The organism is Streptomyces sp. NPDC090442, from assembly GCF_044769405.1.
Classification (GTDB): domain Bacteria; phylum Actinomycetota; class Actinomycetes; order Streptomycetales; family Streptomycetaceae; genus Streptomyces.
Genome location: NZ_JBIVXW010000008.1, coordinates 1 through 55,689, shown reverse-complemented (window position 1 = coordinate 55,689; position 55,689 = coordinate 1). Strand labels below are relative to the sequence as shown.

At 72.4% G+C, this 55,689-nt stretch carries 49 protein-coding genes and 2 pseudogenes; 27 read left to right on the top strand and 24 right to left on the bottom strand.

The window, feature by feature from the left end; all coding sequences use genetic code 11:
* Positions 1-142: 142 nt before the first annotated feature.
* Positions 143-856: a DUF6585 family protein gene (locus ACIQU6_RS08360; RefSeq protein ID WP_403480844.1), complete on the bottom strand. Its 714-nt coding sequence runs from the start codon at positions 854-856 to the stop codon at positions 143-145.
* Positions 853-1,914: a BTAD domain-containing putative transcriptional regulator gene (locus tag ACIQU6_RS08355; protein ID WP_403480843.1), complete on the bottom strand. Its 1,062-nt coding sequence runs from the start codon at positions 1,912-1,914 to the stop codon at positions 853-855. Before ACIQU6_RS08355 ends, ACIQU6_RS08360 begins: the two co-directional genes overlap by 4 nt.
* A gap of 156 nt (positions 1,915-2,070) precedes the next feature.
* Here ACIQU6_RS08355 and ACIQU6_RS08350 point away from each other — a divergent pair, with 156 nt between their 5' ends.
* Complete coding sequence (locus ACIQU6_RS08350) at positions 2,071-4,434, top strand: helix-turn-helix domain-containing protein (RefSeq protein ID WP_403480842.1); 2,364 nt, start codon at positions 2,071-2,073, stop codon at positions 4,432-4,434.
* Positions 4,435-4,478: 44 nt separating this feature from the next.
* Here ACIQU6_RS08350 and ACIQU6_RS08345 read toward each other — a convergent pair whose 3' ends face one another.
* The 4 genes from ACIQU6_RS08345 to ACIQU6_RS08330 all read right to left on the bottom strand — a co-directional run bounded on the left by ACIQU6_RS08345 (position 4,479) and on the right by ACIQU6_RS08330 (position 9,065).
* The gene (locus ACIQU6_RS08345) at positions 4,479-6,566 is read right to left on the bottom strand and encodes a hypothetical protein (protein WP_403480841.1); all 2,088 of its coding nucleotides are present in this window, start codon (positions 6,564-6,566) and stop codon (positions 4,479-4,481) included.
* Between the two features lie 260 nt (positions 6,567-6,826).
* Complete coding sequence (locus ACIQU6_RS08340; protein ID WP_403480840.1) at positions 6,827-7,210, bottom strand: hypothetical protein; 384 nt, start codon at positions 7,208-7,210, stop codon at positions 6,827-6,829.
* On the bottom strand, positions 7,207-8,652 hold the full coding sequence (locus ACIQU6_RS08335) for a PrsW family glutamic-type intramembrane protease (RefSeq protein WP_403480839.1): 1,446 nt from the start codon (positions 8,650-8,652) through the stop codon (positions 7,207-7,209). Before ACIQU6_RS08335 ends, ACIQU6_RS08340 begins: the two co-directional genes overlap by 4 nt.
* Positions 8,649-9,065, bottom strand: a complete 417-nt coding sequence (locus ACIQU6_RS08330) for a hypothetical protein (RefSeq protein WP_403480838.1) — start codon at positions 9,063-9,065, stop codon at positions 8,649-8,651. Before ACIQU6_RS08330 ends, ACIQU6_RS08335 begins: the two co-directional genes overlap by 4 nt.
* A 737-nt stretch (positions 9,066-9,802) precedes the next feature.
* Here ACIQU6_RS08330 and ACIQU6_RS08325 point away from each other — a divergent pair.
* The 6 genes from ACIQU6_RS08325 to ACIQU6_RS08300 all read left to right on the top strand — a co-directional run bounded on the left by ACIQU6_RS08325 (position 9,803) and on the right by ACIQU6_RS08300 (position 15,160).
* On the top strand, positions 9,803-10,198 hold the full coding sequence (locus tag ACIQU6_RS08325; RefSeq protein WP_403480837.1) for a peptidase inhibitor family I36 protein: 396 nt from the start codon (positions 9,803-9,805) through the stop codon (positions 10,196-10,198).
* A gap of 303 nt (positions 10,199-10,501) precedes the next feature.
* Complete coding sequence (locus tag ACIQU6_RS08320) at positions 10,502-11,248, top strand: Pr6Pr family membrane protein (protein WP_403480836.1); 747 nt, start codon at positions 10,502-10,504, stop codon at positions 11,246-11,248.
* Positions 11,249-11,458: 210 nt separating this feature from the next.
* Complete coding sequence (locus ACIQU6_RS08315) at positions 11,459-12,184, top strand: glycosyltransferase family 2 protein (protein ID WP_403480835.1); 726 nt, start codon at positions 11,459-11,461, stop codon at positions 12,182-12,184.
* Positions 12,181-12,831, top strand: a complete 651-nt coding sequence (locus tag ACIQU6_RS08310) for a DUF2064 domain-containing protein (RefSeq protein WP_403480834.1) — start codon at positions 12,181-12,183, stop codon at positions 12,829-12,831. Before ACIQU6_RS08315 ends, ACIQU6_RS08310 begins: the two co-directional genes overlap by 4 nt.
* Positions 12,828-13,700 (top strand): methyltransferase domain-containing protein, encoded by an 873-nt coding sequence (locus ACIQU6_RS08305; protein WP_403480833.1) that lies wholly within the window; start codon positions 12,828-12,830, stop codon positions 13,698-13,700. Before ACIQU6_RS08310 ends, ACIQU6_RS08305 begins: the two co-directional genes overlap by 4 nt.
* On the top strand, positions 13,697-15,160 hold the full coding sequence (locus ACIQU6_RS08300) for a glycosyltransferase family 87 protein (protein ID WP_403480832.1): 1,464 nt from the start codon (positions 13,697-13,699) through the stop codon (positions 15,158-15,160). Before ACIQU6_RS08305 ends, ACIQU6_RS08300 begins: the two co-directional genes overlap by 4 nt.
* A 131-nt stretch (positions 15,161-15,291) precedes the next feature.
* Here ACIQU6_RS08300 and ACIQU6_RS08295 read toward each other — a convergent pair whose 3' ends face one another.
* Both ACIQU6_RS08295 and ACIQU6_RS08290 read right to left on the bottom strand, forming a co-directional pair.
* A complete protein-coding gene (locus ACIQU6_RS08295) occupies positions 15,292-15,921 on the bottom strand; it encodes a cytochrome b/b6 domain-containing protein (RefSeq protein ID WP_403480831.1) in 630 nt (209 codons plus the stop codon).
* A complete protein-coding gene (locus tag ACIQU6_RS08290; protein ID WP_403480830.1) occupies positions 15,905-16,621 on the bottom strand; it encodes a molybdopterin-dependent oxidoreductase in 717 nt (238 codons plus the stop codon). The genes ACIQU6_RS08295 and ACIQU6_RS08290 overlap by 17 nt, the downstream gene beginning before the upstream one ends.
* A 311-nt stretch (positions 16,622-16,932) precedes the next feature.
* Here ACIQU6_RS08290 and ACIQU6_RS08285 point away from each other — a divergent pair, with 311 nt between their 5' ends.
* The 3 genes from ACIQU6_RS08285 (at position 16,933) to ACIQU6_RS08275 (ending at position 20,308) form a co-directional block, all read left to right on the top strand.
* Positions 16,933-18,360: a molybdopterin-dependent oxidoreductase gene (locus tag ACIQU6_RS08285; RefSeq protein ID WP_403480829.1), complete on the top strand. Its 1,428-nt coding sequence runs from the start codon at positions 16,933-16,935 to the stop codon at positions 18,358-18,360.
* A 2-nt stretch (positions 18,361-18,362) separates the two neighbouring features.
* Positions 18,363-18,857, top strand: a complete 495-nt coding sequence (locus ACIQU6_RS08280; protein WP_403480828.1) for a hypothetical protein — start codon at positions 18,363-18,365, stop codon at positions 18,855-18,857.
* A 215-nt stretch (positions 18,858-19,072) separates the two neighbouring features.
* Entirely contained in the window at positions 19,073-20,308 is a 1,236-nt protein-coding gene (locus ACIQU6_RS08275) for an acyl-CoA dehydrogenase family protein (RefSeq protein WP_403480827.1), read from the top strand.
* A 33-nt stretch (positions 20,309-20,341) separates the two neighbouring features.
* On the opposite strand, the gene ACIQU6_RS08270 is transcribed toward ACIQU6_RS08275, so the two are convergent.
* Together ACIQU6_RS08270 and ACIQU6_RS08265 are read right to left on the bottom strand one after the other, a co-directional pair.
* The gene (locus tag ACIQU6_RS08270) at positions 20,342-21,547 is read right to left on the bottom strand and encodes a sensor histidine kinase (RefSeq protein ID WP_403480949.1); all 1,206 of its coding nucleotides are present in this window, start codon (positions 21,545-21,547) and stop codon (positions 20,342-20,344) included.
* Positions 21,548-21,567: 20 nt separating this feature from the next.
* Positions 21,568-22,233, bottom strand: coding sequence for a response regulator transcription factor (locus ACIQU6_RS08265; RefSeq protein ID WP_403480826.1), 666 nt, complete (start codon positions 22,231-22,233; stop codon positions 21,568-21,570).
* A gap of 124 nt (positions 22,234-22,357) precedes the next feature.
* On the opposite strand from ACIQU6_RS08265, the gene ACIQU6_RS08260 reads away from it, so the two are divergent.
* The 5 genes from ACIQU6_RS08260 to ACIQU6_RS08240 all read left to right on the top strand — a co-directional run bounded on the left by ACIQU6_RS08260 (position 22,358) and on the right by ACIQU6_RS08240 (position 26,724).
* A complete protein-coding gene (locus ACIQU6_RS08260) occupies positions 22,358-22,861 on the top strand; it encodes a hypothetical protein (RefSeq protein ID WP_403480825.1) in 504 nt (167 codons plus the stop codon).
* Complete coding sequence (locus tag ACIQU6_RS08255) at positions 22,842-23,948, top strand: peptidoglycan-binding protein (RefSeq protein WP_403480824.1); 1,107 nt, start codon at positions 22,842-22,844, stop codon at positions 23,946-23,948. The genes ACIQU6_RS08260 and ACIQU6_RS08255 overlap by 20 nt, the downstream gene beginning before the upstream one ends.
* Entirely contained in the window at positions 23,945-24,697 is a 753-nt protein-coding gene (locus tag ACIQU6_RS08250; protein ID WP_403480823.1) for an ABC transporter ATP-binding protein, read from the top strand. The genes ACIQU6_RS08255 and ACIQU6_RS08250 overlap by 4 nt, the downstream gene beginning before the upstream one ends.
* A complete protein-coding gene (locus ACIQU6_RS08245; protein ID WP_403480822.1) occupies positions 24,679-25,878 on the top strand; it encodes an ABC transporter permease in 1,200 nt (399 codons plus the stop codon). Before ACIQU6_RS08250 ends, ACIQU6_RS08245 begins: the two co-directional genes overlap by 19 nt.
* Positions 25,879-26,094: 216 nt before the next feature.
* Positions 26,095-26,724 carry a DedA family protein gene (locus ACIQU6_RS08240; RefSeq protein WP_403480821.1) on the top strand — a complete coding sequence of 210 codons (630 nt, stop codon included), beginning with the start codon at positions 26,095-26,097 and terminating at the stop codon, positions 26,722-26,724.
* Between the two features lie 15 nt (positions 26,725-26,739).
* Here the strand turns inward: ACIQU6_RS08240 and ACIQU6_RS08235 are convergent, their stop codons facing one another.
* Positions 26,740-27,540: a phosphotransferase gene (locus tag ACIQU6_RS08235; protein ID WP_403480820.1), complete on the bottom strand. Its 801-nt coding sequence runs from the start codon at positions 27,538-27,540 to the stop codon at positions 26,740-26,742.
* 516 nt (positions 27,541-28,056) lie between these two features.
* Positions 28,057-28,635 (bottom strand): rhodanese-like domain-containing protein, encoded by a 579-nt coding sequence (locus tag ACIQU6_RS08230; RefSeq protein WP_403480819.1) that lies wholly within the window; start codon positions 28,633-28,635, stop codon positions 28,057-28,059.
* Between the two features lie 81 nt (positions 28,636-28,716).
* Here ACIQU6_RS08230 and ACIQU6_RS08225 point away from each other — a divergent pair, with 81 nt between their 5' ends.
* Positions 28,717-29,004, top strand: coding sequence for a metal-sensitive transcriptional regulator (locus ACIQU6_RS08225; protein ID WP_403480948.1), 288 nt, complete (start codon positions 28,717-28,719; stop codon positions 29,002-29,004).
* Positions 29,005-29,026: 22 nt separating this feature from the next.
* Here ACIQU6_RS08225 and ACIQU6_RS08220 read toward each other — a convergent pair whose 3' ends face one another.
* On the bottom strand, positions 29,027-29,773 hold the full coding sequence (locus tag ACIQU6_RS08220) for a sulfite exporter TauE/SafE family protein (RefSeq protein WP_403480818.1): 747 nt from the start codon (positions 29,771-29,773) through the stop codon (positions 29,027-29,029).
* Positions 29,774-29,816: 43 nt separating this feature from the next.
* Positions 29,817-31,184 (bottom strand): rhodanese-like domain-containing protein, encoded by a 1,368-nt coding sequence (locus ACIQU6_RS08215; RefSeq protein ID WP_403480817.1) that lies wholly within the window; start codon positions 31,182-31,184, stop codon positions 29,817-29,819.
* A 289-nt stretch (positions 31,185-31,473) separates the two neighbouring features.
* Between ACIQU6_RS08215 and ACIQU6_RS08210 the strand changes: the two genes are divergently transcribed.
* The 4 genes from ACIQU6_RS08210 (at position 31,474) to ACIQU6_RS08195 (ending at position 34,563) form a co-directional block, all read left to right on the top strand.
* Positions 31,474-31,878, top strand: a complete 405-nt coding sequence (locus tag ACIQU6_RS08210; protein WP_403480816.1) for a hypothetical protein — start codon at positions 31,474-31,476, stop codon at positions 31,876-31,878.
* A gap of 233 nt (positions 31,879-32,111) precedes the next feature.
* Positions 32,112-33,062, top strand: a complete 951-nt coding sequence (locus ACIQU6_RS08205; RefSeq protein ID WP_403480815.1) for a hypothetical protein — start codon at positions 32,112-32,114, stop codon at positions 33,060-33,062.
* Between the two features lie 18 nt (positions 33,063-33,080).
* Entirely contained in the window at positions 33,081-33,740 is a 660-nt protein-coding gene (locus tag ACIQU6_RS08200; protein WP_403480814.1) for a hypothetical protein, read from the top strand.
* On the top strand, positions 33,721-34,563 hold the full coding sequence (locus ACIQU6_RS08195) for an inositol monophosphatase family protein (protein ID WP_403480813.1): 843 nt from the start codon (positions 33,721-33,723) through the stop codon (positions 34,561-34,563). The genes ACIQU6_RS08200 and ACIQU6_RS08195 overlap by 20 nt, the downstream gene beginning before the upstream one ends.
* 32 nt (positions 34,564-34,595) lie before the next feature.
* On the opposite strand, the gene ACIQU6_RS08190 is transcribed toward ACIQU6_RS08195, so the two are convergent.
* On the bottom strand, positions 34,596-35,771 hold the full coding sequence (locus tag ACIQU6_RS08190) for an SLC13 family permease (RefSeq protein WP_403480947.1): 1,176 nt from the start codon (positions 35,769-35,771) through the stop codon (positions 34,596-34,598).
* 127 nt (positions 35,772-35,898) lie between these two features.
* Here ACIQU6_RS08190 and ACIQU6_RS08185 point away from each other — a divergent pair, with 127 nt between their 5' ends.
* On the top strand, positions 35,899-41,730 hold the full coding sequence (locus ACIQU6_RS08185; RefSeq protein WP_403480812.1) for a TIR domain-containing protein: 5,832 nt from the start codon (positions 35,899-35,901) through the stop codon (positions 41,728-41,730).
* A 39-nt stretch (positions 41,731-41,769) separates the two neighbouring features.
* On the opposite strand, the gene ACIQU6_RS08180 is transcribed toward ACIQU6_RS08185, so the two are convergent.
* Entirely contained in the window at positions 41,770-42,243 is a 474-nt protein-coding gene (locus ACIQU6_RS08180; RefSeq protein ID WP_403480811.1) for an NUDIX hydrolase, read from the bottom strand.
* Between the two features lie 95 nt (positions 42,244-42,338).
* On the bottom strand, positions 42,339-42,971 hold the full coding sequence (locus tag ACIQU6_RS08175; protein WP_403480810.1) for a carbonic anhydrase: 633 nt from the start codon (positions 42,969-42,971) through the stop codon (positions 42,339-42,341).
* Between the two features lie 801 nt (positions 42,972-43,772).
* Here ACIQU6_RS08175 and ACIQU6_RS08170 point away from each other — a divergent pair.
* The gene (locus ACIQU6_RS08170; RefSeq protein WP_403480809.1) at positions 43,773-44,114 is read left to right on the top strand and encodes a cupin domain-containing protein; all 342 of its coding nucleotides are present in this window, start codon (positions 43,773-43,775) and stop codon (positions 44,112-44,114) included.
* A gap of 254 nt (positions 44,115-44,368) precedes the next feature.
* Here ACIQU6_RS08170 and ACIQU6_RS08165 read toward each other — a convergent pair whose 3' ends face one another.
* Entirely contained in the window at positions 44,369-44,719 is a 351-nt protein-coding gene (locus ACIQU6_RS08165) for a hypothetical protein (RefSeq protein ID WP_403480808.1), read from the bottom strand.
* Positions 44,720-45,078: 359 nt separating this feature from the next.
* Here ACIQU6_RS08165 and ACIQU6_RS08160 point away from each other — a divergent pair, with 359 nt between their 5' ends.
* Positions 45,079-46,095, top strand: coding sequence for an MDR family NADP-dependent oxidoreductase (locus tag ACIQU6_RS08160; RefSeq protein WP_403480807.1), 1,017 nt, complete (start codon positions 45,079-45,081; stop codon positions 46,093-46,095).
* A 15-nt stretch (positions 46,096-46,110) separates the two neighbouring features.
* Here ACIQU6_RS08160 and ACIQU6_RS08155 read toward each other — a convergent pair whose 3' ends face one another.
* Positions 46,111-46,563, bottom strand: a complete 453-nt coding sequence (locus tag ACIQU6_RS08155; RefSeq protein ID WP_403480806.1) for a winged helix-turn-helix transcriptional regulator — start codon at positions 46,561-46,563, stop codon at positions 46,111-46,113.
* A gap of 115 nt (positions 46,564-46,678) precedes the next feature.
* Between ACIQU6_RS08155 and ACIQU6_RS08150 the strand changes: the two genes are divergently transcribed.
* A complete protein-coding gene (locus tag ACIQU6_RS08150; protein ID WP_403480805.1) occupies positions 46,679-47,944 on the top strand; it encodes an MFS transporter in 1,266 nt (421 codons plus the stop codon).
* A 63-nt stretch (positions 47,945-48,007) separates the two neighbouring features.
* On the opposite strand, the gene ACIQU6_RS08145 is transcribed toward ACIQU6_RS08150, so the two are convergent.
* From ACIQU6_RS08145 to ACIQU6_RS08125, 5 genes and pseudogenes are all read right to left on the bottom strand, one after another.
* The gene (locus ACIQU6_RS08145; RefSeq protein ID WP_403480804.1) at positions 48,008-48,586 is read right to left on the bottom strand and encodes a hypothetical protein; all 579 of its coding nucleotides are present in this window, start codon (positions 48,584-48,586) and stop codon (positions 48,008-48,010) included.
* Positions 48,570-48,728, bottom strand: a pseudogene (locus ACIQU6_RS08140) (carboxymuconolactone decarboxylase family protein); the annotation flags it as partial. The pseudogene ACIQU6_RS08140 and the gene ACIQU6_RS08145, both read right to left, overlap by 17 nt.
* A gap of 127 nt (positions 48,729-48,855) precedes the next feature.
* Entirely contained in the window at positions 48,856-49,989 is a 1,134-nt protein-coding gene (locus tag ACIQU6_RS08135) for a haloacid dehalogenase-like hydrolase (protein ID WP_403480803.1), read from the bottom strand.
* A gap of 299 nt (positions 49,990-50,288) precedes the next feature.
* Positions 50,289-51,209 (bottom strand): hypothetical protein, encoded by a 921-nt coding sequence (locus ACIQU6_RS08130; RefSeq protein ID WP_403480802.1) that lies wholly within the window; start codon positions 51,207-51,209, stop codon positions 50,289-50,291.
* Between the two features lie 290 nt (positions 51,210-51,499).
* On the bottom strand, positions 51,500-51,802 hold the full coding sequence (locus ACIQU6_RS08125; RefSeq protein WP_403480801.1) for a hypothetical protein: 303 nt from the start codon (positions 51,800-51,802) through the stop codon (positions 51,500-51,502).
* A 518-nt stretch (positions 51,803-52,320) separates the two neighbouring features.
* On the opposite strand from ACIQU6_RS08125, the gene ACIQU6_RS08120 reads away from it, so the two are divergent.
* From ACIQU6_RS08120 to ACIQU6_RS08110, 3 genes and pseudogenes are all read left to right on the top strand, one after another.
* On the top strand, positions 52,321-54,687 hold the full coding sequence (locus ACIQU6_RS08120; RefSeq protein ID WP_403480800.1) for a molybdopterin oxidoreductase family protein: 2,367 nt from the start codon (positions 52,321-52,323) through the stop codon (positions 54,685-54,687).
* Positions 54,688-54,789: 102 nt separating this feature from the next.
* A complete protein-coding gene (locus ACIQU6_RS08115; RefSeq protein WP_403480799.1) occupies positions 54,790-55,284 on the top strand; it encodes a VanZ family protein in 495 nt (164 codons plus the stop codon).
* A gap of 192 nt (positions 55,285-55,476) precedes the next feature.
* Positions 55,477-55,596, top strand: a pseudogene (locus ACIQU6_RS08110) (GNAT family N-acetyltransferase); the annotation flags it as partial.
* Positions 55,597-55,689: the final 93 nt, after the last annotated feature.

The following is a 55,689-nucleotide window of genomic DNA, read 5'->3' as shown; positions in this document are numbered from 1 at the left end:
CTGTTTCTCCTTGAGCTGGGGTGGGACGGGTGGGACAAGTACGGTGTGAGGGCTCGACGTTAGCCGTGGTCGTTGGAATGGGAATGAAACGCGGGGGCGCGGTGCCGGCCGGGCAACGCCACGCGGCCCGTGCCCAGGGCGGTCAGTGGGTGCCGTCGGTGCGACAGCGCTCCACCAGCGCCCAGAACACGAAGAGGTTCGGGATCCCGGCCATGGCCGGCCCGCATCTGTGCTGCGCGCCGTCGATGGTGAGCACGAGGAACCCCTCCGCCACGCCGATCCGTTGCACCCGTGCCCAGGGCGTGCACCGTTCCCCGGTCCCGATGTGTGTTCCGCTCAGCCAGACGTCCCCGAAGGAGACGCGCTCACCTCGGTGGAGCGCGGCCAGGGCGCCGGGTAACTGGGCGCGCGTGACGGCCCGTTGGATCTGGTGCTCCCAATCCCGCGCGTCGCCGCCCTCCGGACCGCCGTGCAGCGCCAGGCGCTTCCGCTCGGTGTCGGTGAGCGTGTGGAGGAGGGCGGCGCCGGCGGGGGAGGAGCCGCGCGGCCGGGTGCGGTGCCGGAAGACCGAGGTGGTGTCGTAGCGGACGACGTGGATCCGGCCCTTCACGGCGACGGTCATGCCGTGCTCGTACAGGTCCAGCCGCGCGTTCGGACTCGCCCGCGCCGTGGGGTACCGGCCGTGTCGGGCGAGGGACACAAGGCAACGGATCGGCCGGAAGGGTCCGTTCCGGGCGCGGTACGCGGTTGCCGTGTGGGTGGCCAGCCGCTTGCCGAGGTGCGCGCGGCCGGCCGCCGCGGAGATCCGCGCCAGCAGCAGCTCTTCGCCCCGGGTGGGCGGCGTCGACCTGGTCACGGCGTCGTCGGGGCGGGGCCGGCATCGCACCCGCGCATGATCGTCCGGTGCGTCCGCCGCAACAGGTCGCTCGGCGGCACCCCGAGCTCGTCGGCCAGCCGGCGGCGGGTGCGCGCGAACACGGTCAGCGCGTCGGCCTGCCGGCCGCTCAGACACAGTGCGCGCATCAGCATCGCGGCGACGGGTTCGTCCAACGGCTGCGCCGCGGCCAGCGCCCACAGTTCGTCGACCGTCTCGGCGTGCCGGCCCAGCCGCAGTTGCAGGTCCAGCTTGCGCAGCACGAGGCCGGTCCTGCGCTCGGCGAGCCGCAGCCGCTCCAACTCCGCGAACGGTCCCGGCAGTCCGGCCAGCGGCTCGCCACGGAACAGGTCCAGCGCCCGGGTGAAGCAGTGGACCGCCTCGGCCAGTTCGCCGGTCCGCTCGGCCGCACCGGCGGCGGTGACCCGTTCCTCCATGCGTGCCACGTCCACCTCGACCGCGCCCGGGACCAGCCGGTAGCCGCACCGGTCGTGCCGGATCACCGACTCCGTGTCGCTCGCCACCTGGAGGACCTTCCGGAGCCGATAGATATAGACCGGTACGACCTTTGTGAGCGGTGGCTCCATCCCCCAGATCCCGTCGAGCAGTTCGTCCTTGCTGACCGTCCGGTCCCGGCACAGCGCCAACGCCGCCAGCACGGCCTGCTGGCGCAGGTGCCCGAGGTCCACCGGCTGCCCGTCGCGCCAGGCCCGCAGCGGTCCGAGCACGGAGATCCGCACCCGCTGCTCGGGCGCGCGGCGGACGGCGGCCCGCTGGACGGGGAGGGCCGCCACCCGCGGACCCCGGCCGGGGACGACCAGCCCGCAGTCGAAGGCGTGCACGATCGCGGCGGCCCGGTCCCGGAGTTTCAGCTTGGCGAGGATCCGGCCGAGGTGGTCGTCGACCGTGTTGTCGGGGAGGGCGAGCGAGCGGGCGATCTCGCTGTCCGTCAGGCCACAGCCGACCGCGCGGAGCACCGCACGCTCTTGATGCGTGAGTTTGGTGACGGTCGGTCGGTCGAGGGCCGCGGTCGTCGGCATTGCGGGCTCTCCTGGGTTGAGGCGGTCGGCAGGTGCCCTCGACGCTGCTCCCGGGGCGGCCAGACGGACAGGCCGGCAGACCGGCCGTATCCGGCCGGTGCCCGCGCTAGAGTCCTCACCTGGGGAGATCGACACGCCGGGGGAAGGCCGAGACCCGTGACCAGTGAGTTCAGCGCGCTGTTGAAAAGGCTGCGACGTGCGGCGAACCTGACACAGGAGGCACTGGCGGAGCGCGCCGGAGTGGGCGTCCGCACCATCCGCGGGCTGGAGACCGGCGAGCGCGCCGACCCACGGGTGACCACCGTGCGGCTGCTGGCCGATGCGCTCGGGCTGAGCCCAGAGGACCGCGAACGGCTGCTGGCGTCCGCCGTCCGCCGGCCCGCGGACGGCGACCTTCCGGAAGAGCCGCCCGTCCCGCCGGCCGCCCCCGTGCCGACGGCCGGCGGCCCGCAGGGCTCGCCGTTCCACCAGACCCTGGCCGACATCTCCGATCAGGTCGCGCAGGCGGTGGCCGCCCGCTGGCGTCGCGAGGAGGAACAGCGGCAGGTCCACGACCCCTATCCGCTGCCGGTGCGCTGGCGGAAGGTCGCCGAGGAACTGACCGACCACTGGGCCAACATCCGCCGCCTGCCCCCGGGGAGCACCCCCGACCCCCTGGACCTGGTCGGCCAACTCGACGCGATCGTGGACGTGTACCGGCGGATACCGTCCGGACGGCTGGTGATCCTGGGCCGCTCGGGCTCGGGCAAGACGATCCTCGCCCTGCGGTTCGTCCTGGACCACCTGGCGTCCCGGGGGCGCGCCGACGCCGTACCGGTGATCTTCAGCATCGGCTCATGGGACCCGACCGCCATCACGCTCCGGGACTGGCTCGCCGCGCAACTGACCCGCGATCACCCCGGCCTCGCCGCCCCCGGGCCCGGCGGCGGAACGAACCTCGCCGACGCGCTCGTCGAGACCGGCCGCATCCTCCCCGTGCTGGACGGCTTCGACGAGATCGCCGACGGTCTGCGCCGCCCCGCGCTGGAAGCCCTCAACGCCACCACGCTGCCGCTGCTGCTGACGAGCCGTCCGGCCGAGTACGCCGCCGCAGTGGCCGAGACCGACGTCCTCACCTCCGCCGCCGCGGTCGAACTGACCGATCTCACCCTGGACGACCTCGCCGACTATCTGCCGCGCACCGCCCGCAAGGCCCGCGGCCGCTCGGCCACCGCCTGGGAACCCGTGCTCAGCGAGCTGCGCGAGCGCCCGCACGGCCCAGCCGGCGCCAACCTCGCCGCGGTGCTGACCACTCCGCTGATGATCACCCTCGCCCGCGCCGTCTACAGCGACGCCCCCGACGGCGACCCGGCCGCGCTGCTGGACACCCGTCGCTTCGGCACCCCCGAAGAACTGGAGGACCACCTCCTCGACAAGTTCCTCACCACTGCCTACCGCCCCCGCCCCGGCGGCGCGTCGTTCCGCACCTGGGACCCGGTACGCGCCCGGCACTGGCTCGGCTACCTCGCCGACCACCTGAACCGGCTCGACACCCCCAACCTGGAATGGTGGCGCCTCGGCCACGGAATGCGCCGCACCACCCGCACCCTGGTGACCGCGTTGGTGATCGGCCTGGCCGTCGCCCTCGTCGACGGCGTCGTCGGCGTCCTCTTCGACTCCTTCGCCTTCCAACTCGTCGACGGGTTGGTGGCGGGGCTCCTCGCCGGGCTCCTGTTCGGGATCGCGTACTGGTTCATGGTCGCGGCCAAGGACGCGGCGGTCGAGCCGTCCGTCGTCCGCATGAAGATCCGCAGCAGGGAGGGGAGATCGGGGCGGCACCCGCTCCGCCGGCTGGCGATCGGCGTGCTCTGCGGCCTGGTGTTCGGCACCGGCTACGGCTTCGTGCGCGGGGTGCTCAACGGACTCAAGTTCCACGCCGGCCTCCCGGTCCTCCTGGCCGGCAGCCTCGGCGACGGCCTCATCTACGGCCTGATGTTCGCCCTGGCGGCCGGCCCCACCCTCGGCCTGCTCACCCTCTTCGAGACCCCGCTCGACATCCGCTCCGCCCTCAACCCGGTCAGCCTGCTCCGGACGAACGGCCGCACCGTCGCCACCCAACTCCTCGTCTGGGCCCCGGTCTTCGGCGTCCTGGTCGGCTTCGGATCCCTGGCGGTGGTCGGCCCCGCGTCGGCGATCCTGGGTGCCGTCGTCTGGAACCTCACGGCCGCGCTCAAGCTGGGCCTCATCAGCGGACTCGGCGGCGCCCTCGGCTACGCGTTCAGCCTGACCTCCTGGGGCCAGTGGACGGTCTTCTCCCGGCTCTGGCTGCCGTTGACCGGCCGGCTTCCCTGGTCCGTCGTCGCCTTCCTCGAAGACGCCTACCAACGGGGCGTGCTCCGCCAGGCCGGCGCGGTCTACCAGTTCCGCCACGCCCGTCTGCAACACCACCTGGCCCGCGCCCACCGCTCCCCGCGCCCCGACGCGGCGGAGCATGCCCGCGTGAGCCCGGTACCCGCCGCCCCCGAAACCGGCACCCCGTAACGCGGACGACGGCGCAGGCGCGGGCACGGAGCCCCGGCGATGCGTCAACCGGCCTTCTTCCGCCGGAGGGTCGAGCCGTCGCGGAGCAGGAACACGACGACGCCCAGCGCGATCAGCAGGACGACGAGGAGGCCGGTGCGCCCGCCCACGTACGTGCTGATCGTGGACCAGACGCCGACGGGCTGCGAACCGGCCGCCTCGCCCAGCCAGACCGACCCGTCCGCGGTCGAGGCGGGATGGTCCGTCGAGCTGCGGGCGGACTGGGCAAGCCCGGGGTAGAGCCGGTCCGTCCGCGCGGCGCTCAGCTTCCGGGTGCTCAACTTGCTGAAGTCGACGCCCCCGGTCCGCATCACGTAGGTGACGGTCGAGTTGCCGACGCGGGCGGTCTGCCGGTACGTGAAGTCCCCGTTCCGGATCGATCGGAGAAAGCTGTCGTACACGCTCCGCGGCCGCCACGAGCCCCCGAGTTCGGCGGGGCCCAGGTCGTGCGAGTCGATGAGAGCGTCGAACGACGTGGTGTGGCCGTCCTGGTGACGGTCGCGGATCCACTGCGCCACCACCCGGGCCAGGAACGCCTGCCGTATCGGGGCGTATTCGGGGGCCGAGTTGACCGCCTCCGCGATCTTGGGCACCACCGTTGTCTGTTCGAGCCGCTCGTTGTGCGCCGTGGCCTTGGGGTCGGCATTGCACGCGGTGTTGCCGATGGCGTTGATCTTCATGGCCTGCGTCTTGACGTCGAGCCTCGCCTTGAGGACGTAGAGGGAGGCACCGTCCTGACGCACCTCCACGTCCCCCGGCACGATCCACAGCCGCGACGCATAGCAAACGGACCCCGAATCCGCGCCGAGCGCCTTCCAATACCGCGCGCCGAACGGCGTCTTCGGGTCCACGAGCCGGCCCGCGTCACGCTTCATCCGCAGGTCCGCTTCGAGCAGCGCCCGCCCGGCGTTCGTCCGCCCCAGATCGGGATCGACGATGCGGTCCGGCTCGTCCGGATTCAGGTTCACCCAGAACTTGTTGGGGTTGAGCGTCAGCCAGGTCCGCAGGTCCAGGAGGCTGTTCGTCAGCGCGTCGAGGCCGGAGTCCAGGTCCTGCGGGGTCCCGGACGCAACCGGTTGCCCCGAGAAGGAGTACCGCACGCCGCCGGAACCGGGGTCATCGGAGAGATAGCGCAGTCTGACCGTGGAGAAATCGACGCCGCCGTAGTCGTTTCCCCCGAGCGCTTCGGCGAGACCGCTGGACGAGGCGTCGTGCGGCGAGGAGCACGGGGCGGCAAGTGGTCGCGCCGCCATCGCCATGACCGGGCCGCCGCGTTCGCCCCCTCCGGGCCGGCGCGCTGCTCCGGTCTCGCAGGGTGGCCGTAGCCCCAGGGCCGCCTCCCGCTCCCGCTCCGCCGTGCGGCTCTTGTCCCTGCGCTGCTTGGCGGTTGCCTTGCCCATGACGTTCTGCGCGACCGCCACGGAAGCCTTGGAGTCTCGACTTCCGCGCCGACCGTAACGGGCTATCGCAAACCTCTGTCGGAAGTTTCGGGTCTGTTTGTCGCACGTGTTGAGGCACGGGCTGTTCTCGCTCGCGAGCCCCCGCGACGACTTCTCCAGGATCGACTCGGCCAGGCGCGCGGCCTCCTCGTCACTGATGCCGCTGTTCATTCTCTTGACGCTCGCCGGAACAGCGGCGCGGATTCGCGCGAGAGGGATCAGTTCGGAGTGCATACCGTGAAACACATTGCTCGTTGCGACTTCCAAGAGGGAACTCGTCTGGTCCGCGCCGAGTTGCGAGTAGAGGTCCGCATTGCCCGCGGAGTCGATGGACTTGGCTGCGATGCTGTAGTCCCCCGGAATGTCGAAGGCGGAGTTGTGCGCACGGGGCGCCTTCAACATGTCGGCGTGGAACTGGTCCACCCGGAACCAGGGAAGATCCTTGTCGTTCCCGAGCCAGGAGAAGTCGAACCACTCGACCGAGACGTTTCCGGGACCGGTGCCAAACCTCGAACGGGCCGAGACGAGCCTCGCGCCCTGAGGATCCCGTAGCAGTTGCTCGGCCGCCGCGTCCAACTGCTCACCGGTGTCCAGACTCGTGCCCGGCGGCACGACGAGCCGTACGCCGCTGGCGTCCACAAAGGGCGAGGGCATGGGCTCTGCGAGCGCTCCGGGTGCGGTGGGCGCGAAGGCCATGACCACCGCGCCGAGGAGTGCGGCAATGCGGCGCGTTCGCCGTGGAGGTGAGCCTTCGACGGCCCGTCTCCTCGCCCTCAGGCGATGAACAAGGGTGCGCACCGTGGCCTCCTTCTTGGGTGTGGGCGAGGTGGGACGTGGGCGGGGCCGCGCATGGCCGGGCGGGGCCTGCCCGGGACCGGTGAGGACGTCGCGGCGAACACTGCGGGGCGCCCGGTCTACGACTCGTGGTGCGCACCGGGCGGTTCGGGGACGGTGCCCGCGGCGTGGAGGTAGGCGGTCAGCGCGGGGCTCGGTTCTGACAGGCCCTTGGAAGGCGAGCCGGAGTCCCGGTCCCCGAGTCGGTAGGCGCCCCAACCCGCGCCGACGACGCCGACCAGGGCCAGGGCGTCGACGACCGCGGCGCCGGCGAGCGAGGTGCCCGTCGAGCAAGTCCTGCGGTGGAGCACGTCGTTGATGTTCACCGACGGCCGGTAGCCGTACCCGACGTCGCAGGCCGACGCCTCCTGCGCGGTCAGCAGCGGCACGATCCCGGCGAACAGGGCCGCCACGGCGGCCAGGCGCAAGGCGCTCCGGCGAGAGGTGGTCCGGCGGGCGCTCATCGGGTCACCGCCGGGAGGTCGCCCTTCAGTCGCACCGTGCGCGTACGCATGTCATCCCCCTGTGAGGTGTCCGTCGGATCGTTCTGCACATGTCGGCCCGCGAGTTCCAACTGGGCCGTCTGCAGACGGTGCAGCGCGCGGGCCGCACCCCGGCCGTACCAGCGCCAGGTGCCCACCACCGCCCAGAACCGCCGCGCCGCGGAGGCCAGGACCGGCAGCTCCGCCTGTGTGACGGCCGGGCCCACCGCCGCCTCCTGCTGTAGCGCGGCCCGCATCACCCGGCCGCGTTCCCGTAGCCCGTGCACCAGGAGCGCGACGGCCAGGGCCGTGAACGGCAGTTGCGGGAGGAGCCACAGCAGCGGCGAGATCACCAACGTGTCGAGTGCACTGCCCAGTTCGACGTGGCCCTGGACCTGGCGCGACAGCCACCCGGACACCGTCTCGGCGCCCGAGGTGCCGCCGATCGCCGCCACCAGGGCGGCCGTGGCGACGAGCCCGCGCCGCCGCGCCTTGGCGGCCAGGCCGAGCCCGGCCCCCAGCAGCGCACCGAACGTCACCTGCCCGCCGAGCAGGCCGATCGACTGCCGGATCCAGTACTCGAAGCCGCCGGACACGCCGAGGAACGAACCCAACGAGCCGTAGATCTTGATGAGGAGGGTGCTCTCCACGAAGTTGTATCCGAGCCCGACGGCCGCGCCGAGGCTCAGACCGGTCACGACATCGGTGACGCGGTGCCGGAACATCAGCAGCAGGAGCACCACCCCCGCGGCGACGACGAGTTCGTCGACGGCGTCGAGGTGCAGGATCGTCAGGCCCATGACGTGGTAGAGGCTCTTGAGCATCCGGCCGGGATCGGCCGCGGAGGGGGCGCCGCCCAGGTAGCCGTTGAGGGTCCCGAAGACCAGTCCGCTGCAGGCGCGGCCGAACCCGAAGACGATCAACGCGCCCCAGGCGAAGGCGGCCAGCAGCGCCCCCAACGGGACCCGGGCGAACCGCACTCCACCGTGCAGCAGCAACAGCACGACGGCCGTACTGGGCAGGCAGGCGAGCGCGAACGGGAAGTACTCCACCATGACGCTCAGCGGAATCAGCCCGAACGGCAGCAGCAGACATCCCAGCGTCAACCACGTCAGCAGCACCGAGCGCCGGTCGGACGGGCGCGTGAGGGCCGCGTAGACCTGGAGGAGCACACCGGCCGCGATGCCCGCCAGTACGGTCCAGAACACGGCGCGTGGCATGGCGAGCAACTGGGCGAACGAGCCCGAGGCGCCCGGCAGTTTGTAGAAGATGGACAGGGTCGGCTCGTCCGGCGTCAGCCGCGGGCGGGTGAGGTCGAGGACCAGTTCGAGCAGGTACAGCGCGATGGCGAGGCGGCCGATGAGCAGTGCTCTGGCGCGGACCAACGGGTCGTCCCGAACGGGCAGGGCGGCGGGAAGCCTCATGACTCACCTCCCGGCTTGCCGTGCAGACCGGGCAGGTCGGTGGGCAGCGGCGGCAGACTCGGCAGGTTCGTGGGCAGGTCGGTCGGCAGGTTGGTGGGAAGGCCGGTCGGGAGATCGGTCGGCATGTTGGTCGGTAGGCCGGTGGGCAGGGAGCCCGGGGGGATCGACGGCAGGGAAGTGGGCGGTGTGGGGAAGGACGTGGGGAAGGAGGTCGGAAGGGACGTCGGGAACGACGTCGGCATCGAGGGGAGCTTCGGCATCTGCGGAACGCCGACGTCCATGGAGCCGCCGAGGCTGATGGCCAACGAGGCGACCAGTAGCGCCGCGCCGGCGAGTCCACCGATCATGACGAGCCGGGTCTGGACGCCCGGTGGCCCGTCGTCCGCGCGCTCCGCGTCGATTGCCCGTTTCACTCTTCCCACCATTCTTCGTGTTTGACGGTGTCCGGGGCCGGTGCCGGGGCACCGGCCGCTCCCGATGGGCCCGTGCCCGTGCTCGTGTGTGCCAGGTGTCGGGCCGGTGGCGCTGGCGCCGGTGTTGGCATCGACTGCTCTGTTGACGGCACGGGACGTTGACGGCACCGGTCGTCCCCGGCCGCAGCGGCGCATCCGCCGGGTGGTGCTGGGGTACGGGCCGGTGCCGACGGGATCGGTCAGCCGTCGGACCAGCTCGTGCCGCACGCTAGGAGCGGCCGCTGAAATCGCCGTGAAATGGCAACGGGCCTGCTGCTGGGCCGGGTTGCGGGTGCCGCCCCGAGGGGATCCGGCGGTGGCGCCGTGGGTCGGGCGATATCGCCGCGATTGTTCCGGCGGTGCGATATGAAAGTGCGCTTTCCTGCTTCCACTTCCGGGTGAACCTGCGGCTCCGGGTACACGGCGATCGCGACTCCTCCGGCGCTGCCCGCGGTACCCCGCCAAGGGGCCGGAGGAGCCGCTGGACGCCCCCGACTGACCTGCGTGAACGCCCTCGCGCAGGGGCCTTTCCCGGCCATTGTGGAGAGGGGGGAAGTGGGTCGGCGAATCGATTCGCCGGGAGCGCCGGAGTCAAGAGCCGTGCAGATGGGCGGGGTTCACGACCGCTGGAGATGTGCCAGCTTTCCTCTGCCACCAAGGCATCAGAAACAAGACACTTACCAGGAGGTATCACCGTCATGACTTCACGTACGGCCTTCGGGCTGCTGGCCGGTGCCGCGGTCCTCGCGCTCGCCGCCCCCGCCACCGCCCAGGCGGCCCCCTTCCACGAGGGCCACGAGGGCCACAAGGCCCCCCGGAACTGCGCGTCCGATGCGCTGTGTGCCTACTCCGGCGCCCACTACACCGGCCGGGTCACCGTGATCCGTGGCGACAACAGGAACCTGCTGCACAAGCGGGCCCTGCGGCACATCGAGTCGGTCTACAACAACGGTCGCCGCGACGCGGTGATCTGGGACCGCAAGGACTTCAAGGGGCACCGCATCGAGGTCGCCCGCAACGAGGGCGAGGTGCGGCTGCCGCACCGTTTCGGCCACGACGTGGCGTCCAACAAGTGGGAGATGCACCGCCGCTGACCCGGCGCGCGGACTGAGCTGAAGCGGCTCGGGTCCGCGTTTTCCGGATCATCCGGCAGCAATGCGTAGGGCACCCAGGGGAGTCGTTGTCCCTGGGTGCCCTTTCTCTGGGCGCCTCCACGCACTGCGCCTCCGGCGGAGGTCATTGACGAAACGGTCGGGCAACCGCGCGTTTGTGTGCGGCGTGAGGTCCGTGGCCGACAGGCCGTGCCGGTGGTGAGGCGGGAGACGCCGTCCAGGTTGCCGGCGGCGGAACGGGCAGCCGGAGGAAGGCGTTCCGGAGCCGGACCGTAGGGTGGGCCGATGCTCGATCCGATATCCCCCACGACTTCGACGGCCGTTGCGGCCCCCGCCGAGCCCACGGCCCGGACCGGCCGCCCCGTCGCGGCGGCCTTCCGTGCGCTCGCGGCCCTGATCGGAGTCACCGGCATCGCACTGGACGTGATCGCCTCACACGATCTGGGCCGGCTCTTCAGCTACTTCACGATCCAGTCCAACATCCTGCTGGTCGTCGTCTTCGCCTGGTCCGCCCATCGCGCCTGGACCGGGCGACCGGCCCTCTCCCCGCGCATCACCGGCGCCGCGCTGCTGTACATCTGCATCACCGGACTCGTCTTCCATTTCGTGCTGTCGAACGACTCCAGCGGCTTCGCCATGACCAGCCAGCGCACGCCCCTCGAAACGGCCGCCAGTCAACTCCTCCACACCGCCACCCCGCTCGCCGCCGTCCTCGACTGGCTCGTCCTCACGGCCCCCGGCGCCTTCCTGTTCCGCTCTGCCTGGCAGTGGCTCACCTACCCCATCCTCTACCTCCCGTTCGCCCTCATCCGCGGCGCCCTCCTCGCCCCCGGCACCGAGGGCCGCTACCCCTACCCCTTCGTCGACGTCGACCTCCACGGGTACCAGGGCGTCGCCGTCAACGCCGTGGCCTTCGCCCTGGCCTTCTACGTCCTGGCCCTGGCCCTCGTCCTCCTCGACCGGTTGCGCCCCGCCCTCCGCGGCCGCCGGAACCGGATGCCGGCACCGGACTCCGACCGGCTGGACGGCTGACGTCGGGGGCGGTGCGACCCGCGCCCACCGGCGCGGGCTACGCGGTGCACGCGCTCGACGCTCCGCCCCGCGCCGCCCACCGGACCGCTCCGCCGATTCCCGGTGGGGGGCTACGGCGAGGGTGGTACGCGTGTTCCCGGCGCGGGACGTCAGCGATCCGTAAGGACGTCAAATCCCTTATGCCCCTTTTGTTCTCGTAAGGTGAGGGGGGTGAGTGAGACAACCCCCTTCCCGACCCGGGTCGACGTCGTGTTGCCCTGCCTCGACGAGGCCCAGGCGCTCCCATGGGTGCTGGACCGGATTCCGCCGGGCTGGCGCGCGATCGTCGTCGACAACGGCTCCACCGACGGTTCCCCCGACATCGCCCGCAGCCTCGGCGCACACGTCGTCCAGGAGCCCCGCCGCGGCTTCGGTGCCGCCTGCCACGCGGGCCTGACCGCCGCCACGGCGGACGTCGTCTGCTTCTGCGACTGCGACGCCTCCCTCGACCCGCGACGGCTCCCCGACGTCGCCGGGCCCGTCCTCGACGGCACCGCCGATCTGGTCCTGGGGCGGCGCCGCCCAACGACCCTGGGCGCCTGGCCCCTCCACGCCCGCCTGGCCAACCTCGAACTGGCCCGACTGATCCGCCGGCGCACCGGGTTGCGGCTGCACGACCTCGGGCCGATGCGCGCCGCCCGCCGCGCGCCGCTGATCGACCTCGCCCTGACCGACCGGCGCTCGGGCTACCCGCTGCAAATGCTGGTCCGCGCCGCGGACGCCGGCTGGCGGGTGCGGGAGACCGACGTGCCCTACCACCCGCGCACCGGGCGCTCCAAGGTCACCGGCACCTGGCGCGGCACCTGGCACGCGGTCCGCGACATGCGCGCCGTGCTCGCCGAACGGCCGGCCGCCGCACCGGTCCGGGTGACGAGCCTCCCTGGAGCCGGGCGTTGAGCGCCCCGGCCGGAGGAGCGGCCACGCTGCTGGTCATCGCCAAGGAGCCCGTCCCCGGGCGGGCCAAGACCCGGCTCACCCCGCCCTACACGCCGCACGAGGCGGCCACCCTGGCCGCGGCCGCCCTCGCCGACACGCTGCACACGGTGCTCCAAACCCCCGCCCGGCGCCGCGTCCTCGTCCTCGACGGCGCCCCCGGCCCGTGGCTGCCGCCCGGCTTCGACGTCGTGCCCCAGGTGCCCGGCGGCCTGGACGAGCGCATCGCGGCCGCCTTCGCCCAGTGCGACGACGGGCCGGCACTCCTGGTCGGCATGGACACCCCCCAACTGACCACGGCCCACCTGCTGGACACCGGCCGGGACGCGCCCGACGCCTGGTTCGGGCCGGCCGCCGACGGCGGGTTCTGGGCGTTGGGCTTCGCCGACCCGAGGCACGCCGCGACGCTCGTGCCCGGCGTGCCGATGTCCACCGACCGCACCGGAGCGGCCCAGCGCCGCCGACTCACCGACGCCGGGCTGACCGTCGCCGACCTGCCGGAGCTGCGTGACGTGGACACCGCCGCGGACATCGCCCCGGTCGCCGACCGCTGCCCGGCCGGTTCGCGCTTCGCCGCCACCGCCAACGCACTGGCGGGGGTGGCCCGGTGAGCGGCCGGCCCGGCGGCGCGGAGGGCGTCGCCGCCGCGGCGCCGCAACACACCGCGCTCGGCCGGTACCCACCGGTCGAGCGCGCGGCACCGGTCCAGCCACCCACGGCGACACCCCGCACCGACCGACCCGCCCCCGCCCCCGGGGGCGAGCCGTGGGCGGACCACCCCTACGCCCGTGCCCTGCGCACCGCCCGCGGCCCGCTCTTCCTGCGCCGCCTGCCACCCTCGGACCTTCCACAGGGCCCCGGTTGGCGGGGCGACCTGCTGCCCCTGGACGTCGAGCGCTGGTGCGCGGCCCCCGACGCCGCCGACACCAGCGTGCTGCGCCGTTGCCTCGGCCCCGTCCTCGACGCCGGGTGTGGCCCCGGGCGCATGGTGGTCGCGCTGTCCGCCCGGGGCACGCCCGCGCTGGGCGTGGACGTCAGCCCCACCGCCGTGGCCCACACCCGCCGCTGCGGCGGCCGGGCGGTACGACGGTCCGTCTTCGACCGCCTGCCGGCGGAGGGCCGTTGGAGCACCGCGCTGCTCATGGACGGCAACATCGGCATGGGCGGCGACCCGGTCGCCCTGCTCACCCGCCTCCGCGCCCTGGTAACCCTGGGCGGACGCCTGCTGGTCGAGGCCGCCGCGCACGACGTGGACGAGCGCCTCACCGTCCGCGTCGAGGACGCCCGGGGCCGCCACGGCTGCCCCTTCCCCTGGGCCCGCCTGGGCACCACCGCCCTGCTGCGCGCCGCCGACGCGGCGGACTGGCACCCGACCGACGCATGGACGACCGGCGGGCGCCCGTTCGTGGCACTGCACCGCCCGAACCCCGGGCGGCCCGAACCACACCCCACCCGCACCGCAAGGCCCGACCACCGATGACCGACAGCGCCGCCCCCCACCACCTGTCCCCGCCGCCGTCCCGCCGCCCCACCGTACCCGCGACGCCCACAACCCCCCGCATCCGCACCGCAGTTACCGCCGCCCTCCTCGCCGCGCTCACCGCCGTGCTCGTCGTCACGCTCCGCGCCGGGGACAGTCACGGCGCCCCCGGCCACCTCCTCGTCGGCCAAGTCCTCGCCTGGGCGCTGTTCGCCGTCGCCGCGTGGGCCGTGCGCAGGATCCCGGCGCGCACCGCCACCGGACTCGTCCTGGCCGGAGCCGCCGCCGTCGCGCTGGCCGGACTGGCCGCCCCACCCCGCACCAGCACCGACATGTACCGCTACGCCTGGGACGGTCGCGTCCAGGCCGCCGGCATCTCGCCCTACGCCCACCCGCCCGCCGCACCCCAACTCGCCGACCTCCGCGACGACTGGCTCTTCCCCACCCGGCGCCCCTGCACGGGCCCGGCCCTGGCCCACACCGACAGCGGGCTGTGCACCCGCATCAACCGCCCCACCGTCCCCACCATCTACCCACCGCTCGCCGAGGGCTGGTTCCTCGCGGTGCACGCCCTCTCACCACCGGACAGTCGCCACAAGCCGCTCCAGGTCGGCGGCGCCGCCCTGGCGTTCGGCACCACCCTGGTCCTGCTCGCGGTGGTGCGCAGGCGCGGCGACCCCTCCCGGGCCCCCGCCCTCGTGGCCCTCTGGGCATGGTGTCCGCTCGTCCCCCTCGAAGCGGTCAACAACGCCCACATCGACACCCTCGGCGTCCTGCTCACCGTGCTCGCCCTCGGCACCGCCACCGCCGGGAGCCGCCGGGGCGCCCTCCTCGGCGCCGCGATCGCCGTCAAACTGCTGCCCGTCCTGGCGCTGCCCGGCGCCCTGTCCGGTCGGCGCAGACCGGCCCAGGTGGTGCGCCTGGTCGCACCATTGCTGGCCACCGTCGCGCTGCTCTACCTGCCGTACGTCCTCGCGTCCGGCGCCCAAGTCCTGGGCTATCTGCCCGGATACCTCCAGGAGGAGGGCTACGCGGCCGGGCACGTGCAGCGCTTCGCCCTGCCGCGGCTGCTCCTGCCGGACGCGGCCGCGGGCGCGGTCGTCGTCGTGCTGCTCGCCCTGCTCGCCGGTTACGCCTGGCTGCGCGGAGACCCCGAACGCCCCTGGCGCGGCGCCCTGTTGATGACCGGCACCACCCTGCTGCTGGTCTCGCCCAACTACCCCTGGTACGCCCTGCCCGTCGTCGCCCTCGTGGCCCTGGACGGCCGTTGGGAATGGCTGGCCGTCCCCCTCGCCGCCGCGGTCCTGTACCTCGCCGGACCCCTGCTGATCGGCTTCCCCCTCCAGGCGGTCACCTACGGCGCCGCCGCCTTGGCCGTCGCGACCGGTGCTTTGTCGCGTGCCAACGGGGGCCGGTGGCCGCGGGGGAGGGGACGCGAGGGGCTGCGGCCGACTGCCTGAGGAGGGAGGCGGGGGACGGGGGGCGGTGCGGGGCGCGAGGCCGCCGTCGCAGCCACCGCCTCCATGGCCGGTCCGAAGTGCCGGTCACCGCCGGCCCGTTACCGCATCGACGGCCCCGCCTACTCCCCCCGTCAGGACTCCTCCTCCCACAACGGGTGTTCCCGCCTGGCCCAGGCACGCGCGACGTAGCCGGTGCGCAGCCCGCGGCGGGCCTCCGGGTCCTGGGCGGCCATCCAGATGTGGCCGACGACGAGGGCGCCGACGAGCAGGGCGGTCCAGTCGTGGACCAGGGTCGCTCCGGTACGCCAGAGCACCGGCACCAGACTCGGGAACCACAGCACCAGACCGGTACCGACGAGGACGAGCACCGCTCCGGCCACCAGCGCCGCATACAGCTTCTGCCCGGCGTTGAACTTCCCCGCCGGGCGCCGGCGCCGCCCGCGCAGGGCCGCCCGCAACCAGCCGCGGTCCTGCGGGCCGAACCGGTTCAGCCGGCCCAGGTCCGCCCGGAAGGCCCGCGAGGCGAGCCCCAACAACATCGGCACCGGCAGCGCGATTCCCGCCCACTCGTGCACGGTGACCACCAGCCGGCGGCGACCCACGAGCTCGGCCAGGGAAGGAACGTACAGGCAGGCCGCGGTGACCAGCGCGATGCCCATCAACACCGCCGTGCCCCGGTGAATCCACCGTTCCGCGGCGGTGAACCGCCGCAGCCGCTCCGCATCGCGCGCCAGGGCCGTCCGCTCAGTCAATGCCGGCATCGTCCCGCCCGTTCGACTTGCCGACCCAGGCATCCACGTCGTACCCGTACCGTTCCCAATAGCCGGGCTGCACGCGGTCGGTGACGGTGATGCCGGACAGCCATTTCGCGGACTTGTAGAAGTACATCGGCGCGGCGTACAGCCGGACCGGCCCGCCGTGCGCGTGCGTCACCGGCCGGTCGTCCATCGCGTAGGCGACCAGCATGTCCGTCCGCCGGGCCTGCTCCAGGGTGAGGCTCTCGCTGTAGACGCCGTCGAAGCAGGTGAAGCGCACGGCCCCGGCCCCGGGCCGCACCCCCGCCGCGTCCAGCAGCCGGGACAGCCGCACGCCCGTGAACGGCGTCCTGGGCACCCGCCAACCGGTCACGCACTGCACGTCCTTCACCAGACGGGTGCGCGGCAGCCGCTGGAGGTCCGCCAGGGAGTACGTCGTCGGGCGCTCGACGAGCCCGTCCACGGCGAGCCGGTAGTCCGCGGCGGTCCGTTGCGGAACCGAGGGCGCCACCGAGTAGAAACGGAAGCCGCCCGAGCCGGGCAGCAGGCCCGTGATGCCGGTGGGATCCCCCTCGCGCACGCCGGAGAGCGCCGCGTCGAGGCGGTCCTGCAGCGGCGGCCCGAGGGCCACGCCCGCGGCGCCGAGCCCGAGCATTCCCAGGACCAACCGCCGGCCGACGGGCCTGCCTTGTCTTTCGCTGACCATGTGACCAGCAGAGCATCGGTCCGGGGCGCTGACCACCCCGCGCGCCCCGACGTCAGCGTTTCGTAAGCCCCGCTTCGTCGCCGCGGCGGGTACCCCGCAGCACCATGAGGTCGGCACGCGGGAACCCGTCGGGTCCGCCGCTGCGCGCGTCGTCCGTTCGGCTTGTGCCAGGCACGCGTCCGCACGTCGGGCGCGACCGGAGGGCGGTCCTGCGCCACCTTGAGTTGACCGGGTGCCAGGCATGCGCACGCGCCCCGGACGCCGCCCCCGACCCCGGAGGGCGGCCGACCCCACGAGGAAGGAGAGGGCCGATGGACGGTGACGGACGACCGCAAGGGCCGGGCAGCCCCGGCAAGCCCGTCCGCCCAACGCCCCGCGGCCGGCAGCGGTTGCGGCGGATCAGGACCGCCACGGCGGCGCAGGCCGCCCGCGTCGTCGCCGGTGGGGCGGCACTGGCCCGGCGGGTCGGCGAGCTGCCGCCGCCACCGGGCCCGTTCCGCACCGGGTTCTGGCGCAGCCCGCTCCGCGGGCCGTGGCTGACCTCGGTGTTCGGCCTCGTGCTGCTGTTCGGCATCCCGCTGATGTTCCTCACCGGCGCGCTCTCCTACGCCGCCTACAACCCGGGGCTGGACCCGCTGAACGACCAGACCCCCGACAAGGGCCTGTTGGGCTTCTACCTGTTCGACTGGCCCACCCACCCTGCCTGGCTGTACCGCCTCACCCAGGGCGTGCACGTGACGCTGGGAATCGTCCTGCTGCCTGTGTTGCTGGCCAAGTTGTGGTCGGTGATCCCGAAACTGTTCACCTGGCTGCCCGTCCGCAGCCTCGCCCACGGACTGGAACGCCTGTCCCTGCTGTTGCTGGTCGGCGGGGCCATCTTCGAATTCGCCACCGGCCTCCTCAACATCCAGCTCCTCTACGTCTTCCCCGGCTCCTTCTACACCCTGCACTTCTACGGTGCCTGGATCTTCGTCGCCGCCTTCGTCGTCCACGTCAGCATCCGACTGGGACGCATGACCCGCGCCCTGCGCTCCCGCAGCCTCGCCGCCGAACTGCGCACCGACCTCGCGCACACCCGGCCCGAACCCCCCGACCCCGACGGCCTGGTCCCGACCGCCCCCGCCGCGCCGACGATGACCCGCCGCGGCGCGCTGGCCATGGTGGGCGGCGGCTCGCTGCTGCTCCTCCTGGTCACCGCCGGTCAGAGCATCGGCGGCCGGCTGCGGAGCACCGCCCTGCTGGCCCCGCACAACCGTGAGCCGGGCACCGGCCCGAACGGCTTCCAGATCAACAAGACGGCCGCGACCCTCGGCGTCACCCCGGCGCACGTCGGCCCCGACTGGCGGTTGGAGGTTCACGGTCACGGCCCGCCGCTGCGCTTCACCCGCGACCAACTCCTCGCCATGGACCGGCACAGCGCCGCCCTGCCGATCGCCTGCGTCGAGGGCTGGTCCACCCCCGACCAGCACTGGAACGGCCTGCGGCTGACCGACCTCGCCGCCCTGGCCGGCCTGCCGCACACCCGCAGCGTCCTGGTGGAATCCGTCCAACCCCCCGGCCCCTACAGCTCGGTGGTGCTGCGCGGCAACCAGATCCACGACCCCCGCGCGCTGCTCGCCCTGCGCGTCAACGGCGCGGACCTCTCCCTCGACCACGGCTACCCGGCCCGCATCATCGTCCCGGCCAACCCCGGCGTGAACAACACCAAGTGGGTCCGCCGCCTCACCTTCAGGACCTGACCATGGCCCGCTTCGCGCGCTGGTACGGCGCCAACCCCCTGCACCTCCTCGTCCTGCTCTGTTCCTTCGCCCTCACCGGCTACGCGGTGGTGCGCCTGTTCGCCGTCCGACCGCTGACCGTGGCCGTCTGGTTCGTCGGCGCGGCTATCCTCCACGACCTGATCCTGCTCCCGCTGTACTCCCTGGCCGACACGTCGGTGCACACCGTGCTGCGGCACCGCACCCCCGCCCCACTGCCCGCCTCGCCCTGGATCAACTACCTCCGGGTTCCCGCCTTCCTCTCCGGCCTGCTGCTGCTCGTCTGGTTCCCCCTCATCCTCGGCCTCTCCACCCCCTACACCGGTGCCACCCGGTTGTCCGAAGACGTCTTCCTCGGCCGCTGGTTGGCGTTGACCGGCGTCTTCTTCGGCGTCTCCGCACTGGCCTTCGCCCGCAAACTGCGCCGCCTGCGGCGCGCCCGCCGGCGCCCGCCGCACCGCGCGGCCGCCAAGGGCTGACCGCGGCCGTTGAGGCCGGTAGTGACCGGTACACCCGTTACGGCTGGGTAAGTTGGGGGATCGGCAGGACGGTCGGAACGTGCCGCGCGCGTGGGGGAGGACCGCGTACGCGCGCCCTCCGCCACCGTCCGGCGGCGATCGACGATGTTTCCATGAGGCGAGTCGGGGCGCTTCCCCTCTGCGGCGGGGCACCCGGACGTGGAGGAGAGCACCCCATGACGCACAGCGCGACGAACGGAACGCCCCGGGCGACGACCGCCGTGGGACCGGCAACGGTCGAAGCCCGTAGCGCCTTACTCCAACGAGCCGCCGGGCTGGTCGACTTGCTCCGGCGCAACGCCGCCCGAACCGAGCGGGACCGACGGGTCGCCGAGGAGAACATCGCAGCGCTCGACGGGGCCGGCCTGCTCGGCATCGCCCTTCCCGCGCGGTTCGGCGGCCACCAGGCAAGCATCCGCACCCTCCTTGAGGTGAGTGCGGAACTCGGCCGCGGCTGCGGCTCCACCGCCTGGACCGCCAGCCTGATCAACATCTCCGGCTGGCTCGTCGGCCTCTTCCCCGAACGCGCCCAGCGCGAGGTCTACGGGCCGAACCCCCGCGCCCGCACCTGTTCCGCCCTCCCTCCCCAGGGCACCAGCCGGGCGGCCGACGGGGGACAGGTCATCTCCGGGCGCTGGGGCTTCGTGTCCGGCTGCCGCCACGCCCAGTGGGCGCTGCTCGGCATGCCGGTCACCGCGGAGTCCGGCGAACAGCTCTACCAGGGGCTGGCGTTGGTCCCGATGGACCAACTGACGATCGAGGACACCTGGCACGTGGCCGGGATGCGCGGCACCGGAAGCAACACCGTCGTCGCCGACGGCGTCTTCGTCCCCGCGGACCGCATCCTGTCGGTGACCGACGCGAGACGGGGCGAGTACCCGACCGAGTTCCGGGACGAGGCCCTGTACCGCGCGGCATTCGTCCCCACGCTCGCCCTCTCCCTCGCCGGCCCGCTGCTGGGCCTGGCCCGCGGCGGCCTGGAACTGGTGCTGGCCTCGCTCGCCCAGGGACGCGGCATCTCGCACACCTTCTACGCGGACGCCCGCGAGGCCCCCGCCACCCAGACCCAGATCGCCGAGGCCGCTCAACTCGTCGACACCGCAGCCCTCCACCTGAGGCGCGCGGCCGACGACGTCGACGACTGGGCGGCGAGCGGCCGCGCCATGCCCCTGCCCGACCGGGCCCGGGTGCGGATGGACATCGCCACCGTCGCCCGTCGCTCACGAGAGGCGCTGGACGTCCTGCTGAACGTGCAGGGCGCCAGGAGCTTCGCCGACGAACACCCGCTGCAACGCATCTGGCGCGACCTGGAGACCGGCAGCCGCCACGCGATGATCAACCCCGCCATCGCCCACGAGATCTACGGCCGCGCCCTGCTCGGCGTCGAGGACCAGATCAGCCCGCTGATCTGAGCGGCCGGGCCCGTCTTCACCGCGGGGCGGTGCTCAGGAGAGTCGTTCGGGACGGGGGAAGGCGACCTCGATGGTGAGGCCGCCGCGCGGGTTGGCCTCGGCGTGGGTGCGGGCCTGGTGGGCCCGGGCGATCGAGGCGACGATGGAGAGACCCAGGCCGGCGCCCTCGCCCGTGCCGTGCCGGCGCTCGTGCAGGCGGCGGAAGGGCTCGAAGAGGTACGGGACCGTCTCCGGCGGCACCCGAGGGCCGCTGTTGGTCACGCGCAGGGTGCCGTTGCGCACGGTGACCGTGACCTGACCGCCGTCGTGGTTGTACCGCAGCGCGTTGCCGACGAGGTTGTGCACGAGGTGCGTCAGCAGGACCGGATCGCCCTGCACCGTCACGGGGGAGACCTCGGCCCGGACGCTGATGTCGTGCTCACCGGCCCGCTCCGATGCGGCGTGTTCGGCGGTCACGGTGCGGGCCAGCTCGTCGAGTGCGACGGGCGCGCGGCGGTCCAGTCCCTGCTCGGAGACGGACAGCAACAGCAGGCCCTCGATGAGCCGCTCGTTGCTGTCGGCGACCGAGATCAGCTTGCGACGGATGCGCGCGACGGCCTTCGGATCGGAGGTGGCGAGGCCGATCTCGGCCGCTGCCCGCTGCACCGCCAGCGAGGTCCGCAGCTCGTGCGCCGCGTTGGCGGCGAAGCGTTTCTGGGCCCCGACGAGCTGCTCCATGCGGTCGAGCATCCCGTCGAAGGTGTCGGCGAGCTGCTTGAGTTCGCCGGCGGGCGCGTCGAGGGCGATGCGCTCATGGAGGTTCTCTCCCGACAGCCGCCGCGCGGTGCGGGTGATCACCCCGACCGGGCGCAGTACCCGTCCGGCCATCCACCAGGCCAGAACGACGGAGAGGACGGCGAAGGCGCCCAGGGCGACCAGGGAAACGGTCAACAGCTGGTGCTGCGCCGCCTGTTCGGCGACCGTGGTGATTTCCTTCGCCGCCTTCGCCGCGGCTTCCTGGTCGGCCGGGGACGGGACGCGGGTGCTGGGAGTCGCCCGGGCGAAGCCGTGCAGGGTTGGAGCGTCGCCATCGGAGTCCAGCGGGCTCCTGGCGACGGCCATGCTGATCGTGGTGTTCAGCCCCCGACCCACGAGGAAGTTGACCAGGCCGATGAGCATGGCTCCGGCGACGACGAGCAGCCCGCCGTACAGCATCGTCAGGCGGGTCCGTTCCCCACCGGGGAGTTGGAGGCGGGGCATGCTGCGCAGCGCGGGCCGTTTCACGCGCTGCCGCCGATGCGGTAGCCGTGGCCGGGCACGGTGTCGATGACCGGAGGTTCCCCGAGCTTGGTGCGCAGCTTGCTCAGGGTGACCCGGACGGCGTTGGTGCGATAGCTGGTGTTCTCCTCCCACACCTGCTCGATCAGGTCGTCGCCGCTGACGACGGCGCCCTCGGCGCGCATCAGCACCTCCAACACCCCGAACTCCTTGCGCGACAGCGCGAGGTAGCGGCCGTCGCGGAAGGACTGTCGGCGCGCCGTGTCCAGGGTGATGCCCGCCCGCTCGATCACGGGCGGGAGGGCGGGCCGGGCCCGGCGCCCCAGGGCCAGGACGCGGGCCAGCAACTCCTCGTAGGCGAACGGCTTGGCCAGGTAGTCGTCCGCGCCCAGGCCCAGGCCCTCGACGCGCTCCCGCACGGAACCGGCGGCGGTGAGCATCAGCACCCGGGTCAGCAGGCGCGCCTCGACGACGCTGCGGCACACCTCGTCGCCGTGTAGGCCGGGCAGATCGCGGTCCAGGACGAGCACGTCGTAGTCGCCCAGGCGCAGCCGTTCCAGCGCCTCCGCGCCGTCGTGGGCAACATCGACGGCCAGGGCGTCCCGGCGCAGCCCCTCGGCCACCATCTCCGCCAGGAATTTCTCGTCTTCCACGACCAACACGCGCATGTCATCACATGTACCTGAGAGGGGCGTTTCGTCGGCGTAAACGTCCACGGTGAGAGAAACGAAACACGGGCCCGTGTGAGCCTCCGTGCAGTCGGACTTCGGTCCGGGAACAGGGAGGAATTCCATGGCGGAATTTAGGTACGGCATGGCGGCGGCGTTCGTGACGGGGCTGGCGCTGTTCGCCGTGAGCTGCACCGGGGGCGCATCCGACTCGGCGAAGGGCGGCAGCGCGCAGGGCTCCGGCGCCGCCGGCGACGGCAAGAAGGAGGACGAAGCCTATGAATACCGTCAGTGTCTGCGCGACAACGGCCTGAAGGTGCAGGAGCCCAAGCCGGGACAGGCCGCGGGCATCGAGGTGAAGGACGAGAAGGCGCTCAAGAAGGCGCAGGAGGCGTGCAAGGACCTGCCCGGTGCCGGAAACGGCAAGGAGATGAGTCCGGAGGAACAGCAGAAGGCGCTCGACAAGGCGGTCAAGCACGCCCGGTGCATGCGCGAACAAGGCATCGACATGCCGGACCCGGAGATGCAGGACGGCAAGCTCAGCATGCGCGCTGGCGGCGGCCCCGACGTGAGCAAGGAAAAGATGGACAAGGCCATGAAGGCGTGCAATGACAAGCTCGGCGAGTGAACGCAGGCGGCCCCTCCGCAAGTACGTCATCGCCTCGACGGTCGTGGCGAGCGCGCTGGTGGGCGGGGCGGCGGTCGTCGCGACCAACGCCGACCACGCCACGGGGCGGCAACAGCGCACGGACGGTCTGCCGCAGCGGACCGACACGGTCCAGCGGCAGGACCTGAGCAGCCGCACCCAGGTGGACGGAACCCTCGGCTATTCCAAGGAACGCAAGGCCAACGGCGGGGCTCCGGGAACGGTCACCTGGCTCCCGGACACCGGCGCGGTGATCAGGAGCAACGAGGCGCTCTACGAGGCCGACGGGAAAAAGGTCCGGCTGATGTACGGCGAGCGCCCCATGTACCGGAAGCTGAAGGCCGGCGACAAGGGCCCGGACGTCCGACAGTTGAAACAGAACCTCCGCGACCTCGGCTACGGAGCGGGCCTGACCGTCGACGAGGAGTACACCTCCGGGACCGCGGACGCCGTCAGGCGCTGGCAGAAGTCGCACGGTCTGCGGCAGACCGGCGAGACGGGCCCGGACCAGATCGCCTTCGCGCCGAGTGCGGTGCGGGTCAAGAAGAAGGAAGCGGCCGTCGGCGACCAGACCGGCCCCGGCCGTCCGCTCCTGACGCTCACCGGCGCCGAGCGCGAGGTGCAGATCAAACTCGACGTCGCCGACGCCGGGCTTGCCGAGGTCGGTACCCGAGTGGAGATCACCCTCCCAAACGGCGACAAGGTCAAGGGAAAGGTCGCCTCCGTCGACCGCAGCGCGAGTTCGGACGAGAAGGACCAGGGCGGTGGTGGGCAGGACCAGTCCGCCAAGATCACCGCGCGGGTCACCTTCACCGATCCGGGCCGGGTCAAGGGCATTGACCAGGCCCCGGTCACCGTCGACCTCACGGGCGAGACGCACGAGAACGTGCTGACGGTCCCGGTCAACGCGCTGCTCGCACTGCCGGCCGGCGGTTTCGGCGTCCAGGTCGTCGAGGACGGCAAGGCCCGCGAAGTGCCCGTCAAACTCGGCCTGTTCGGGCAGGGCAGGGTCGAGGTCAGCGGGTCCGGCCTCAAGGAGGGCATGAAGGTCGGAGTACCCAAGGCATGAGCACCGTCGTCGAACTGAACCAGGTCACCAAGGAGTACCCCGGCGGGGTCGCGGCACTGCAGGGGGTGAACCTCGGCGTCGACCGTGGGGAACTGCTCGCGCTGGTCGGCCCGTCCGGCTCGGGCAAGTCCACCCTCCTGCACATCGTCGGCACCCTGGACCGCCCCACCGCCGGGACGGTCACCATCGCGGGCCACGACGTCGCCACCCTGACCGACCGTCGGCTGTCCGCGCTGCGGGCCCGGCACATCGGCTTCGTCTTCCAGTCCTTCCACCTCGTGGCCGGAGTCAGCGCCCAGGACAACGTCGCCGAGGGCCTGCTCTACTCCGGCCTGACACGCACCGAGCGCCGCAGGCGCGCGGCGGAGGCCCTGGCGCGCGTGGGCCTCGGCGACAGGATGGGCCACCGCCCGCACGAACTGTCCGGCGGGCAGCGACAGCGGGTCGCCATCGCGCGGGCGGTGGTGGGAGAACCGGACCTCCTGCTGGCGGACGAGCCGACCGGCGCCCTGGACTCCGCCTCCGGCGACGCCGTCATGCAGCTGCTGCACGACCTCAACGCCGAAGGCGCCACCATCGCGGTGATCACCCACGACGCCGAGATCGCCGGCGCACTGCCTCGCCAGGTGCGCATCCGCGACGGCCGGATCGTCGAGGACACCCACCGGAAACCCCCGGCACCGTCGCAGTCACCGGCACCGGCGTCGATGCCGTCGGGAGGTGAGGCACCGTGCGCCGCGACCGACTGACCCCGGCCCGCCTCGGCCCGCGCGACGTCCTGCACGTCGGCTCGGCGGGTCTGCGCAGTCGCCCCATGCGGGTCGTACTGTCCGCACTGGGCATCGCCATCGGCATCGCCACGATGATCGCGGTGGTCGGCATCTCCGCCTCCAGCAAGGAACAGCTACTGCGACAACTCGACGAACTGGGCACCAACATGCTGACGGTCGCCCCGGGACAGGACATGTTCAGCGGTCAGGCCACCAAGCTCCCCAAGGAAGCGCCCGGCATGATCGGCCGGATCCCCGGTGTCGAACACGTCGGGGCGACCGGTGAGCTGAAGCCCACGGTCCGGCGCAGTGAGAAGATCCCCGAGGGCGACACCGGCGGACTCACGGTGAAGGCCGCCGGCGAGGACCTGCTGAAGGCCCTGCGCGGGACGGTGCATGCCGGCACGTGGCTCAACGGGGCGAACGGGCGCTATCCCTCGGTGGTGCTCGGCAACGTCGCCGCCCAGCGCCTGGGCATCACCACGCCGGGCCAGCAAGTCTTCATCGGCAACCGGTACTTCACCGTCATCGGCATCCTCGACCCGCTGCCCCTGGCCCCCGAGATCGAACGCGCCGCCCTGGTGGGCTGGCAGGGAGCGGGCACCCTGCTGGGCTTCGACGGCCACCCCACCAAGATCTACGAACGCTCCACGGACGCCTCCGTCGAGGCGGTCCGCAAGTTGCTCGCCCGCACCGCGGACCCGCAGAACCCGCAGAACGTCGAGGTCTCCAACCCGTCCTCGGCCCTCCAGGCCAAGGCCGCGACGGAGGGCGCGTTCGACAGCCTGCTGCTCGGGCTGGGCGGCGTGGCACTGTTGGTCGGCGGCGTCGGGGTGGCCAACACCATGATCATCTCGGTGTTGGAACGCCGTCACGAGATCGGCCTGCGCCGCTCCCTGGGCGCCACCCGCGGCCAGATCCGCATCCAGTTCGTCACCGAGTCACTGCTGCTCTCCGGCCTCGGTGGGCTGGCCGGCGTGGCGCTCGGCTCCGCGGCCACCTATGCGTTCGCCGTCACGGGCGGCATGCCCTGGGTGGTCCCTCCGTGGGCGGTCGGGGGCGGTTTCGCCGCCACCCTGTTCATCGGGACGGTGGCCGGCCTGTACCCGGCGGTCCGCGCCGCCCGCCTCTCCCCGACACTCGCCCTCCAAGCGGCATAGGAGAGGAGAGACGGTCACCACACCGGAGCGCCGCCGACTCCCCCTCGGGGGAGTCGGCGGCGCCCCATCGACACCGACTATCTCCGCATCCGCGGCGCGGGCCCGTCCCGCGCCGCTGCGGCAATACCCTGAACGGCATCGCCCCCCCGGCGCTCGGTCCGGACAAAGCCGCATGACAACCGGATCCCGCCACCCCGCGGAAGGAACGAGACCCGCATGAGTGCGCCGCCGCTGCCCGGAGTGCTCGGTCACCTCGCGCCGATCCTGGACGACTGGGGCTACTTGGCCGTGGGCGTCCTGATCTTCGTCGAGGACTTCGGTGTCCCCTCGCCGGGGGAGACGATCCTGATCGCCGCGGCGGTGTACGCGGGCGCCGGCCATCTCCACATCGCCCTCGTCGTCGCCATCGGCATCGTCGCCGCCGTCCTCGGCGACAACGTCGGCTACCTCATCGGCCGCACCGGGGGACAGGCGCTGGTGCAGCGCTACGGCAAGTACGTCCTCCTCCCGCCCGAACGGTACGAGAAGGCCGAGCAGTTCTTCACCCGCCACGGCGGGAAGGTCGTCACCGTCGCGCGCTTCTTCGAAGGACTGCGCCAGCTCAACGGCATCATCGCCGGCACCTCCAAGATGCCCTGGCCGCGCTTCCTCGTCTTCAACGCGCTCGGGGCGGTCCTGTGGGTCGGCCTGTGGGCGGGCGTCGGTTACACGGCCGGCGACCACATCACCACGATCTACACCGGGATCGACCGCTATTCGACCTACCTGCTCATCGCCCTGGGCCTGGTCGCCCTCGCGCTCGTGGCCCGTTCCCTGCTACGTCGCCGCCGCGGACCAGCCGACTGAGCCACCCGGACCGAACTACCCGCCTGGTGGCTCGTCAGCACCACCGAGGAGAACCGTCCGTCGCGATCGGAGCCAGCTGCGCTCGGCCCTCATCTCGGCCGCATCGCCGCGGGCGAGAAACGACGCCCATGGCTCGTGGCCGCGGCGGCCGTGCCGTTCGATGCGTTCGGCCTCGCGCGACTGGACGACCTCCAGCGCGTCGAGAACCGCTGCCGGGCGTGCCCCGTAGGCGGCGCACAGCGCGTTGAGGCGGCTGCGCAGGGTGTGTTCACCGCCGATCGATGCCCTCCGCTGCTGTTCGACGGGGCGCAACGGCACGGCGTACCAGGCGAGTTGGGCGAGGTTGTCGAGGGCACGGCCGGGCGCTGCGAAGTCCCAGTCGATGAATCCGGTCAGCCGGTCGCCGTGCCAGATGGAGTTCCACGGGCCGAGGTCGCCGTGCCGAATGACCATGCCGGGCCGCCACTCGCACTCCTGGCCCCGCCAACGCGCGCCGGCCGGCGGCCAAAAGCCCCGGACGGCGTCGTGGTAGTCGCGCAGCCAGGACCCCAGTTCGCCGACTCCGGCGGTCGACCGCAGGGCCGCCGGCCAGGGCGTGAACGCCGGTTCGCCGTGCAGCAGGGACAGCACCTCGTCGGTGCCTTCGACGCCGTCGATGCCGAGGACGCGCGGAGCCCGGGTGAAGCCCACCGATTCCAGGTGGGTCAACAACGCGTGCACCGCAGGCGTCCATGCGCCGACCGGCCGGCGGATCGTTTCGCCGACCCGCCGCACCGTGGTCACGCTGCCCCTGTCCGTGGCCCCGTCCTCGATCATCGGGTCAGCGTAGCCCCGCCGCCCACGTCGGCGTCCGCAATATCAACGCCCAGCGCGGTCAGCCCAACGCGCCCCAGGCCAAGCACCGACCAGACCTGCGGAGTGCCCGCCGGTGGCGCGTGGTGCGCACACGCGAGCAGGCGGGCCCGTGAGGACTCACGAAAACATCGGAGGGTATGGGCCTTGAACTTCCTTGTCAGGGCGCCAGGTTGGGTGTTCGGGGTCGGTGATCGCCTACGGGAGGTATGACCGATCGGGGGTGCTCAACCCCGTTCAGGAGTGCGCGTCTTGGCCTGCGCGGGAAGTCGTTGATGGTGTGTCAGGCCGTGGGTGTCCTGACGGACGGATCGCTGGGTTCCTCGCCCCAGTCGTCGGAGCAGCCGTGCGGCTACGCAAGCGGGAGGCGGAGCGTGCGGCCGTGGTGCTCGGCGAGGTGGGTCACCGAGTCCGCGTACGCCGGGCGGGGCGTGGGGGTGGGCCCGCCCGGCGGGTGAGAGCGAGTGTGGGTGCCGGTCGTCAGCCGTGGCGGAGTGTGGCGAGCGTCGTGGCGAGGTCGGTTGTGCGGGGGCGGTTGTGCGGGAGCTTGGCCAGCAGGACGGCCATGCCACAGGTGTTGGTGAGGGCGGAGAAGACGAGGCCGCCCGCGATGCCGGCCGAGAGGAGCTGGAAGGCCGGGTGCACCAGCAGGCCGAGGAGCAGGCCGAGGAGCACCAACATGCCTGCGGTGAGGCGTACTTGGCGCTCCATGCCCCAGGAGGCGCGGGTGTCGCAGGCGGCGGGCCGGTGCAGTGCGTGGCCCTCGGCGGCCCAAGCGGTGGTGCCGCCGGTGAGGTTGGTCGCGGTGATGCCCTGTTCGGCGAGGAGGCGGCAGGCGTTCTCCGAGCGGTTGCCGGAGGCGCACACCAGGAGAACGTCGCCCCGGTCGGCCGCGTGCCGGAGTTCGGGCGCGGCGCGACGGATCTGGTCCAGCGGGACGTTGAGGGCTCCGGGCAGGTGGCCGGAGGCGTATTCGCCGGGGGTGCGGACGTCGATGATGGTGAGGTCGGCCAACCGGGCGCGGGCCTGGTGGACGTCGAGGGTGAGGGGAGCGGTCATGGCAGTGGTGATCCTTGTCGGTCGTCGTCGTCCCGAACCGGGGCGTACAGTACCCCTAGGGGTATTTTTCGAGGAGTGATCGTGGAACTGGATCTTGAGGGTGCGTCCCTGCGGGCCGTGCTGAACCGGCTGCGGCGGGCGCAGGGTCAGATCTCCGGTGTGATCCGGATGATCGAGGAGGGTCGGGACTGCGAGGACGTCATCACGCAGTTGGCGGCCGCTTCGCGCGCCCTCGACCGGGCCGGCTTCGCGATCATCGCCACCGGCTTGCAGCAGTGCGTGACCGACATCGAGTCGGGTCGTAAGAACGGTGAGGACACCGAGGCGATGCGCGCGCGGCTGGAAAAGCTGTTTCTTTCACTGGCATGAGACGTTCCGCATCGAGCGGACATCAAACCACCGCGTCCACCAGCATGACGCCGGCCACCGCCAACAGGACGAGCGCGAACACCCGTTGAAGGGCGGGCCCGGACAGCTTCGCCGACAGGCGCTTGCCGTCCCAGGCGCCCAGGATCGCCGCTCCGGCGAACGGCCCTATGACGGACCAGTCCAGGCCGTCGGCCGTACCGGCGCGCATCGCCAGGGCAGCCAGCGAGTTGACGGTGATGACGAGCAGGCTGGTGCCCACGGCCGCCCGCATCCGCATGCCGAGGACGTTGACCAGCGCGGGGACCGCGAGGAAGCCGCCTCCGACGCCGAGCAGGCCGGTGACCGTGCCCAGGCCGGCGCCGGCGGCAGCCGCCCGACCCGGCCGTACGCGGACGGTGCGCTCCGCCGAACCGCGGGCCGTGAGCATGCGGATCGCGGCGGCGGCCGCGATCACGGCGAAGGCCACGGTCAGCGCGCTCGCCGGGAGGCGCCCGACCAGCGCGCCGCCCAGCATCGCCGGGCCGACCCCGGCGGCCGCGAACAGCAGCCCCGTGCGCCAGCGGACGTTCCCGTCGCGGGTGTGCGCGGCCAGGGCGGTGGCGGAGGTGGCGGTGACGATCACGAGGCTGGCGGTGGTGGCGGCGACGGGGGTGAACCCCAGCAGGTAGATCAGGGCGGGGACGGCGAGCACGCTGCCACCACCCCCGAGCGCTCCGAGCGCCAGGCCGATGACGGCGCCGGCGATCAGGGCGAGTATCACGGCACTCATGGGGCGGTCCCGTTCCCGCTCCGAAGACCTGCGGTGGCCGCCATCAGCGCGTGCGGGCCATGAGCAGCCCGGCCTGCTCGGCCGCGTCGAGGGGGTCGTCGACGGCGACGACGTCGCGCCCCGCGGCGTCCAGCAGGGAGGCGGCGATGGCGGCGCGCATGCCGCCGGCGCAGTGCACCCACACCTGGCCTTCCGGAACCTCGTGGAGACGGTGGTGCAGGTCATGGAGCGGGATGTGGACCGACTCCGCAAGGTGGCCACCCGCCCGCTCGGCGTTCCGGCGGACGTCCAGGACCACGATGCCGGGCGGGCGACGGGCGGCGAGGTCGGCGAAGGTGGCCCGCGGGAAGGAGGCCGGGGCCTCGCCCCGTCGAACCCAGTGCGCGGCTGCCCCGGTGGCCGCGGCGGCCGGGCGGTCGATCCCGACCCGGACCAACTCGCGCTGTGCGGCGGCCAGTTGTTCGGGCGACTCGGCGAGCAGGGTCACCGGCTTGCCCCACGGCAGCAGCCAGGCCAGGTAGGTGGCGAGCTGCCCCTCGGCCTCGAAGTTGACCGAACCCGCCACGTGGCCCTCGGCGAAGGCGACCCGGTTGCGGAGGTCCACCACCCACTCCCCGGCGGCCAGCCGGGCGGCGATCTCCTCGCCGTCGGCGACGGCGGGCGGGGTCAGGTCGACGGGCGCCGGGCCGGTGGCGTTGGTCGGGCCCATGTGCGTGTAGTACGCGGGAATGTCGTCCAGGCCGGCGAGCAGATCGGCGACGAAGGCGTCGACGTCGCGCGTGAGGGCCGCGTTGGAGGCCCGCTCCCTGCCGATCGTGGTGGACTCGCCCGCCGTCCGACCGGCGGAGCAGAAGCTGCCGAAGCCGTGCGTGGGCAGCACCGCCGCGTCGTCCGGCAGCTCGGCGGCCAGCCGGTGGGCCGAGGCGTGCTGGGCCCGGGCGAGGCGTTCGGTCAGCCGGGGTTCGACCAGGTCGGGCCGGCCCACCGTGCCGATCAGCAGCGAGCCGCCGGTGAACACCGCGACGGCCAGGCCGTTCTGCTCCAGCGCGTAGGAGGTGTGGTGCGGGGTGTGCCCGGGCGTGGCCAGCGCGCGCAGCGCCAGGTCGGCCGCGGCGTCGACCTCGTGGCGGTCGCCGTCGTGCACGGGCACGTGTGCGTAGGAGACGCGGGCCCCGGCGGGGACGAGGTAGGCGGCGCCCGTGATGCGGGACAGCTCCAGCCCACCGGTGACGTAGTCGTTGTGCAGATGCGTCTCGACGACGTGGGATATCCGCACCCCGCGCCGCGCGGCCGCCGCGAGCACCTGGTCGATGTCGCGCGGCGGGTCGACCGCCACCGCCGTCCGCTCGCCTCCGGCCAGGTAACTGCGGTTGCCGAGTCCGGCCACCTCGATCGTGTCGACGAAGAACACGCGGCACTTCCTTCCAGCTTCCGGTGAAAATTACCCCGGGGGGTATGTATCGACCGTAGCACGAGTACCCCGGGGGGTATTTTTGAGGCGGGAGGGGGCAGTGGGGTCGGCGGGGCTGAGTGGATGGAAGGCGTCGCGCGTCGGCGTACTGCGCCGCACCGCCCGAACGTTCCCCGGATGCCGTCTGGGTATGAATTCCGCGTCAGTTTCGGGCTGTTGGGCACGTGGAGGTGCTAGGAAGGCTCCCCGGCGATCACCGGGATCGTCTTACCGAACCAAGGAGCACCGCATGAAGTCCCTCGTCCGCACCGGTGTGGTGGCGGCGCTGGCCGCCGGAGCGCTCGCCGTCGCCGTGCTCCCGGCTTCCGCGGCCGTGAGCGCGGAGAGTGCCCGGCCGGCCACGGGTGCGCACACGGCGCTGGCCAACCCGCAGCGGGTCAGCGCCGCCGCCTACAACCAGGCCCGCAGCATCCTGGCGCAGGCCGGCAGCCAGACGGCGGCCAAGTCCCACCCCGTGCACGGAAAGAAGGACGTGCCGGTGGGCCACGGCACCAGCCTGCTGGCCGCGGCGCGTGACGAGTTCCGGCAGACGGACCGGCATCTGCCGCCGAAGGACAAGAAGTCGGATATGTCGATCCCGCACTACAACGCGATCCACGACGCGGCCAGGACGATGGGTATCGACCGCTGGTGAGCTGCGCGGGGTGGAGGATGCGGCCGGCGGGTGCCCACGGGTCCGCCGGCCGACTGCCGGGGCTTTCCGCCGGACGTTCCGCGGGCCGGCGATGAGCCCCAACAGGGCGACCTGAGGGAATGCGAGGCGCGGCAACTCCCGGACCAGGCAAGGATCTTGCGGGTGACTGGCAGCCCTGGCCAGAGCACTGCACTTACTCCTACGATGCCAGGAAACGGGGAAGGGGAATCGACGTGGCACAGCGTGTGGGGCGGGTGGAGTTCGGCGTCGCCTGGGTGATCAGGAACCTCGACGGGATCGTCGCCGTGGGACTCGGCCTGACCATCGGCGTGTTGCACGTCTTCAGCGACGTGATCAGCGACAAGGTGTCGTCCGGCGCGACGCTGCTGGTGCTCGGCACGCTCGCGGTCGGCTTGTTGACGGAGCGGGGCCGCCGCAGGACCGACATCCACGCCGCGTCCGCGGACACCCGTCGCGCCCTGGAGGACCTCGCGATGGTCCGCTCCCTCTCGGGACACCAGGTCGGCGACGCGCTGGAACGGGCCCGCGCACAGACCAACCGCTGGTACTTCAAGGGCGGCACCGGCACCTACCTGCGCGCCGTCACGCTGCCCCGGTGCATCGAGGCCGCCACCCGCCAGCGCGCCCAACTCAGCATCAAGATAGACATCATCAACCCGGCGGACGAGGGCACCTGCGCCGCCTACGCCCGCTTCCGCCAGACCTTCGCCCACCGCCACAACGACGGTGCGGCACAGCGATGGACCGCCGACCGCACCCGCAAGGAGGCGTACGCCACGGTCCTGGCCGCCTGCTGGTTCCGCCAGCGGCTCGACACCCTGGAGATCAGCGTCCACCTCTCCTCGGGCGTCCCCACCCTCCGCTTCGACCTCTCCGAGTCCTGCCTGATCATCACCCAGGACGACCCGAACCGCGTCAACCTCCTGGTCGGTCGCGACCAACCGCTCTACGACTACTACGTCACCGAGCTGCACCAGAGCCGCGAACAGGCCGTCCGCCTCGACCTGCGCGGCGTCGCCCCCCTGGGCGACGAGCCGACCGTCGACGAGGTCCGCGCGGTCTTCGACGACGTCGACCTCCCCCTTCCCGCGGTGTTCAGCGACGCCGACGTCGCCGAGATCGTCGACAAAGCCCTGCACGCTGAGGACCCCTACCGGAGGTGAGACGCCTCGGCGCGGCTCATGGACTACGACACGCTCGACCGACTGCTCCGGCCCGGCACCCCGCGGGAGGCACCCCGCGCCAGCGTGACCGGCGTCCTGGAGGACATCGCCTGCGGCAAACGGGAGTTACGCGCGGTCCACCACCCGCTCGGCTTCCTGTGCCTGCCGCTCGTCCGCGACGGCGCCCGCGGCGTCTGCGTCCATCTCTTCGGCACCGACACCCCCGCCGACCCCACCGCCTCCCCGATGCACGCCCACAGTTGGGAGCTGCGCAGCTACGTCCTCTACGGCCGGGTCGGCAACCTCCCGGTCGCCGTGACGGACGAGGCGCGCACCCCCACCCACCGGGTCTTCGAGGTGCTCAGCGCCCCCTCGGGCGTCGACGAACTGCGGCCCACCTCCCGTCTGGTGCACTGCCGGCCGGGCCCCGCCGCCTCCAGCGGCACCGGTGAGACCTACAGCCTGCCGGCCGGGGAGTTCCACGCCACCGTCGTCACGCGCGGCCAGCCCGCCGCCACCCTGGTGCTCGGCCGGTCGCTGCCCGGCCACACCGACCTCTCCCTGGGTCCCCTGCACGGCCGCGGCCACACGACGGTGCGCCGGCTGTGCGGTGCGGAACACACCGAACGGACCGTCCGCACAGCACTCAGGAGGATCCATGCCGAGCAGCGCGAGTGACCGGGACGCCGCACCGTACGCGGGCGAGACGCGGGTGGCCGTCGCCGCGGCCGAGGAGGCGGGGGCCCTGCTGCGCTGCCGCTTCGGCGCGGCGCGCACGGTGCGCGTCAAGGACGCCGAGGGCGACGTCCTCATGGACCTCGACCTGGCCGCGGAGAAGCTCATCCTCGCCCGCCTCCAGACCCACTACCCGCACGACCGGATCCTGTCCGAGGAGGCCGGCCTGCTCGACGCCGTCGGCCGCCGCACCTGGCTGGTCGATCCGCTCGACGGCAGCAACAACGTCGCCATCGGCCTGACCGCGTACGCCGTGGGCATCGGGCTGTGCGTGGACGGCGCGCCGGTCGTCGGCGTGGTGCACGAACCGGTCACCGGCTCCACCTGGCGGGCCGTCCGCGGCCAGGGCGCGTCCTGCGGCGTCGACCGGCTGCCGGGGCCGCCCGGCGCGGTGCCGCGCAGCGGACCGGTGGTGGCCTGGACCCAGGGCCACGCGGTGGGCCGGGCCGATCCGGTGGCCGCGGGACTGCGGGGCCAACTGGAGTGCCGCACCCGGCGGACGCTCCAGCTCTGGGCGCCGCTGCTGGGCTGGAGCATGCTGGCGCGCGGCGCGATCGACGGCTTCGTCGGCTACCGCGCGGAGGGCATCGACTTCCCCGCGGGAGCCCTGCTCGCCACCGAGACCGGCGTGGAGTTCCGCACGCTGACCGGCGCTCCCTTCACGGTGAGCTCCGCAGGACCGGACACCGACCGCAGCTTCGTCGCCGCCCGCGGCGACACCCTGACCTATCTGCTCGACGTGGTCGCCCGCGCGCGGACGCGCTGAGCGGGGCCGACAGCCCCTGAGGGGGCGGCGGTTCAGCTCGCCGCCAGCGCCAGCGTCGCCGCCAGCGTCGCCGTCACGGCCAGCACGAACCCCGTCCCCATGAAGCGCCGCAGCGGGATCACCGTGCCCTGGCCGCGGCACCGCTCGAACCACAGCAGCGTCGCCAGCGACGCCCACGGCGTCACCAGCGGGCCGACGTTGGTGCCGATCAGCAGCGCCAGCAACTGGTGGTGGTTGCCGACCGGCACCGCCGCCTCGCCCGCCATGTACACCGGCAGGTTGTTGAGGACGTTGGACAAGCCCGCGCCCACGCCGGCCGAGCGCAGCATCCCGCCGACGCCGCCGTCCGGCCCGATCGCCGCGGTCAGCAGCGCGTGCAGCCCGTGCGCGTCCACCGTCTCGACGACCAGGAACATGCCCGGCACCAGCACCAGCAGCCGCCACGGCACCAGCGACAACCGCAGCTCCGCCGGGCGCCGCACCGCGAACGCGACCACCACGATCAGCATCGTGGTCAGCGACGCCGACCACAGCGGCACGTCCGCGACGAGGATCGCCACCAGGAAGCCCGCACACGCCACCGCGCACACCCGGAACAGCACCGGATCGGCCGGCGCCCGCCGCTCGGGCGGCACATACGCGTCGGCACCCCGCCGGCCGCGCCGCCAGTAGAAGCCCCACAGGCACCCCATCGTCACGGCGATGGCGGCCAGTTGGGGCAGGCCCATCGTGGCGGCCATCTCGGTGGGGGAGAGGCCGACCCGGTTCGACGCCAACAGGTTCGTCAGGTTCGAGACCGGCAGCAGCAGGCTCGCGGTGTTGGCGAGCCAGACCGTCGTCATGGCCAGCGGCACCGTCGCGATGCCCACCCGCCCGGCCAACGCCAGCATCACCGGCGTCAGCAGCACCGCCGTGGTGTCCAGATTCAGCGCGATGGTGGTGGCCGACGCGAAGAGCACACACAGCCCGAAGAGTCGCGGATAGCTCCCCTTCCCGGTCCGGGCCACCCAGGACGCCACCGCGTCGAACACCTCGGCCCGGCCGGTCAGTTCGGCCATCACGATGACCGTCGCCAGGAAGACCAGCAACGGCCCGATGCGCGCCATCGCCTCCCCGGCGGGCGCGGTCGGCAGCAGCCCCGTGGCCACGCACACCAGGCCACAGGCGAGCAGCCCGGCGGCGAGCCAGTCCAGAGGATGCAGACGCATGAGGAATCGCACGCCGGACAGGGTCGCACACCCGCCGGACGGGACGGCGAGGAGGCGGGGTCCGGATTCCCACCCACATCCTCGCAACCACCTGTCCCGCCACCCCCCGACCTCCTACGATGACCCCATGGTGACTGACGGGGAACTGCTGGGCCGGACGCGGGACTTGGACTTCTTCATCAGCTATTCGCCCGCCGACGAACAATGGGCGTCCTGGATCGCCTGGACCCTGGAGGAGGCCGGGTACCGCACCGTCATCCAGGCATGGGACTTCGTCGCCGGCACCAACTTCATCGACTTCATGGACCGCGGCGTCAGCGAGTCCGTCGCCGTCATCGCCGTCCTCTCCGGCCACTACGGCCGCTCCACCTACGGCCGCATGGAATGGCAGGCCGCACTCCGCGCCGAACCGGAGGAGCCCGAGCGCAAGCTGCTCACCGTCCGCGTCGAGGACATCCCCATCGAGGGGCTGCTCGCCACCATCACCTACGTCGACCTCGTCGGCGTCGCCGACGCCGCGACCGCCCGCACCCTGCTGCTCACCCGCGTCGGCCAGGCCGTCGAGGGCCACGCCCGCCCCGGCCAACACCCCGGCTACCCCGGCGCCGAGACCGCCACCGGCCCCCTCCAACTGCCCCGGCCCGCCGCCCCCGCCGACGACCGGCAGCGCCCGCTCGGCCGCACCGGCTGGTCCGGCCGCCGCCGCCCCGCCCGCGCGCCCCGGTACCCACAGGCCCCCTGCGTGGCCCGCGACCAGGGCGCCCTGACCGTCCTGCACCTCGCGGGGCCGGACTTCGGCCGCGGCCGCGAACCGGACGCGCTGCGCCGGGAGATCCGCGGTGACCTCGTCGAGCTGAAGGACGCCGGTGCCCCCGCGCCCGACCTCCTCGTCGTCACCGGCGACCTCACCGCCTCCGGCAGCCCCCGCGAATGCGACCAGGCCCTCAGCTTCCTCACCGGCCTGCGCTCCCAACTCGACCTGCCGCCCCAGCGCGTCATCGTCGTCCCCGGGAACCAAGACGTCAGCCAGGCCGCCTGCCGCGGCTACTTCCACACCTGCGAGGCCGACGAGATCCCGCCACAGCCCCCGTACTGGCCCAAGTGGCGCCACTACACCCGCCTCTTCCGCGGCCTCTACGAGGGCCTGGACACCGTCTTCGACAGCGACCAGCCCTGGACCCTCTTCCCGGTGCCCGAACTCCACACCGTCGTCGCCGGGTTCAACTCCTCCATCGCCGCGAGTCACCGCCCCGACGACCAGTACGGCCTCCTCGGCCGCGACCAGGCCGCCTGGTTCGCCGAGGCGCTGCGCGGCTACGAGGAGGAGGGCTGGCTGCGCATCGGCGCGCTCCGCCACCCGCTCACCGCCCGCCGCCGCCCCCAGGACGCCCCCGGCGGCCCCGGCACGCTGCGCGACGTCGACACCTTCACCCGACTCGCCGCGCCCCGCCTCCACTTCGTGCTGCACGGCCCCAGCGGCGGCCCCCGCACCACCGGCACCGAGCCGGCCCACGACCACATCCCGCTCCAGAACGGCACCCTGCCGCTCTACGGTTCGGCCGCCCCCGCCGGCTTCGAGCTGCTGCGGGTCACCGCCGACGGCATCACCCGCTGGACCGGCGACGGCGGCACCGAACCGGCCGTCTTCCCCCTCACCTGGCACGGCGCCGGCCGGATCTTCACCCCGCCCGGCGAGCCCGCGGACCCGCCCGCCGCGACCCCGCCCGCCGACAACCGCACCGTCGACGCGCCCGCCGACTCCCTCACCGAACGCGTCAAGGAGGTCTGCCGCGCCCGCCAGGAAGACGTCCGCCTCCGCGACGTCCCCCGCACCGACCCCGACGACCTTGCCCAGATCATGGTCACCTGGAGCGACGAGGGCGTCGTCCGCCAACAGCGCATCGCCGTCCACCCCGGCACCCCCACCGACGACGAGCTCGACCGCTTCCTCGCCCAGGCCCACGCCACCGACACCGGCTCCGAGGCCGAGCTGATCCACGACGGCCCACCGCCCGAGCAGTCCCTGCGCGAACGCGCCGGACGCCGCGGCATCCGCGTCCGCAGCTTCCTGGAGTTCCAGGGCCTGCTCGACCTGCGCGCCTACGTCACCGCCCAGACCGCCCGGCTCAGCAACGACGACCGCTACGCCCCCGACCTCTACCTCCCGCAGCGCTACCGCGACGCCGAACGCCCCGACGCCGAGGAGCGCGACCACCTCGTCGAGGCCATGCTCCAACTCCTGGAGACCGACCACGGCCGCTTCCTGCTGCTCCTCGGCGACTTCGGACACGGCAAGACCTTCGCCCTGCGCGAGCTGGCCCGCCGCATCCCCGAACGCCTCCCGTACCTCACCCCGTTGCTCATCCCGCTGCACACCCTCGACCGCGCCCACAGCCTCGAAGGGCTCGTCGCCGCCCACCTCGCCGGCCACGACGTCGACACCATCGACCTGCGCGCGCTGCGCTACATGCTCGGCCAGGGCCGCGTCGTGCTGCTCTTCGACGGCTTCGACGAACTCGTCAACCGCGTCAGCTACGACCGCGCCGCCGACCACCTCCAGGTCCTCCTCAACGCCGCCGTCGACAACGCCAAGATCGTGGTCAGCAGCCGCACCCAGCACTTCAAGTCCCAGGACCAGATCCTCACCGCCCTCGGCGAGCGCATCGGTCTGCTCCCGCAGCGCCGCATCCTCGCCGTCGAGGGCTTCGTCCCCGAACAGATCCGCGCCTACCTCGTCAACCGCTACGGCGACGAGGAGACCGCCGCCCGCCGCTTCGAGATCCTCAGCAACATTCCCGACCTGCTCGCCCTGTGCGCCAACCCCCGCCTGCTCAGCTTCGTCGCCGACCTCGACCCCGACCAACTGCGCGCCGTCGCCGGCGCCGGCCGCGCGCTGAGCCCCGCCCGGCTCTACGAGGACGTCTTCACCTCCTGGCTCGCCCACGAGGAACGCCGCGGCCAGGGCGGCCCCGGCGCCGCCCCCGGCCTCACCCTCGACCACCTCTGGGCCGCCGTCACCGCGCTGGCCCGCCGCCTGTGGGAGACCGGCCGCAGCGGCCTGCACCTCGACGAACTCACCGACACCGTCGCCACCGCCCTCTCCGGGCTCGCCGGTACCACCCTCACGACCCAGGAGAGCGCCCAAGCCGTCGGCGCCGGCAGCCTGTTGATCCGCACCGACGAGGGCCTGTTCCAGTTCATCCACGGCTCCGTCGTCGAATGGCTCATCGCCCGCGAGGCCGCCGACCGCCTCGCCGACGGCGACACCAGCCTGCTCGCCGCCCGCCAACTGAGCGCCCTCGCCGTCGAGTTCTTCTGCGACCTCGCCGACCACGACCTGAACACCGCCTGGGTCCGCACCGTCCTCAACGCCCCCGGGCCCGGCGTCAGCGACGCCGCCCGCGCCAACGCGGTCCGCGTCATGGACCGGCTCCGCGTCCCCGCCGGCGCCGACCTGCGCGCCGCCCGCCTCTCCGGCGACGACCTCTCCGGACGCGACTTCTCCGGCGTCGACCTCTCCGGCGCCGACCTGACCGACACCCGCCTCATCGGCGCCAACCTCTCCGGCGCCGTGCTCCGCGACGCCCGCCTCAACGACGCCCGCCTCGACCACGCCGACCTCTCCGGCGCCGACCTCACCGGCGCCGACCTGCGCGGCGCCCGTCTCACCCGCGCCGACCTGCGCGGCGCCCGACTGACCCGCAGCCGCTGGCACCGCGCCGCACTCATCGACCCGCTCATCGACGCCGAGGTCCGCGCCGCCCCCGAACTCCGCACCGCGGCCCTCGCCCCCGGCATGCCCGTCGAGGTCGGCTTCCGCCCCGCCGCCGTCGGCGTCCCCTACGGCTTCGACATGCGCACCAGCCGACTCCCCGAACCCCTCTCGTACAGCCCCGGGGGCGAACTCCTCGCCGTCGGCAGCGAGGACGGCGGGGTGCTGGTCTGCGCCGCCGACACCGGCCTCGCGCTGCGCACCCTGCACGGCCACGAAGGCCGCGTCTACGCCGTGAAGTTCCGCTCCCGGGTGCTGGCCACCGGCGGCGCCGACGGCACCGTCCGCCTGTGGGACCCGGTCTCCGGACGCCAACTGCACCGCCTGGACGTCCACCCCGGCGGCGTCTGGCCGGTCTCCCTCGACGAGGCCGGGACCCTCGTCGCCACCGGCGACGCCGACGGCCTGGTCACCCTCTGGGACGCCGCCACCGGTGAGGCGCTGCGCCAACTCCCCGGCCACACCGCACCCGTCTACACCGCGGTCTTCAGCCCCGACGGGCAGACCCTCGTCACCGGCGACGCCGCCGCCAACCTCCGCCTCTGGGACGCCCGTACCGGAGAGTGCATCGGGAGCCTGGACGGTCACGAGAACGCCGTGTTCCGCGCCCGGTTCAGCCCCGACGGCACCCTCCTGGCCACCGGCGACCACGGCGCCGACGGCCACGGCACGGTCCGCGTCTGGCGCGTCGCCGACCAGCGCCTGCTGCACGCCTTCACCGGCCACACCGGCCGCGTCTACACCCTCGACTTCCACCCCGAGGGCACCCTCCTCGTCAGCGGCGACACCGACGGCCAGGTACGGCTGTGGGACCCCGTCGTCGGCGCCCCCGCCGGAGCCCTGGAGCGCTGCTCCGGCGCCGTCTACCAGGTGATGTTCGGCAACGGCGGACGGCTCCTGGCCGCCTGCGACAGCGACGGCACCGTCCGCCTGTGGCGCGTCACCCTCTCCGGTGGCCACCGCACCATCAGCCTGCTGCGCCAACAGCCCATCGAGCACCGCGGCTCCGCCTGGGCCTGCCGCTTCCGCCCGCACGGCAGCCAGCTCGTCACCGTCGGCAACGACGGCGGTGCCCAGATCTGGGACGCCGACACCGCCCAGGGCCAGCGCATCCTGCGCGGCCACGGCCGCCGGGTCAACACCGTCGCCTTCAGCGCCGACGGCGCCCGCCTGGCCACCAGCGGCAACGACGGCATCGTCCGGCTCTGGGACGCCCGCACCGGCCGCCGCACCGCCGAACTCACCGGCCGCGGCGACCGGTTGGTCTCCGCCGTCTTCAGCCCCGCCGGCGCAATCCTCGGCACCGCCAGCAACGACGGCGACATCTACCTCTGGAACGCCGCAACGGGCGAGTACCTCCGCGAGATCGACGTGGAGACCGACCACACCTGGGCCGAGGCGTTCAGCCCCGACGGCACCCTGCTCGCCACCGCCAACGACGACGACTCCGTCCGCCTGTGGTGGCGCGCCACCGGCGCCCATGTCGCCACCCTCTCCGAGCACCGGGGCCGGGTGCGCTCCATCGCCTTCTCCGGCGACGGCGCCGCCCTCGCCACCGGTTGTGACGACGGCCGGGTCCGCCTCTGGGACAAGGAGAGCGCCGCCCTGACGGCCGAACTCGACGGCCACGGCGACCGCGTCTACGCGGTCGCCTTCGGCTCCGACGGCGACTGGCTGGCCAGCGCCTCCTGGGACGGCACCGCCATCATCTGGCGCGACGGCGCCCCCCGCCACGTCCTGACCGGACACCACGGACGCCTCTGGGCGGCCGCCGCCCACCCCCGGCTGCCGCTGCTCGCCACCGCCGGCGACGACCGCGTCATCTGCCTCTGGGACGCCCGCACCGGCACCCGCACCGCCCGCCTGACCACCCGCCTCACCGGCCACACCGGGCGCGTCTTCTCCCTCGCCTTCAGCCCCGACGGCACCCGCCTGGCCAGCGGCGGCGAGGACGGCATGGTCCGCCTGTGGAACCTCCCCACAACGGACACCCCACCCACCCCACACGCCACCCTCATCGGCGTCCCCGGAGGCTGGGCGGCGCTCACGCCCGAGGGCGGCTACAAGTACGAGGGCGAGGTGGCCGGCGAGTTCTGGCACGTCGTCGGCATGGCCCGCTTCACCCCCGGCGAGTTGGACGACTACCTCCCGGGCGTCCAACGGATCCCGCTCGACGAGGAGTTGTGAGGCCGGGGGCGGCCATCCCGCCCCCGACCCTCCGTCACCTCAGTGCCGGACCAGACCGCCCACCGGAACGGCAGCGACGTGCCCCGTCGCCGGCAGCGTCCGCGCCAGCGCGAGGCCGACGTCCACCAGCGACGACCGACGCCGGACGTCCACCTCGGAGAGCGGGGTCCACACCGACTCGACGATCTCCCCGTTCGGCTCCGGCCGCAGCCGGCCGCCCACGAGGCGCACCCGGTAGAAGACGCCGACGTTCTGGTGCTCCGCCCCACCGGGCACGGCACGTTCGGCCGCGGGAACCACCCTCGAATCCACGCCCAACAGCCGTTCCACCACCGCCTCGCCCCCGGTCTCCTCGCTCACCTCCCGGACCACGGCGTCGAACGGGTCCTCCCCGTGCTCGACCCGACCACCCGGAAGGGTCCACGTGGAACCGGTCACCGCCGACACATGACGAGCCAGCAACACCCGCCCGCCCTCAAGACACACGGCATACGCCGCCAGCCGAAAACTCATGCCCTTACCTTCCACTGGACCCGTCGGACAGACTCTGGCCAACCCGGACCCCAACGTCACGCGCTCCCGCCAGGCGGCACCCGCCACAGGACGCCTCACAGGGGTTGGAAGCGGCAACTGCCCGGCCGCTCGACATAGACCTGACCCGTCTCCACCGCGTAGAACCAGCCGTGCAGCCGCAGTTTCCCCGCGGTGATCCGCCTGGCGACGAAGGGGTAGGAGCGTATGTTCCCCAGCTGTATCAGCGTGTGCAGTTGGGCCATGGTGTCGGGGTCCGTCCGGCCCGTGCGGGACGCCCGGGCCGCCTGGCGGGCGATGGGCAGTTCGCTGGCGGCGCGCGTCCCGTGGCCGGCCAGGTCGAGCCACTTCGCCAACAGCGGCAGGAACGTCATGTGGCGCGGGTGCATCAGCCCCTGTACCGCTCCGCAGTGAGAGTGGCTGCACACGACGATGTCCGGTACGTGGAGGGCGGTGACCGCGTACTCCAGCGTCGCGGCGATGCCACTGGCCGCCTGCGGGCGGTAGCGGGGGACGATGTTGCCCGCCACACGTAATTCGAAGAGCTCGCCGGGCCGGGCTCCGGTGAACAGGGTGGGGACCACCCGGGAGTCCGAACACGTGATGAACAGCGCCAACGGCCGCTGCCCGTGAGCGAAGTTCCCGAGATTCCAACCCCGTTGGGCGATCCGCTGCGGAAAGCTGCGGGCGTTGTCCAGGAATGCTTGCATGATCGACCTCGTTTTCGGCGGAACGGTCCCGGTCCCGGGGCAGCACAGGGCGATGCGACGGCCGCCCTGGGAGCCCGTTGAGGCGGCTCGTTTCGTTACGGCACGCCCGCGCGCACACGGAGGAGCGGTTCGTAGGACGGACGGAGAGGGGTGACCCGCCTCTCCGAACCCCGGCCGACGAGCCGGCGGCAGGATCTCGGGCGCGCTTCGACATCTCAGACGGGCCTCGACGGCCCCAGCGACGGTCCGGGCCCATCCGGGCCCAGCTCGTGGTCAGCCGTCGGTGGCCCGACCACGGCTCGTCGTGGCACGGGACCGTCTGCGGTCCAGTCTGTGGACGGAACGGGGTGCGGTGCGCCTCCCCGAGGACGGGGAGGGGAAATCGGCCTGCCATGTTTGCGGGAGAGACTTCCGCGCATGGCCGTTGGCCGTCAGGAAGTTGCGCACCTCGCACCCGTCCTTCCAGCGACAACCGAACTGTGGAGGGGTGGGCCCGGCGGAATCGGTCGTATGACCGAGCGCCACCCGACACCCTCCCCAGCGGTCCGCGGGGAACACTTTCAGCCAGTTTGACGCCGGGTGATCACGGTGTGAACCAAGGAAGTGGCAACGGTGCACCGAGAGTTCACCTAGGACCCCCCAGGCAATCCCCAAGAACGCAGTCCCACCCAGGTGTGCGTGCGGCGCCGCCCGGTCAGCCGGTTCCGTGAGCGGCGTGAGTGCCTCCGTACGGGCCGGCCGCCGACACTCCGGGCGGCCGGGCCGCCCACCGGTACCCACCGCTCCACGGATACTCACACCATGCAGAAACTCTCTCTGGACGCACAGGCACGTGAACACCTGGAACTCGCCGCGGCCTCCACTTCCGGACGCAGCGCGGAAACCGTCTACGGCGGACACGAGCACACGTTGCGTCAGACCGTTCTCGCCCTGACCGCAGGTTCCGAACTCGCCGAGCACGACAGCCCCGGCGAGGCGACCCTCCTGGTGCTCCGCGGACGCGTGCGGCTCACCAGCGGCGACACCTCCTGGGACGGCCGCATCGGTGACCTGATCGTCATTCCCCCGGACCGGCACAGCCTCCACGCCGTCGAGGACGCGGCGGTGCTCCTGACGGTCGCCAAACGCGTCACCTCCACCTGACGGTGACGACGCGCCAGGTACGCCGCCACGGCCCGCAGTTGTGGCGGCGTACGCGCGGGCCGAGGCGCGGGACCGGCCGGCCGGCGTACTCCACCGCGCAGGCGAGCAGCCGGCACCGGCTCCGTGAGGGGCGGGCGCGCTGACGGAGGCGGCGGCCCCACCCACCGGGATGGGGGGCGGCCCGCCGTCCGTGAATCCGCCCCCGCCGATCAGCGCGGCCCGACCGGAGGGGCCGCGCGGAGATCAACGGTCGGTCATCCGTCGCGCTCGTCCGTCGGGCCGAGCAGGTCCCGTATCTCGCGGATCACGGCGCGTTCGTCGTGGGCCCGTTTGACGTCGACGCTGACCTTCCGGCCGTTGGGCAGTTCGACCGTGAGGGAGACGTCGGGGCGGCGGCTGGTCAGCCAGGTGCAGAGCGGAGTGATCAGCGCGGCGACACCGCCGGTCCCGAGGACGACGGTGAGGGTGTCCAACACCGCGCCCATCTGGCCCGGTTGCGGGGACCCGCGCAGCCAGTCCACCCGCCCGCGCAGTCGGTCGTCCGACGCCAGCCACTCCTGGAGCGACCGCAGCAGCGCCTCCGCCTCGGCCCCGTCGGCCGCCACCGACCACCGTTCACCATCCGAACCCGAACCCGGCATCAATTCCCCCCTGATGCGCAGAAGTTGCCGCCTGATGCGCACCATCCTGGCACGAACGGGCCGGCGGAGGAGCCGATTCACGGCGGCCCGGCGCACCCGGCCGCCGGGCCCACCGTGAGCCGCACGCCACCCCGCCGGTGGTGACGGGCGACTGCCGGCCGGCGGAGCCGTGCTGCTTCAGCCCACAGCGCAATGGGGATCACGAAGCGCGCCCGGGGCGTTTCACTCGTCGTGGGGCAGGCGCGACCCCCACGGAGGGGCCTGACTGCCAGCACGGACAGCTCAGGTGGCACAAGTGGCCGGACACGACAAGGAGTTGCCGGATGCCCGACTCGCTCACCGTTCCCCCGACCCATCGCGAGGTCCACCTCGTCGTGCGCCCCACGGGCTTGCCGTCCGGGGAACATTTCGCAGTCGTGGAAGCGCCGGTGCCCGTGCCTGGGCCGGGCCAGGCACTGGTCCGCACCAGCGTACTGGCCGTCCTCACCATCATGAGCGACCTGATCCGTGGGCGCGGCGAGCTGCCGGTGCCACCGTTCGCCCTGGACGCCTGCGTGCCGGGGCCGAGCATCGGTGAGGTCGTCGACGCGGGCGACAGCGGCCTGAGGGCCGGTGACATCGTCAGCAGCCAGGCCGGTGGTTGGCGGGAGTACGCGGCGTTGAACGCCTCCGCCGTCCAGCGCCTGGACCCGGACGCGTTGCCGTACCCGGCGGCACACCTTTCACAGGGCGCCGCCGCCTACCTGGGCGTGGTGCGCGCCGGAGAGGTCCGCCGGGGCGACACGGTGTTCGTGACCAGCGCCGCGGGCGGCGTGGGTTCCCTGGCCGGGCAGCTCGCCAAACTGCGTGGCGCGACCCGGGTCATCGGCTCCACCAGCTCGCCGCGCAAGGCCGACATCCTGACGAGGGAGCTGGGCTACGACGCCGTCGTGCTACGCGGCGCGGGCCCCATCGAGGAGCAGTTGCGCCACGCGGCGCCCGAGGGGCTCGACGTGGTCGTCGACAACGTGGGCGGCGGGCAGTTGACGGCGGCGCTCGCGGTGGCGCGGCGCGGCGCGCGCGTCGCGCTGATCGGGGCGCTGGCCGGACAGTTGGGCGCGTCGGCCATTGCGGAGATCGATCCGCACGCCCTCATCGCGGGTGGCATCACCCTGCGCGGCGCCGCCCTCCACGACCATCTCGACGTCATCCCCGAGTGGATCGACGTCTTCGGCCGTGAACTGCGCAACGGCACGCTCACCTTTCCCCGCACGGTGCTGAGCGGAATCGACCAAGCCCCGCGCGCCCTGAGGGAGTTGCTGGTCGGCCGGCACGTCGGCGCCGTGCACGTGGAGCTGTGACCGGCGGGCTCGGGACTACTGAGCGGAGACCTTGTGGACGGTGGTGTCGTCGGGGTGGAGCCGCCGCCCGTCCGTGGAGAGCACTTCCAGGGCGCGGAGGCGGTGCCCCTGCCGGCGGTCGACCAACTCCGAGTGCGGTTCGCCGGGTTCGAAGAAGTGCTGTTCGCCCCACTGACGTAGCGCCACGATGACGGGGAAGAGCGCCTCGCCCTTCGGCGTCAGCGCGTACTCGCGGTAGGCGCTGCCGTCCGAGGCGGGGACGGGTTCGAGGATGCCGCCGGCGACCAGGGTGCGCAGGCGCGCGGTGAGGATGTTCTTCGCCACGCCGAGGCTGCGCTGGAACTCCCCGAAGCGCCGGCTCCCGTCGAAGGCGTCCCGCACGATCAGCAGGGACCACCAGTCACCGATCGCGTCCACCGACCGGGCGACGGGGCATTCGCTGTCGTCGAAGCGCGTCCTGCTCACCATGGCGTCCCTCTCCCGCTCTCGAACTCTCTCACTCCAACTTCGGTTGCAACATGCTACCAAAGGGGTTAGCGTCACGACTGGTGGCAAGTTGAAACCAGAATCCGAGGGAGTGCTGATGCCTGGCAACTCTGAGGCCGTGACGCGACGGCCCGAGGTCCAATGCGAAAGAGGGCCCGCGTTCGTCCTGTCCCGCGGCGTCGTCATACTGTTCGCCGTCGCCTGCGGAGCCGCGGTGGCCAACGTCTACTTCTCCCAGCCGCTCCTGGTGACCATGGGCCACGACCTGGGCATGAGCCCGGCACTCGTCGGCGGCGTGGTCACCCTCACCCAGGTCGGATACGGACTGGGGCTCTTCCTCCTGGTGCCGTTGGGCGACGTGGTCAACCGCAGACGACTCATCGTGGCCCAATTACTGCTCCTGGTGGCCGCGTTGATCGTGATCGCCGGCGCCCACACGGCGGCGATCCTGCTCGCGGGCATGGCCACCATGGGGCTGCTCGCGGTCGTCACCCAGACGCTGGTGGCCTTCGCGGCGTCACTGGCCCCGCCCGCCGGGCGCGGCCGGGTCGTCGGCCTGGTCACCAGTGGCGTGGTCACCGGAATCCTGCTCGCCCGCACCGCGTCCGGCCTGATCGCCGACCTCGCGGGCTGGCGCTCGGTCTACCTCGCCTCGGCCTCGCTCAGCGCGCTGCTCGCCCTGATCCTCTACCGGGTGCTGCCGCGCCACACGGAGGCCCCACCGACGACCCTGCGCTACGGACAGCTCCTGCGCTCAACCCTCACCCTGTTCGCACGGGAACGACTGTTGCGGCTCCGGGCCCTGTTCTGCCTGCTGATCTTCGCCGCCTTCAGCACCCTGTGGAGCAGCATCGCACTACCGCTCAGTGAGGCCCCGTACTTCATGTCCCACAGCGCGATCGGGGCGTTGGGGCTGATCGGCGTCGCCGGCGCCCTGGCCGCGAGCGTGGCGGGCCGCCTCAACGACCGCGGACTCGCTCAGCGGACCACCGGCATCGCGCTGGCGCTGCTCGCCGTCTCGTGGCTGCCCCTGGCCTACACCCGCAGCTCGCTCTGGGCCCTGTTCGCCGGCGTGATCCTGCTCGACCTCGCCGTACAGGCGGTCCATGTCACCAACCAGACACTGATCTACGCGCTGCACCCGGACGCGGGCAGCCGACTGATCGGCGGATACATGGTCTGCTACTCGATCGGCAGCGCCACCGGCGCCATCGCCGCAACCTCCCTCTACACGGCGGCCGGCTGGGGCGCCGTCTGCGCACTGGGCGCCGCGTTCAGCCTCCTCGGGCTCGCGCTCTGGGCGCTCACCCGACGCGGCACCCCGCTCCCCACCCCCAACACGACCGCTCACAGCGGTGATTGAGCACGCTCACCGAGTGCCTGGGTGCCTGGGTGCCTGGGTGCCTGAGCGCCCAGGCCATGAACCCTAGGAGCCCTTGACTTTCGGCTTGTTCTTGCCGGAGTCCCAGGTCCATTGGGCGCTGGAGAACGGCGTGCGCTGGAGATTCGTGCGGGCGACGGTGCCGAGGTTGGCGTATGCCTCCTCGGCGTGCCCCGTCTTCTTGCGGTCCTTGGCGAACTGGGCGATCTTCGCGTCCACCGCTTGGAGCGTCTTGTACTGGGCGCTGCTCGCGCCGATGACGAAGCGGACGGCGGCGTCGAACTTGTCCCCGGGGTCGTCGGCACGGTTCCTGGGGCCGGTGAAGAGGTTGCCGGGCAGCCAGATGTAGATCTGCGCGAAGCTGTCCCACCCGGTGGGCCGGGCGGCGCCGGCCTGGTGGGTGATGGTCTTGTTCTTGATTCCGGTGGCGAGGTCCTTGACCTGCTGGCGGTCCGTGGGGACGAGTGTGGTGCCGTACTTGTCGACGTTCTGGATGATCGCGTTGAGCACGGGGGTCGCGGCGGTCAGCACCCCGCCCTCCAGGACCGCGTTCCACAGCCAAATCAGCCCGACCTTCGGGCTCTTGGGGACGGTGTGGTGGTACATGGCAGAAGGCACAGCCATTGATCTGGCTCACGCGCAGTGACACCAACTCCTGCGCCGCGGCCGGCAGGGCCGAGTTCTTGAGCGCCTGGCCCGCCGACATGAAGTGCTTGAGGGCCTTGCCGGCGGTCGGGTTGGCGAAGTAGTTCAGTCGCGCGTCCATGGGATGCTCCCGAGTGGTCGTCTCGTCAGTGGGTACAACCCTCAGACGAGACGGCCCGCTCCCCTGTGACATGCGCGGAGGTGACCTGCGTCTCCCCGGGCGAGGACCTGTTGGGGTGTGCCGCGCCTCAGCGAATCTGCTCGGGCGTGACGGTCAGCCAGTCCTTGTCGGCCGTCACCCGCTGCCCCAGCTCCTTCTGCCGCTTCGCGTTGGCCTTCTTCATCGCAGTGAGCTCCTTCATGGAGCTCTCCTTGCGGTTCACCCAGATCCGCGCCCCGCCGTGCTCCACGTCCGCGGACCGGAACAGCATCGGCCCGTCGCTCTTTGGGGTGTCACCGGCCGCGAGGATCGGCTCCCGCCAGGCGTCGATGTACGTCTTGATGGCGGCCGGCTTGCCCTCGTACCAGGTCAGTGGGGCCCACAGGGTGGGCGTCAACTCCCAATCGGTGAGCGCCTTCTGCCGCTGGGGGTCGAACCGCCCCTCGGCGATCTCCTTGCGCGAGCTGGTGACATCGCCGGTCCTGCGGTTCTTGAGGAGCGTGGACACGCCGATGACGTGGTCCGGCTTCACGCCGTAGCCGTACTTGGGGTCGGCCAGGACCATGCGCGCCAGTTCCTCGTTGGCCGCGCTGACGACGTAGACGTCGATGCCGTGGGCGCGCAGCGTCCGGTACAACTCCTGCATTCCGGTGGAGAATTCGGGAGCCCTGACCTCCGTCTTGGTCGGCTTCCCGTCCTTGTCGTACTCGGCGGGGATCGGCTTTCCGTAGGCGAGCAGCTCGTCGACGTACTGCTTCAGCTCCTTGAGGGTGAAGCCGGAGAAGATCTGCGCGGCCCACGGGTAGGAGACCTGGTCATCGAGGTCGCACAGCCGCAGGTAGTAGCTGTAGAGGCTTTCCTTGTGGGTGGCCGTGTCCTTGAAGGGGATGACCTTCAGGGAGGGGTCCATGGACTTCCGGGTCAGTACGCCCTTCATCTCCAGGAAGGGGAGGAGCGCCTCTTCGAGGTCGTTGCGGTAGGTGGTGTTGTCCGCGTCGAAGGTGGCGTACGCGCCCTTGTGGTCGTGGTCGGCGATGACCTTGCCGAGCTTCTTCGCCACCGGTGCGGGCCAGTGCTTCAGCTCCTTCGCGACGGAGCGCGACGAAACGCCCGCGGCGGAAGCCTCACTGCCCGGCCACAGAGTGCTGCCCGCGACCACTGCGGCGGTGAGCACCCCCGCCGCTCCGAAGACCGCCAGTCCGCCTTTGCCGCGTACGTTCACGTTCGTCCATCCTGCTGAAACGAGTCTTGTGGTGGGAAGCCCGTTACGGGCAGCGCGTCATGGTAGGTCGTCTGCCGGGAATTTCCCATGAGTGACGTCACGGTGCGTGAGGGGTGTGAGGCAGGGCGAGCCGGGTAGCAGCGTGCGGCGGCGTGGGGGCGGGAGAGTTGGGTCGATGGCCTCGTGGAAAGGGGTGAACTCCCGCTGCTCGTGACCGATCTGACTGATGAGCACCGCGCCGGAGCCGTTGGAACTCGGCCTGGGCCGTCACGAGTTCACCGCGCTCTCCTCGCGGTCGCTCAGTGCTTCGGGGGAGGGGGTGCGGGAGTGGTTGGGCTCGCGGCTGCGGCGGGGATCGCCGTCCGTTGTCGGATCTCGCGTTCGGCGTCTTCGGCCTGTTGCAGGTGGTCAGTGGCGGCGCCGACGGCCTGGCGCGCCAGGCGCAGGTCGTCCTCCGCCTCCGCCAACTTCCTGCCGATCTCCAGGACGCGCTGCTGTGCGTCCCCCAGCCGGTCGAGCGCCCGCCGCTCCCGGCCCCTCGCCGACGCCACCTCGGCTTCGGCGGCGCGCAGTTCCCGTTCGGCGTCCGCGCTGTCCGCGGTGCCCGAGTCGGAGCGCGGTCGATCCTGCTCGGCGCGGGTCTCCCGGCCGCGACGGCGACTGCGAGCCATGTCGAGGTCAACGACCTTGTCAGTGCGGGGTATTGGGTCGTGGTCCGGTGCCTGTACGGCCGGCGTGAGGGCCGGGACCGGTACGAAACCGACCGCCGTCAGCGGCTGCGTCAGCCGGCCCCGGGCCCACTCGTGGGCTGACTGCTGGTCGGCCAGGACGGCCCGCAGGGTGTCCTCCAGCTCGCGCTGGGCGTTCGCGCCGAGGCAGTGGCCTGCCCGGGCGGCCAGATGGCGTGCCTGGCCGGTCAGTGCGGCAACCATCTCGTGTTGCCGTCCGGCCAGCTCGCGCAGCCGCCGTCCGTCCAGTTCCCGATGGGCCTGGCGCAGTTCCTCGCCGAGCCGGAGCAGTCGCGCCGTGTCGGTCCCCTTCTCGCGGGCCAGGAGGTTACTGGCCCAGGCGGCGTGGGTGGGGCGGCGCAACTGGCGGATCCGTTCGGCCAGCCCGCGGTCGCCGGCCGCCCGCGCGGCTCGCACACGGGCGTCCCGCGCCGTGGTGAACTCCCCCGGCGGCAACGCGTAGAGCTCATCGGCGACGGTGTCCAGATCCATCTGGCCCTCCATCGGCGCGTGCGGTCGTTTTCCGCGATGGGTGCCCGTGGGCAGGTTTCGTTCGGTGCGAGACGCCTGTCTGTCTACCTGGCCAGGCACCCCGGCACCTCGTCACCCTCGGTTGCCGCGCGGACGCTACGAGCTCACGGCATGCGACGGCCAGGCTGCCCCAGGCCCAACGAGGCGCCTGGGGCAGCCAGCACGACGCCCGCCGATGACCGTGGCCACCGGCGATCGTCAACGCCCGGCGCGACTCCGCTCAGTCGCCCTGCGCGGCAACCGTTCGCCATTCAGTGACCGAACCGGAAACGGTGGTGCTTGGGGTGCTCGGACTGCGCGTCCGCCTGTGCGGCGCGGGCGGCCTGCCTGCGGTGTCGGGACCGGGTGAGGCTGCCCGTCATCAAGGCGATTCCCAGGCCGAAGATCAGGGTGAGCGCGATTCCGGCCAGGAAGATCCCGAGGCCGTTCAGATTGGCGATGTGGTTACCGAGGATCGTCACGCTGTAGCTGGGCCCACCCACGAGGTTGCTTGCGATGGAGAGGCCGACGAACGCCCCGGCCACGACAAAGAGAAGAAGTCCAAATAGCGCCATGATGTCCGCCCTTCTGCGACACCGACACTTCCACTTTCGCACCGCAGGCACCTGCCGTCTCGGCCACGAGGGGCGGTGCCACACAACGGTTCCGGGCGACGACAGCCCGCAAGCGACGCGCACCGGTCGGCCCCCGCTGCCTTGCCTCCGACCCGTGCGGGATCGTCGATGTCCACGAGTGTCGGAGCGGCGATGCCCTTCGGCCTGTGCTGTGGCCGGGGAGGAGGGGGCCCGGGTACCTCCAGGCGGGCGGTTTTCCGCGCCCCGGCCGACGCTGCCCCGCCGTCCGCCATGTATGACGAACCCTCAGCTCTGGGCAGGAGTTGGGGGATTGGGGCCGCTGCCGCGCAGGGCGACCGGTTCGGGCGCGCGGGCCCGGGCCGGGCTTCGTAGCCGGGGACCGTGGGGCGCGCGACGTAAGGTCGGGGCGGGTGCCGCCGCGGTCCGCGCGGCCTCACCGGGCCGGTGCGGCGAAGTCCGGGGCCGGCCCCGGCCCACGGTACGGAAGGGACCACCCGATGGCTGACCGGATCAGCGATGTGTGGGGCAAGCGAACCCCCTTTGCCGCCGGCGAGAGCTGGCCGCTCCGCGTGGACGAATGCCTGGCGGTCCCGCAGGACCACGTCGAGCGCTGGGTGCCGTCCGCCTGTGTGCTCTGTTCCAACGGTTGCGGAGTGGACATCGCGGTCGCCGACGGCCGCATCGTGGGAGTGCGCGGCCGCGCCGAGGACCGCGTCAGCCACGGCCGGCTCGGCCCGAAGGGCCTGTTCGGCTGGCAGGCCAACCACTCCCGCGACCGTCTGCTGCACCCGCAGCTCCGGATCGACGGTGCCTTGCGGCGGGTCGACTGGAACACCGCCATGAGCGCCGTGACCGAACGTTCCCGGGCGGTCCTCGCCGATCACGGGCCCCACGCCATGGGGTTCTACACCGGCGGCCAACTCTTCGCCGAGGAGTCCTATGCCCAGGCACTGATCGCCCGGGGCGGGATCGGCACGCCCCACCTGGACGGCAGCACCCGCCTGTGCAGTGCCACCGCGGAACGGGCCCTGATCGAGAGCTTCGGCAGCGACGGTGCCCCCGGCTCCTACACCGACATCGACCACTGCGACACGCTGTTCCTCGTCGGGCACAACGTGGCGGAGACCCAGACGGTGCTGTGGTCGCGGATGCTCGACCGGCTGCACGGCCCCGACCGTCCGGGCCTGGTCGTCGTCGACCCACGCCTGACCGCGACCGCACGCGCGGCCGACGTGCACCTCGCCGTCCGGCCGGGCACCAACGTCGCCCTGCTCAACGCCCTGCTGCACGAACTGATCGACAACGACCGGACCGACCAGGCATTCCTCGACGACCACACCACCGGGTACGCCGAACTGGCCCGGACCGTCGCCGACTACCCGGTGGAGCGCGCCGCGGAGATCTGCGGCGTCCCCGCACACCTCATCCGCCGGGCGGCCCAGCTCATCGGCACCGCGCACCGACTGGTCTCCACCGTCCTCCACGGCGTCTACCAGTCCCACCAGGCCACCGCGGCCGCCGTACAGGTCAACAACATCCACCTGGTGCGCGGCATGATCGGACGGCCCGGGGCCACGGTCTTCCAGATGAACGGCCAGCCCACCGCCGAGAACACCCGCGAGACCGGCGCCAGCGGCGCCCTGCCCGCCCATCTCAACTGGCGGAACGACGCCCATGTGCGGCGCCTGGCCGACCACTGGAACATCGACGAACACCGCATCCGCACCTGCTCGCCGCCCACCGACGCCCTGGAGATCTTCCGGCGCTGCGAGAGCGGGTCGATCAGGTTCCTCTGGATCACCGGCACCAACTCCGCCGTCTCCCTCCCCGAACTGCGCCGCGTCCGCGCGATCCTCAAGGCCGACGGGCTCTTCCTGGTGGTCTCCGACGCCTTCCCCACCGAGACGACCGAACTGGCCGACGTGGTGCTGCCCACCGCCCTGTGGGGCGAGAAGACCGGCTGCTGCACCAACGCCGACCGCACCGTCCACCTCTCCCACAAGGCCGTCGATCCGCCCGGTGAGGCCCGCACCGACTTCGCGATCCTCCTCGACTACGCCCGTCGGATGCGCTTCACCGACCGCGCCGGCAGGCCGCTGCTCGCCTGGCACAAACCGGAGGATGCCTGGAACGACTTCATCGCCCTGACCAAGGACCGGCCCTGTGACCAGTCCGGCCTCACCTACGAGCGACTGCGCGGCAGCAGCGGCGTCCCATGGCCCTGCACGGAGACCGCGCCCGACGGGACCGAACGCCGCTACACCGACCACGTCTTCGCCACCGCCGCCGACCACTGCGAGGACTACGGCCACGACCTGGCCACCGGCGCCCCGCACGAACCCCACGCCTACCGCGCGCACGACCCCGCGGGGCGGGCCAACCTCAAGGCGGCGCACCACCTGCCGCCGCACGAGCCGCCGGACGAGACCTACCCCCTGTGTCTGACCACCGGTCGCGGTGTCTACCACTGGCACACCCGCACCAAGACCGCGCGCGTACCCGAACTCAACGACGCCGAACCGGAGTTGTGGGTGGAACTGCACCCCGACGACGCCCACGGTCGGGACATCGCCGACGGTGACCTGGTCCGGGTGACCTCCCGGCACGGCGCCATCGAAGCCCCGGTCGTGCTCTGCGGCAGCCGCCCCGGCGTGGTGTTCGTCCCCTTCCACTACGGCTACTTCGACCGGTCGCACCCGAACCGGCACGACCGGGCCGCCAACGAACTCACCGGCACCGCATGGGACCCGATCTCCAAGCAGCCCGTCTACAAGGTCACCCCGGTCCGGTTGGCCAAGGTCGCGGACGCCGATGCGGACACGAGCGCGGGTGCGCCGAAGCGCACAGCGCGAAACGTGAAGTAAGTCACCAGGCACGCGAGAACCGGACTTTTCGCCCTTTGCGTCTCTCCAGCCAACATCTGCTGCCCACGCCGGGCCGGATGCGCGATCGAATGGAGAGTGTCCGTGTCTTTTCCCGTGGCCCTGAGCGTCGGTGTCCTCGGCTGCGTGGTCATCGCGGCGGTGACGTTCATGTTCCGGAGCCCCAGGCGGACGTCACATCGCGTCTGTGCCGCCTTGGGATGGCTGTGGGTGGCCGGGGTCGTGGGCCTGACGTTCGGCACCTGCTCCGGTGGTGGGCAGGCGTTGAACCTCAAGCTGCTCGACGTGTCGAATCCCGCCGACACCTGGGACTTCCTCCTCAACGTGCTCATGTTCGTCCCCGGCGGGCTGCTCCTGGCGAGCGCCGGCGCGCGCTTCGCGACCGCGGCGGCCTGCGGCTTCCTCGGCTCCCTCGCCATCGAGACGACGCAGTATCTCACCGCCTCGGGGCGTACCGCCGACCTCAACGACCTGCTGGCCAACACCCTTGGCTGCGTGGCCGGTTACGCCTGCGCGGCAGTGGTCCGGGCCGCGTTCCGCAGGACGCGGGCGGCTGCCGGGCCGCGCCTGCGGGCCTGACGCCGATCGTGGTCGCCACGCGGCCGCGGAGGGCGGCGCTCCAGGCCGGGTCGTCCATGGATGCCCGGTGCTCGCCGGTTGGGGTGGAGATGCCCGCGAGGGCGCACGCGTCGAGGGGGCGCGTGATACGTGAGGAGTCGTCTTCCCGGGATTCCGCCCGGGAGGGGACTCGCCGGCTCAAGGGGTGTGCGGATGACGCAGTGTGCGGCGTCGATCGAATCGATGGAACAACTCGCGGTGGTCTGGCGGAACATCGTGCTGGACCGCAACGCGGACGCGGACGTGCGGGACCTGCCGGGCATCGCCGTTCGCTAGGGCGCTTCTGACGGATCTCCGCGGCGTCGCGGCGTCTGGCACGCACGCTCGCGGCGTTGCCGAAATGTCCCCATAGCTCCGCTATGAAGA

What these genes read in the sequence shown, in the direction of transcription:
- ACIQU6_RS08275 (WP_403480827.1), top strand. Translation starts at nt 19,073, where the DNA reads ATGACGCACAGCGCGACGAACGGAACGCCCCGGGCGACGACCGCCGTG.
- ACIQU6_RS08320 (WP_403480836.1), top strand. Translation starts at nt 10,502, where the DNA reads ATGCTCGATCCGATATCCCCCACGACTTCGACGGCCGTTGCGGCCCCC.
- ACIQU6_RS08300 (WP_403480832.1), top strand. Translation starts at nt 13,697, where the DNA reads ATGACCGACAGCGCCGCCCCCCACCACCTGTCCCCGCCGCCGTCCCGC.
- ACIQU6_RS08335 (WP_403480839.1), bottom strand. Translation starts at nt 8,652, where the DNA reads ATGAGGCTTCCCGCCGCCCTGCCCGTTCGGGACGACCCGTTGGTCCGC.
- ACIQU6_RS08340 (WP_403480840.1), bottom strand. Translation starts at nt 7,210, where the DNA reads ATGAGCGCCCGCCGGACCACCTCTCGCCGGAGCGCCTTGCGCCTGGCC.
- ACIQU6_RS08260 (WP_403480825.1), top strand. Translation starts at nt 22,358, where the DNA reads ATGGCGGAATTTAGGTACGGCATGGCGGCGGCGTTCGTGACGGGGCTG.
- ACIQU6_RS08130 (WP_403480802.1), bottom strand. Translation starts at nt 51,209, where the DNA reads ATGGATCTGGACACCGTCGCCGATGAGCTCTACGCGTTGCCGCCGGGG.
- ACIQU6_RS08120 (WP_403480800.1), top strand. Translation starts at nt 52,321, where the DNA reads ATGGCTGACCGGATCAGCGATGTGTGGGGCAAGCGAACCCCCTTTGCC.
- ACIQU6_RS08195 (WP_403480813.1), top strand. Translation starts at nt 33,721, where the DNA reads ATGCCGAGCAGCGCGAGTGACCGGGACGCCGCACCGTACGCGGGCGAG.
- ACIQU6_RS08295 (WP_403480831.1), bottom strand. Translation starts at nt 15,921, where the DNA reads ATGCCGGCATTGACTGAGCGGACGGCCCTGGCGCGCGATGCGGAGCGG.
- ACIQU6_RS08220 (WP_403480818.1), bottom strand. Translation starts at nt 29,773, where the DNA reads ATGAGTGCCGTGATACTCGCCCTGATCGCCGGCGCCGTCATCGGCCTG.
- ACIQU6_RS08290 (WP_403480830.1), bottom strand. Translation starts at nt 16,621, where the DNA reads ATGGTCAGCGAAAGACAAGGCAGGCCCGTCGGCCGGCGGTTGGTCCTG.
- ACIQU6_RS08125 (WP_403480801.1), bottom strand. Translation starts at nt 51,802, where the DNA reads ATGGCGCTATTTGGACTTCTTCTCTTTGTCGTGGCCGGGGCGTTCGTC.
- ACIQU6_RS08250 (WP_403480823.1), top strand. Translation starts at nt 23,945, where the DNA reads ATGAGCACCGTCGTCGAACTGAACCAGGTCACCAAGGAGTACCCCGGC.
- ACIQU6_RS08280 (WP_403480828.1), top strand. Translation starts at nt 18,363, where the DNA reads ATGGCCCGCTTCGCGCGCTGGTACGGCGCCAACCCCCTGCACCTCCTC.
- ACIQU6_RS08150 (WP_403480805.1), top strand. Translation starts at nt 46,679, where the DNA reads ATGCCTGGCAACTCTGAGGCCGTGACGCGACGGCCCGAGGTCCAATGC.
- ACIQU6_RS08160 (WP_403480807.1), top strand. Translation starts at nt 45,079, where the DNA reads ATGCCCGACTCGCTCACCGTTCCCCCGACCCATCGCGAGGTCCACCTC.
- ACIQU6_RS08235 (WP_403480820.1), bottom strand. Translation starts at nt 27,540, where the DNA reads ATGATCGAGGACGGGGCCACGGACAGGGGCAGCGTGACCACGGTGCGG.
- ACIQU6_RS08325 (WP_403480837.1), top strand. Translation starts at nt 9,803, where the DNA reads ATGACTTCACGTACGGCCTTCGGGCTGCTGGCCGGTGCCGCGGTCCTC.
- ACIQU6_RS08200 (WP_403480814.1), top strand. Translation starts at nt 33,081, where the DNA reads ATGGACTACGACACGCTCGACCGACTGCTCCGGCCCGGCACCCCGCGG.
- ACIQU6_RS08180 (WP_403480811.1), bottom strand. Translation starts at nt 42,243, where the DNA reads ATGAGTTTTCGGCTGGCGGCGTATGCCGTGTGTCTTGAGGGCGGGCGG.
- ACIQU6_RS08355 (WP_403480843.1), bottom strand. Translation starts at nt 1,914, where the DNA reads ATGCCGACGACCGCGGCCCTCGACCGACCGACCGTCACCAAACTCACG.
- ACIQU6_RS08230 (WP_403480819.1), bottom strand. Translation starts at nt 28,635, where the DNA reads ATGACCGCTCCCCTCACCCTCGACGTCCACCAGGCCCGCGCCCGGTTG.
- ACIQU6_RS08255 (WP_403480824.1), top strand. Translation starts at nt 22,842, where the DNA reads ATGACAAGCTCGGCGAGTGAACGCAGGCGGCCCCTCCGCAAGTACGTC.
- ACIQU6_RS08285 (WP_403480829.1), top strand. Translation starts at nt 16,933, where the DNA reads ATGGACGGTGACGGACGACCGCAAGGGCCGGGCAGCCCCGGCAAGCCC.
- ACIQU6_RS08345 (WP_403480841.1), bottom strand. Translation starts at nt 6,566, where the DNA reads ATGCCCTCGCCCTTTGTGGACGCCAGCGGCGTACGGCTCGTCGTGCCG.
- ACIQU6_RS08270 (WP_403480949.1), bottom strand. Translation starts at nt 21,547, where the DNA reads ATGCCCCGCCTCCAACTCCCCGGTGGGGAACGGACCCGCCTGACGATG.
- ACIQU6_RS08210 (WP_403480816.1), top strand. Translation starts at nt 31,474, where the DNA reads ATGAAGTCCCTCGTCCGCACCGGTGTGGTGGCGGCGCTGGCCGCCGGA.
- ACIQU6_RS08190 (WP_403480947.1), bottom strand. Translation starts at nt 35,771, where the DNA reads ATGCGTCTGCATCCTCTGGACTGGCTCGCCGCCGGGCTGCTCGCCTGT.
- ACIQU6_RS08265 (WP_403480826.1), bottom strand. Translation starts at nt 22,233, where the DNA reads ATGCGCGTGTTGGTCGTGGAAGACGAGAAATTCCTGGCGGAGATGGTG.
- ACIQU6_RS08145 (WP_403480804.1), bottom strand. Translation starts at nt 48,586, where the DNA reads ATGGCTGTGCCTTCTGCCATGTACCACCACACCGTCCCCAAGAGCCCG.
- ACIQU6_RS08185 (WP_403480812.1), top strand. Translation starts at nt 35,899, where the DNA reads ATGGTGACTGACGGGGAACTGCTGGGCCGGACGCGGGACTTGGACTTC.
- ACIQU6_RS08170 (WP_403480809.1), top strand. Translation starts at nt 43,773, where the DNA reads ATGCAGAAACTCTCTCTGGACGCACAGGCACGTGAACACCTGGAACTC.
- ACIQU6_RS08155 (WP_403480806.1), bottom strand. Translation starts at nt 46,563, where the DNA reads ATGGTGAGCAGGACGCGCTTCGACGACAGCGAATGCCCCGTCGCCCGG.
- ACIQU6_RS08175 (WP_403480810.1), bottom strand. Translation starts at nt 42,971, where the DNA reads ATGCAAGCATTCCTGGACAACGCCCGCAGCTTTCCGCAGCGGATCGCC.
- ACIQU6_RS08240 (WP_403480821.1), top strand. Translation starts at nt 26,095, where the DNA reads ATGAGTGCGCCGCCGCTGCCCGGAGTGCTCGGTCACCTCGCGCCGATC.